49 protein-coding genes and 1 pseudogene are annotated in these 49,018 nt (G+C 50.2%); 36 read left to right on the top strand and 14 right to left on the bottom strand.

All coding sequences use genetic code 11. The features are described 5' to 3' along the window. The 5 genes from HY879_02720 to nuoI form a co-directional block, all read right to left on the bottom strand. Positions 1–678 (bottom strand): NADH-quinone oxidoreductase subunit L (locus HY879_02720; protein MBI5602243.1); only part of this gene is annotated, 678 nt, incomplete at its 3' end. Positions 679–747: 69 nt separating this feature from the next. Beyond that, positions 748–1,809, bottom strand: a complete 1,062-nt coding sequence (locus HY879_02725; protein ID MBI5602244.1) for a hypothetical protein — start codon at positions 1,807–1,809, stop codon at positions 748–750. Between the two features lie 6 nt (positions 1,810–1,815). Beyond that, positions 1,816–2,121, bottom strand: coding sequence for an NADH-quinone oxidoreductase subunit NuoK (nuoK, locus tag HY879_02730; protein ID MBI5602245.1), 306 nt, complete (start codon positions 2,119–2,121; stop codon positions 1,816–1,818). Further along, a complete protein-coding gene (locus HY879_02735; GenBank protein MBI5602246.1) occupies positions 2,118–2,636 on the bottom strand; it encodes an NADH-quinone oxidoreductase subunit J in 519 nt (172 codons plus the stop codon). Before HY879_02735 ends, nuoK begins: the two co-directional genes overlap by 4 nt. Further along, on the bottom strand, positions 2,633–3,184 hold the full coding sequence (gene nuoI / locus HY879_02740) for an NADH-quinone oxidoreductase subunit NuoI (GenBank protein MBI5602247.1): 552 nt from the start codon (positions 3,182–3,184) through the stop codon (positions 2,633–2,635). Before nuoI ends, HY879_02735 begins: the two co-directional genes overlap by 4 nt. Before the next feature lie 568 nt (positions 3,185–3,752). Between nuoI and HY879_02745 the strand changes: the two genes are divergently transcribed. The 3 genes and pseudogenes from HY879_02745 to HY879_02755 all read left to right on the top strand — a co-directional run bounded on the left by HY879_02745 (position 3,753) and on the right by HY879_02755 (position 8,646). Further along, positions 3,753–7,148, top strand: coding sequence for an IscS subfamily cysteine desulfurase (locus HY879_02745; GenBank protein ID MBI5602248.1), 3,396 nt, complete (start codon positions 3,753–3,755; stop codon positions 7,146–7,148). A 27-nt stretch (positions 7,149–7,175) separates the two neighbouring features. Then, complete coding sequence (gene egtD / locus HY879_02750; GenBank protein MBI5602249.1) at positions 7,176–8,186, top strand: L-histidine N(alpha)-methyltransferase; 1,011 nt, start codon at positions 7,176–7,178, stop codon at positions 8,184–8,186. A 131-nt stretch (positions 8,187–8,317) separates the two neighbouring features. Beyond that, positions 8,318–8,646: pseudogene (locus tag HY879_02755) on the top strand (DUF433 domain-containing protein). A gap of 433 nt (positions 8,647–9,079) precedes the next feature. Here HY879_02755 and HY879_02760 read toward each other — a convergent pair. Then, positions 9,080–9,469, bottom strand: a complete 390-nt coding sequence (locus HY879_02760; GenBank protein ID MBI5602250.1) for a DUF5615 family PIN-like protein — start codon at positions 9,467–9,469, stop codon at positions 9,080–9,082. Then, positions 9,462–9,692, bottom strand: coding sequence for a DUF433 domain-containing protein (locus tag HY879_02765; GenBank protein ID MBI5602251.1), 231 nt, complete (start codon positions 9,690–9,692; stop codon positions 9,462–9,464). Before HY879_02765 ends, HY879_02760 begins: the two co-directional genes overlap by 8 nt. Positions 9,693–10,288: 596 nt before the next feature. Between HY879_02765 and HY879_02770 the strand changes: the two genes are divergently transcribed. The 9 genes from HY879_02770 (at position 10,289) to HY879_02810 (ending at position 16,210) form a co-directional block, all read left to right on the top strand. After that, positions 10,289–10,627, top strand: coding sequence for a DUF3795 domain-containing protein (locus tag HY879_02770; protein ID MBI5602252.1), 339 nt, complete (start codon positions 10,289–10,291; stop codon positions 10,625–10,627). A gap of 314 nt (positions 10,628–10,941) precedes the next feature. Then, positions 10,942–11,265: a hypothetical protein gene (locus HY879_02775; protein MBI5602253.1), complete on the top strand. Its 324-nt coding sequence runs from the start codon at positions 10,942–10,944 to the stop codon at positions 11,263–11,265. Between the two features lie 736 nt (positions 11,266–12,001). Continuing rightward, entirely contained in the window at positions 12,002–12,280 is a 279-nt protein-coding gene (locus HY879_02780; protein ID MBI5602254.1) for a DUF2442 domain-containing protein, read from the top strand. Positions 12,281–12,317: 37 nt separating this feature from the next. Beyond that, a complete protein-coding gene (locus HY879_02785; protein ID MBI5602255.1) occupies positions 12,318–12,482 on the top strand; it encodes a DUF4160 domain-containing protein in 165 nt (54 codons plus the stop codon). Positions 12,483–12,544: 62 nt separating this feature from the next. Continuing rightward, entirely contained in the window at positions 12,545–12,880 is a 336-nt protein-coding gene (locus tag HY879_02790; protein ID MBI5602256.1) for a hypothetical protein, read from the top strand. 296 nt (positions 12,881–13,176) lie between these two features. Further along, positions 13,177–14,295 carry a hypothetical protein gene (locus tag HY879_02795; GenBank protein ID MBI5602257.1) on the top strand — a complete coding sequence of 373 codons (1,119 nt, stop codon included), beginning with the start codon at positions 13,177–13,179 and terminating at the stop codon, positions 14,293–14,295. A gap of 134 nt (positions 14,296–14,429) precedes the next feature. Next, positions 14,430–14,918 (top strand): DinB family protein, encoded by a 489-nt coding sequence (locus HY879_02800; GenBank protein ID MBI5602258.1) that lies wholly within the window; start codon positions 14,430–14,432, stop codon positions 14,916–14,918. Between the two features lie 208 nt (positions 14,919–15,126). Further along, complete coding sequence (locus tag HY879_02805) at positions 15,127–15,432, top strand: hypothetical protein (GenBank protein MBI5602259.1); 306 nt, start codon at positions 15,127–15,129, stop codon at positions 15,430–15,432. Between the two features lie 22 nt (positions 15,433–15,454). Further along, complete coding sequence (locus tag HY879_02810) at positions 15,455–16,210, top strand: DUF169 domain-containing protein (GenBank protein ID MBI5602260.1); 756 nt, start codon at positions 15,455–15,457, stop codon at positions 16,208–16,210. On the opposite strand, the gene HY879_02815 is transcribed toward HY879_02810, so the two are convergent. The 5 genes from HY879_02815 to HY879_02835 form a co-directional block, all read right to left on the bottom strand. Continuing rightward, positions 16,143–16,712 (bottom strand): 2-oxoacid:acceptor oxidoreductase family protein, encoded by a 570-nt coding sequence (locus HY879_02815; protein MBI5602261.1) that lies wholly within the window; start codon positions 16,710–16,712, stop codon positions 16,143–16,145. The two genes, HY879_02810 and HY879_02815, sit on opposite strands and share 68 nt — an antisense overlap. Continuing rightward, the gene (locus HY879_02820; protein ID MBI5602262.1) at positions 16,696–17,568 is read right to left on the bottom strand and encodes a 2-oxoacid:ferredoxin oxidoreductase subunit beta; all 873 of its coding nucleotides are present in this window, start codon (positions 17,566–17,568) and stop codon (positions 16,696–16,698) included. The genes HY879_02815 and HY879_02820 overlap by 17 nt, the downstream gene beginning before the upstream one ends. Positions 17,569–17,572: 4 nt before the next feature. Continuing rightward, on the bottom strand, positions 17,573–18,718 hold the full coding sequence (locus tag HY879_02825; protein ID MBI5602263.1) for a 2-oxoacid:acceptor oxidoreductase subunit alpha: 1,146 nt from the start codon (positions 18,716–18,718) through the stop codon (positions 17,573–17,575). Next, on the bottom strand, positions 18,705–18,929 hold the full coding sequence (locus HY879_02830) for a 4Fe-4S binding protein (protein MBI5602264.1): 225 nt from the start codon (positions 18,927–18,929) through the stop codon (positions 18,705–18,707). The genes HY879_02825 and HY879_02830 overlap by 14 nt, the downstream gene beginning before the upstream one ends. A gap of 68 nt (positions 18,930–18,997) precedes the next feature. Next, positions 18,998–19,942 carry a L,D-transpeptidase family protein gene (locus HY879_02835; protein ID MBI5602265.1) on the bottom strand — a complete coding sequence of 315 codons (945 nt, stop codon included), beginning with the start codon at positions 19,940–19,942 and terminating at the stop codon, positions 18,998–19,000. Between the two features lie 175 nt (positions 19,943–20,117). On the opposite strand from HY879_02835, the gene cysK reads away from it, so the two are divergent. The 7 genes from cysK (at position 20,118) to HY879_02870 (ending at position 28,096) form a co-directional block, all read left to right on the top strand. Beyond that, the gene (cysK, locus tag HY879_02840; GenBank protein MBI5602266.1) at positions 20,118–21,041 is read left to right on the top strand and encodes a cysteine synthase A; all 924 of its coding nucleotides are present in this window, start codon (positions 20,118–20,120) and stop codon (positions 21,039–21,041) included. A gap of 205 nt (positions 21,042–21,246) precedes the next feature. Further along, a complete protein-coding gene (locus HY879_02845; GenBank protein ID MBI5602267.1) occupies positions 21,247–23,340 on the top strand; it encodes an acetate--CoA ligase family protein in 2,094 nt (697 codons plus the stop codon). 210 nt (positions 23,341–23,550) lie between these two features. Further along, positions 23,551–25,725 (top strand): ATP-dependent RecD-like DNA helicase, encoded by a 2,175-nt coding sequence (locus tag HY879_02850; GenBank protein MBI5602268.1) that lies wholly within the window; start codon positions 23,551–23,553, stop codon positions 25,723–25,725. A 61-nt stretch (positions 25,726–25,786) separates the two neighbouring features. After that, a complete protein-coding gene (locus HY879_02855) occupies positions 25,787–26,110 on the top strand; it encodes a nucleotidyltransferase domain-containing protein (protein MBI5602269.1) in 324 nt (107 codons plus the stop codon). After that, the gene (locus tag HY879_02860) at positions 26,107–26,511 is read left to right on the top strand and encodes a HEPN domain-containing protein (GenBank protein ID MBI5602270.1); all 405 of its coding nucleotides are present in this window, start codon (positions 26,107–26,109) and stop codon (positions 26,509–26,511) included. Before HY879_02855 ends, HY879_02860 begins: the two co-directional genes overlap by 4 nt. A 115-nt stretch (positions 26,512–26,626) precedes the next feature. Next, a complete protein-coding gene (gene cfa / locus HY879_02865) occupies positions 26,627–27,742 on the top strand; it encodes a cyclopropane fatty acyl phospholipid synthase (GenBank protein ID MBI5602271.1) in 1,116 nt (371 codons plus the stop codon). Between the two features lie 129 nt (positions 27,743–27,871). Beyond that, the gene (locus HY879_02870; protein MBI5602272.1) at positions 27,872–28,096 is read left to right on the top strand and encodes an addiction module protein; all 225 of its coding nucleotides are present in this window, start codon (positions 27,872–27,874) and stop codon (positions 28,094–28,096) included. Between the two features lie 433 nt (positions 28,097–28,529). Here the strand turns inward: HY879_02870 and HY879_02875 are convergent, their stop codons facing one another. Beyond that, entirely contained in the window at positions 28,530–30,038 is a 1,509-nt protein-coding gene (locus HY879_02875; GenBank protein ID MBI5602273.1) for a glycosyltransferase family 39 protein, read from the bottom strand. Between the two features lie 353 nt (positions 30,039–30,391). Between HY879_02875 and HY879_02880 the strand changes: the two genes are divergently transcribed. The 17 genes from HY879_02880 (at position 30,392) to HY879_02960 (ending at position 48,298) form a co-directional block, all read left to right on the top strand. Next, a complete protein-coding gene (locus HY879_02880; protein MBI5602274.1) occupies positions 30,392–31,018 on the top strand; it encodes a TetR/AcrR family transcriptional regulator in 627 nt (208 codons plus the stop codon). 280 nt (positions 31,019–31,298) lie between these two features. Next, positions 31,299–32,567: an acyl-CoA/acyl-ACP dehydrogenase gene (locus tag HY879_02885; GenBank protein ID MBI5602275.1), complete on the top strand. Its 1,269-nt coding sequence runs from the start codon at positions 31,299–31,301 to the stop codon at positions 32,565–32,567. Between the two features lie 121 nt (positions 32,568–32,688). Beyond that, positions 32,689–33,015 carry an SCP2 sterol-binding domain-containing protein gene (locus tag HY879_02890; GenBank protein MBI5602276.1) on the top strand — a complete coding sequence of 109 codons (327 nt, stop codon included), beginning with the start codon at positions 32,689–32,691 and terminating at the stop codon, positions 33,013–33,015. A gap of 106 nt (positions 33,016–33,121) precedes the next feature. Continuing rightward, on the top strand, positions 33,122–35,113 hold the full coding sequence (locus tag HY879_02895) for an FAD-dependent oxidoreductase (GenBank protein ID MBI5602277.1): 1,992 nt from the start codon (positions 33,122–33,124) through the stop codon (positions 35,111–35,113). A gap of 29 nt (positions 35,114–35,142) precedes the next feature. Next, positions 35,143–35,898: an SDR family oxidoreductase gene (locus HY879_02900; protein MBI5602278.1), complete on the top strand. Its 756-nt coding sequence runs from the start codon at positions 35,143–35,145 to the stop codon at positions 35,896–35,898. A 30-nt stretch (positions 35,899–35,928) separates the two neighbouring features. Continuing rightward, a complete protein-coding gene (locus HY879_02905) occupies positions 35,929–37,296 on the top strand; it encodes an AMP-binding protein (protein MBI5602279.1) in 1,368 nt (455 codons plus the stop codon). A gap of 1 nt (position 37,297) precedes the next feature. Beyond that, the gene (locus HY879_02910) at positions 37,298–38,554 is read left to right on the top strand and encodes a thiolase family protein (GenBank protein ID MBI5602280.1); all 1,257 of its coding nucleotides are present in this window, start codon (positions 37,298–37,300) and stop codon (positions 38,552–38,554) included. Positions 38,555–38,720: 166 nt separating this feature from the next. Then, positions 38,721–39,188, top strand: a complete 468-nt coding sequence (locus tag HY879_02915; protein MBI5602281.1) for a response regulator — start codon at positions 38,721–38,723, stop codon at positions 39,186–39,188. 117 nt (positions 39,189–39,305) lie between these two features. After that, positions 39,306–39,998, top strand: coding sequence for a carboxymuconolactone decarboxylase family protein (locus HY879_02920; GenBank protein ID MBI5602282.1), 693 nt, complete (start codon positions 39,306–39,308; stop codon positions 39,996–39,998). Positions 39,999–40,138: 140 nt separating this feature from the next. Beyond that, positions 40,139–40,930, top strand: a complete 792-nt coding sequence (locus HY879_02925) for a 3-oxoacyl-ACP reductase FabG (protein ID MBI5602283.1) — start codon at positions 40,139–40,141, stop codon at positions 40,928–40,930. 307 nt (positions 40,931–41,237) lie between these two features. After that, a complete protein-coding gene (locus tag HY879_02930) occupies positions 41,238–42,287 on the top strand; it encodes a substrate-binding domain-containing protein (protein ID MBI5602284.1) in 1,050 nt (349 codons plus the stop codon). Positions 42,288–42,383: 96 nt separating this feature from the next. Beyond that, positions 42,384–43,925 (top strand): sugar ABC transporter ATP-binding protein, encoded by a 1,542-nt coding sequence (locus HY879_02935; GenBank protein ID MBI5602285.1) that lies wholly within the window; start codon positions 42,384–42,386, stop codon positions 43,923–43,925. Between the two features lie 19 nt (positions 43,926–43,944). Further along, a complete protein-coding gene (locus tag HY879_02940; protein MBI5602286.1) occupies positions 43,945–44,913 on the top strand; it encodes an ABC transporter permease in 969 nt (322 codons plus the stop codon). A 356-nt stretch (positions 44,914–45,269) separates the two neighbouring features. Beyond that, positions 45,270–45,773: a hypothetical protein gene (locus tag HY879_02945; protein ID MBI5602287.1), complete on the top strand. Its 504-nt coding sequence runs from the start codon at positions 45,270–45,272 to the stop codon at positions 45,771–45,773. Then, the gene (locus HY879_02950; GenBank protein MBI5602288.1) at positions 45,770–46,096 is read left to right on the top strand and encodes a hypothetical protein; all 327 of its coding nucleotides are present in this window, start codon (positions 45,770–45,772) and stop codon (positions 46,094–46,096) included. The genes HY879_02945 and HY879_02950 overlap by 4 nt, the downstream gene beginning before the upstream one ends. Next, positions 46,089–47,555, top strand: coding sequence for an IS21 family transposase (locus HY879_02955; GenBank protein MBI5602289.1), 1,467 nt, complete (start codon positions 46,089–46,091; stop codon positions 47,553–47,555). The genes HY879_02950 and HY879_02955 overlap by 8 nt, the downstream gene beginning before the upstream one ends. A 2-nt stretch (positions 47,556–47,557) precedes the next feature. Beyond that, positions 47,558–48,298, top strand: a complete 741-nt coding sequence (locus HY879_02960; GenBank protein ID MBI5602290.1) for an ATP-binding protein — start codon at positions 47,558–47,560, stop codon at positions 48,296–48,298. Positions 48,299–48,614: 316 nt separating this feature from the next. Here HY879_02960 and HY879_02965 read toward each other — a convergent pair whose 3' ends face one another. Beyond that, positions 48,615–48,896, bottom strand: coding sequence for a hypothetical protein (locus HY879_02965; protein MBI5602291.1), 282 nt, complete (start codon positions 48,894–48,896; stop codon positions 48,615–48,617). Positions 48,897–49,018: the final 122 nt, after the last annotated feature.

Genomic DNA, 49,018 nt, shown 5'->3' on the forward strand with positions numbered 1-49,018 from the left:
CAGCCTGCCGGACTGGAGATAGGAAACCAGTCTGCCGCTTTCGACCGTGAATTTACAAAACCGGTCGAGGCCGCCGTCGATGATCTGCTGATCCGTACGGGTAAAGGGATCGGCAAAAGTCCGATAGATGACCAAATTTAAAATGATCCGATAGAAATGGTCCAGGTACCAGCGCTCGGCCAGGAAATCCCGAAGCCTGGGAAGGCGTTCAGCCAGGCCCAACCGGGGGGACTCTTTGCGGCCGAATTCGATCCAGGCCAGGGCCACAGCCGAAAGGACCAGGGCCAGGGAGACATAGGTGATCCATCCCCGCTTTTCTCCGGCGGTTGGTTGATCCGACAGGAAATCCTTTAATAAGGGTTCAATAAATCCCGCCGTCAGTATAAAGGCTGCCAGGATGATGAGGGGAATGGTCATGGTCCAGTAGAGCCTGTTTCCCGGTCGTTTCTCGTAAAGGTCTTGCCGGTCTATTTTTTGAGGGAATAGGATAATAAAGATGGGCCGGAAGGTATAGTAAGGCGTCAGAAAGAGGCCCAGGAATCCGGCGATAAGCCAAAAGGGATTCTTCAAATCGGACAGAGTAGCCAGGATGGCCTCTTTACTGAAAAATCCGGCCAGGGGGGGGAGGCCGGAAAGGCTGGCCCCGGCCAGGACAAGACAGATCATGGGGATTTTCATTTCCCGTCCGGAACGTCGGCCGATTTCGAAGAGGTCATTGGTCTTATAATAGTGGACCCAGATGCCGGATCAGAGAAAGAGCAGGGCCTTAAAACCGGCATGAGTAGTCAGATGAAAGAGCCCTGAAAAATATCCCCCGGCACTGAGGGCCATAATCATCATTCCCAACTGACTGATGGTGGAATAGGCCCAGACCTTCTTGATATCCCGTTCCACAAGGGCCATGGAGGAAGCCATCAGCATGGTGAGGGTGCCGGTGGCCAGGAAGATGGACAGGGCCGTCTCGGAATGGCTCAGAAAAGGAAAAAGTCTGGCCAGAAGGTAGACCCCGGCAGCCACCATGGTGGCTGAATGGAGCAAGGCACTGACCGGTGTCGGCCCTTCCATGGCTTCCGGCAGCCAGGTCAGCAAGGGGAATTGGGCGCTCTTGCCCACGATTCCGCCGAAAATCAGAAGGGCCGCCAGGGTCAGAAGCCCCGGGGACATGGCGGGGATGGCCTCGGCCTTGTTCATTTCCAGGATATTTAAATTACCAAAGTTAATCAGAATCATCAGGAGGCCGAGAAAAAAGGCCGTGTCGCCGAGCCGGGTCATGACAAAGGCCTTTTTCCCGGCCTGGGTGGCGCTGAACTTCTCATACCAAAAACCGATTAACAGGTAGGAGCAAAGACCGACCAGCTCCCAAAAGACGTAGAGTTGAAGTAAGGAAGAGGAAAGAACCAGGGCCATCATGGCCCCGGCAAAAAGGGACTGGAAGGCATAATAGCGGGCGAATCCCGGATCTCCGGCCATGTAGCCCAGCGAATAGATCTGGACCAGGAAACTGATCGCGGCCACAACCAGGAGCATGAGCAGGCTGGTCGGATCCAATAAAAACCCAAAAGGGATGGAGATATCCCCGGTCACCAGCCACCTTCCGGCAAATTGGACGGGATGCTCCAGGGACCGGAGGCTGATGAGCAGAAAAAGGGCGTTTGTCAGGGAAAGGGATACGGCTCCGATGGATAGGGCCGCAGAAATCCTGGGACAGGAAGGGGTGAAGACCATGATCCAGGCAAAAGCCAGGAAAGGGATGATGACCGCCGTCCAGGCTGCCAGGAGATTCGGGTCTTGGAATAAAGTCGAGATCATTTTATCCTACCCATTTAAGACATCGTAGGCATCGGGATCCACGGTCCCGCTGCGCAGATAGGCCCCGACAATCAGGGCCAGACCTACCGAGACTTCGGCAGCAGCAACACCGATAATAAAAATGACAAAGGCCTGCCCATCGAGCTGCTGCCAGCGCAGGGCCCCTGCTACAAAGAGGATGGCAGCGGCATTCATCATGATCTCTACGCCGATCAGGGTCATGATCAGGTTCCGGCGCGTCAGGAGGCAGAGGAGACCCAGGGAAAAAAGGATCGAGGCCAGGAGGATTACCTGGGAATAAGGAACGATCATAACCCCTCCCTATCCGGCTTTTTCCCCCTCTGTCGGCCTAATTGGACGGCGGCCATCAGGCCTATGAGGAGGACCAGGGAAATGATTTCCACGGAAAACCAATATCGCTCGAAGACGAACCGGCCCAGGGCCATGGGGCTGGCCATGGCTGTTTTGAGAGGGATTTGACTCCGGGGATCGGTAAAAACAAGCATCAGGGCCAATAAGAAATAGCTCAGGGACAGTATAATAGCCGGCTCCCATTGCCGCCAGGCCATTCGGTTCTCGGTTGCTGTCTCGGGTTTAACCATCATGATCACAAAGAGAAACAGGACCATGATCGCCCCGGCATAGATAATGACCATAAGGGCTGCTAAAAAGGGGGCCCCGAAGAGATAGAAAAGCATGGCGCTTCCCAGGAAGGACAGGATCAGATAGACCACGGCGTGAACCGGATTACGCCGGGTGATGGCCAGGGCGGCCGTAACCAGGATCAATCCCGCAATGAGATAGAAGAAAAGGGCGTAAAGGGTCATGGCCAGTTACTCCAAAGATCCAGAGGTCTTTCTTCATTGATATGCTCGCCCTTGCCCCCGGCTATGGTGATGCCGGCATGACGGTAATAATTGTAGTCCTGGTTTTTCCCGCCGTGATTTACCAGCAGATTTTCCTTTTCAGCTACCAGGGTCAGGATATCATATTGAGAGAATTCAAAATGGGGGGTCAGTTGGATGGCCAGGGTAGGGCAGGCCTCTTCGCAGAAGCCGCAGTAGATACAGCGGGCGAAATTGATCCGGAACCAGGGGGCGAAGCGCCGGCCGTCTTCCCGTTCGGCGGATTGCATGGAGATACAACTGACCGGACAGACGGCCGAGCACAGATAACAGGCCACACAACGCTCTTGGCCGTCCGGGTCCCGGGTAAGGATGATCCTGGCCCGGGAACGGCCGGGCAGAGTCCGTTTATACTCCGGATATTGTTCGGTCACCGGCTTTCGGAAAAGATGCTTCAAAACGGTCCAAAAGCCCCTGGACAATCCAGGAAGGGCATCGGACCATATTTTGAATCCTTTAGACCTCTCCATAACAAGCCCCTTTTTTGGTTCCAGCTTAATTCTATTTAGAATAATTATTGCGTGTATCGGCGAAAATCTGCGTCCTAATTTAAGAGGATTGTTTAGAACAGTTTTTAAGTCAATACAGTGTATCCCGTATTTTCAGAATAAATTTAATGTAACGGAGTCAAACCCAGTTAAAAATACATCCTTTTTTTTCAAAAAATACCCCTTTTACCCTATTTAGCTTCGAGACCTTGTTCAATTAAAATAAAATTTTATTTTATAATACTACAGCGTATTTTTTACTAATGGGCCCACTTAACCCTCATTCCGACATGCTTTAAGCTTGTCCCCGACATTCTTAATCGGGGAGCGGAATCCAGGGACTTTGGTTTTCTCATTTTCTTGAAAAAACTGGATTCCCGATAGAAACATTCGGGAATGACGGGAAAACTGTCGCTGTAGTAATAATTTCCCTGCTAAAGCTCCAGGCCGTTTTATATTTATGGGAAGGCGCCACGAAACACGAAAACGGTTTTTTCCGAACATTGAACCTTGAACGGTAATTTTGTTTTAAAAAAGGTGACGGAACTATATGACCGACCCGACAAAACCAAATGATCATGAGAAGCGGGCCATCTGCGGCATCTGCTCTGCCGGCTGCTGGGTCATCGTCACTTACAATGAGGCCGGTCGGATCAAGACCGTCCGGGCCGATGAAACCTCGCCGTTAGGGGCTATTTGTAAGGTCGGTGAGCACTCTGCGGAAATCGTCTATTCCCAGGATCGGCTGCTTTACCCCTTAAAGCGTAAAGGTCCCAAAGGGACTTATAACTTCGAGCGGATAACCTGGGATGAAGCTTACGAGACCATCGTTGGAAGGCTCCAGTCCATTAAGGCCGAATCAGGGCCGGAGGCCACGGCCATCTACACCGGCAGCGGGAGTTTTGAACTGGCCTTCTGCGACATGTTTCAACCGAAAGACGTGGCCATTTCCTCGGCCGCCAGCGTCCTGTTTCCCTTCGGCTCCCCCAACACCCTCGGAGTGGGTGCCCTTTGCTATGTGGCCTTTGCCATGATCGCCCCCCATGTGACCATGGGTCGCATGTTCATGAACATGTTTTCTGATATTGAGCAGGCCGGGCTCATCGTCATTTGGGGTAAAAATCCGGCCGCCCATTGTCCGCCCCATGACTTCCATCGAATCCAGGAGGCCTGCCGACGGGGTGCAAAGTTAGTGGTTATCGATCCCAGGAAAACGTCCCTGGCCAAGTCCTTCAATTCCCAGTGGATACCGATCCGGCCCGGTACGGACGGGGCCCTGGCCCTGGGAATGTGTCAGGTCATCATCGAAGAGGATCTCTACGAGGGAGACTTTATCAGGAACTGGACCGTCGGGTTTGAACCCTTCGCCCAATATGTTCAACACTTCCGGCCGGAGGTCGTCGAGCATATCACCGGGGTTCCGGCTGAGACGGTCCGGTCTCTGGCCCGGCGGATCAGCACCACCGACGGCGTTTCTCCGGTGATGTACAGCGGCCTGGAATACAGCGACGGGGCCGTTTCCGCCATCCGGGCGACACTGGTCCTATGGGCCCTGGCCGGCCAGCTCGACGTGCCCGGCGGGTCCTGCTTCAGTATGTCCCAAAATCAGTTTCCGATTAATCGGGAAGGACTCATTCCCAACCCCAATGCGCAAAAGGCCGCAGGCTATAATAACTTCCCCATCTACACCAGGTATCGGGGCGAGTTCCACGCCAATATCCTGCCGGAGGCGGTGCTGAAAAAAAAGCCTTATCCCATCCGATTGCTCCTCAGTCTGGGGGCTTCGATGATCACCTCCTGGCCCCAATCGGAGATCTGGCGAAAGACCCTTGGCGCCCTGGATTTCCTGGTCTGTATCGACCGCCAGCTTACCGCCGATATGGCCTACGCAGACATCATCCTACCGGCCGCTACGTATTACGAAATCGAATCCTACATGCGTTACGGCCCTATCTACCGGATCAGGGAACCGGTGATCCCCCCGGTCGGAGAGGCCCGGAGCGATTTCTTTATCCTCTCCGAACTGGCCCGGCGTCTGGGATACGGCCATCTCTATCCCCAGACTCCGGTCGAACTTTTGGATCGATCCCTCGGGGGGTCGGGATTTACCCTGGAAGAGGTCCGTCAGGCCGGCGGGCTCGTCAAAGTCCCAACGGTAATGATGGAGTATAAAAAATGGGAAAAGGGCTTGCTCCGGGAAGACGGACAGACCGGTTTTGAGACGCCTTCGGGCAAGTTTGAAATTGCCTCTTCTATCCTGGAGGAACATGGTTATGATGCCTTGCCGATTTATGTGGAACCCGGAGAAAGTCCGCACTCGCAGCCGGAACTGGCCAAAGAGTTCCCCCTGGTTTTCAACTCCGGGGCCCGTTCCAGGGTGGATATCCACACCCTCCATCAAACCATCCCGGCCCTGATGGAAGAAAGGCCGGTCCCGACGGTGATGATCAATACCGCCGATGCCCGGGTTCGGGGTATTCAAAACGGCGATGAGGTCCATCTTAAGACCAGGCGCGGTCAGATACGCCTGTACGCACTGGTCACCGACGACATAGTGTCCGGGGCCGTCGAGGCCAGTGCCATGGGGGGCGGGGCCTTGGGTTCTAAAGCCTGGCAGCAGGCTTGCGTCAATGACTTGACCGACCTGGCCCGCTTTGATCCGATTTCCGGCTTTCCTGTTTACAAGGCCTTGCTCTGTGAGGTATCCAAGATTTCGGAAGGAAAAAAAGTCCGGACCGGCGGCAGGGGTGAGTATACTTTTGATAGACCTCCGAAACCGTCGAAGGTTACCAGGCCCATCTATTTGGATCATAATGCTACTACCCCCATGGCCGAGGAGGTCAAGGCCGCCTTGGTTGCATCTATGGATTCTTTCGGTAATCCCTCCAGCCTCTACGCCCTGGGGAAGGAAACACGACTGAGCCTGGACAAGGCCCGACGGAGCGTGGCTTTACTCCTCAACACCACGGCCCGGCGCATCATTTTCACCGGCGGGGGTTCGGAGGCCAATAATCTGGCCATCAAAGGGGTGGCCTTGGCTGACGGGCGGACCCGGAAACATATCATCACCAGCACAGTCGAACACCCTTCAGTGCTAAACACCTGCCGTTGGCTGGAAAAGCAGGCCTTCGTCCTGACCCTTCTGCCGGTCGACGGCCAGGGGCTGGTGGACCCCGGAGACCTTAGAAAGGCGATTACGGAAAAGACCTGTCTGGTCAGTATAATGCTGGCCAATAACGAGACCGGTTCCATCCAGCCCATTGCCGAATTAGCCGGGATCGCCCGGGAGCAGGGGGTGCCCTTTCATACCGATGCGGTCCAGGCATTGGGTAAACTGCCCGTTGATGTAGAACGACTGGGTGTGGACCTGCTGACCTTTTCCGGGCATAAGTTTTATGGGCCCAAGGGTGTGGGTGTTCTCTATGTGCGCAAGGGGATGATGCTCGACCCCCTGATCGCCGGAGGCCATCAGGAGCAGGGATTCCGGGCCGGGACCGAGAACATTTTGGGGATCATCGGGCTGGGCCGGGCAGCGGAACTGGCCATCGACAATTTCTCGAAAATGAACCGTGTGCAAGAGCTGCGGGACAGACTGCATCAAGGCATTTTGGAAGTGGTTCCCCAGGCCCGGCTGAATGGCCATCCCCGGGAACGGCTGCCCAACACCTTAAACCTGACACTTCCCGGCATCCGGGGAGAGTCGCTGGTCCTGGCCCTTGACCGGAAAGGAATCGCCATTTCATCGGGGTCTGCCTGCCAGTCGGGTTTTCCCGAGCCATCAAAGGCCTTGACGGCCATGGGGCTTACGGTAGAAGAGGCCCATGGCGCGGTCCGCTTTTCTCTCGGCCTCGGCAATACGGAGGAAGAGATCGACCGGACCATCATGGCTATTGATCAGGTCATTCGTGAAACCAATGAAGTCATCCGGTTCGTTTCCTGCAGATAGAGCAGATAGTACAAGGGAGATTAGGCCGTGAACCATCCAACTTTGTCCGCGATTGAAGATTTTTTGCAAGAATCGATAACCGAAATAAATAATCGTCCGAAGGGACCTTATGGGATCAATGGTGTCGCGGACCTGGCTGCAGGTCTGACGGCCCGGCAGAGATACATCCCCTGCAAATATTTTTATGATGCCCAAGGGTCCAGGCTTTTCGAAGCCATCTGCAGGCTTCCGGAATATTATCCAACCCGAACGGAAATGGGCCTTCTCAAAGAGGTTGCCCCTGGGCTGGCCGGGACCTTGAACCACAAAGACCTGGTCGAACTCGGTTCCGGGGCCGATCGGAAGATAGGCATCCTGCTCCGGGCAACAACCCAGGATACCCGGTCCACCCTGCGTTATATCCCGGTGGACATCAGCGATTCGGCGGTCCTTAATTCTTCTCTTAATCTGAAAACCCGTTTCCCGGAGTTAAAGGTAAAAGGGCTCGTGGCCGATTTTACTTCCCAACTGAAACCGCTTCCTACGGATAGGCCGACCATGTTCCTTTTCCTGGGAAGCACAATCGGCAATTTTGACGATGTCGAAAGCGTCGTCTTCCTACGGAATATGGCGGCCGTCATGAAACCGGAGGATACCATGCTGATCGGTTTCGATATGCTCAAGCCCCTTCCGCTCATCGAGGCAGCTTATAATGATACAAGGGGAGTCACCGCTGCATTTAACAAGAATATCCTGAGGGCAGTCAATAAGGAATTGCAGGCCCTTTTCGATCCTTCCTGCTTCGACCATTTGGCCTTCTTTAATGAAAACCACAGCCGGATAGAAATGCACCTGAAAGCCAATCAGGATGTGGCGGTCAGGATTGACGCACTCAATATGACCCTTGAGATTAAAGAAGGCGAAACCCTTCACACGGAAAACTCACGGAAATTCACCAGGGAAAGTATCGAGTGGATGGCCGGCCTGGCCGGCTTGACCATTCACGACTGGCGCCAGGATTCCAGTGGGTGGTTTTCTCTGGTGTCCATGGGGTTGTAAAATAGTTTTTGATCGAATTTTTCTCCTTGACCGTCATTTCCGCACTATCTTATAATTTTTTAATCGATTTTAGGATTTAATGGAGTGAACATCGTTTTACTTGCTTAAAACTTTTAGGAAGAAAAATAATCATGAGTTCCCTTGAAAAGGTTGAAGAAATTTTGTCAGGGCTGACCAAAGCGGAAAAGGCTCAAGTTCTCCAGTGGGTAGTTCGGGACATGGGGGATGCCTTTCCCGGGATTGACGTCATCACTGGGGTCTGCGGGGGGAACCGTGCATTGTCCGGACCCGTATCCCGGTCTGGCTGCTTGTCCAGGCCAGGTGCTTGGGAACAAGTGAGGCCGATCTGCTCCGGTGTTATCCAACATTAAGGGCAGAAGATCTAAGCAATGCCTGGGCTTATTATCGTTCCCATCGGGACGAGATAGACAAACAGATAGCAGAAAACGAGTCAGCCTGATATGGGAAGATTGTACGCAAATGAAAATTTTCCCTATCCGGTTATAGAAGAATTAAGACGTCTGGATCATGATGTTCTAACTATTTATTTATCTTCATCACCACAATCCGAATCATGCAGGCCTAATTGCCTGTACTTATAATCCCGATTTTGCGGCCTTGGCCCGACAAATTCATTCCGTTATTGAAGATGATAATGCGCTTACCGGAAGATTGATAAGAATTAATCGGCATGGTCCACAAAATGAATAATTCCGGGCAATCACAAAAGAAAGACTTGTTTTAGTCCGGTAATCAAGTCCGCCAAAGCGAAGGGGCGGTTCTGGATTTTACAAGAAATTTTTTGACAAATTATGAAGTTATGTTATCCAAAGCACATTGAGGAGAGACCGTCTGAACGGAGCAGAAGGCCAGGGCTCGATAATTATTAGATTTCAGTTTTGTTGAACCCCAGGTCCTGTTGTTATCCACTTTACCCTTTGCGCGGAAAGGATAACCAGGCGATCTTTAAATTGGGAGGGGGACTGACGGCGTAAAAAAGGGACTAATAGCTTTAAAACATTTCTCGATGTGGTCGGGTTTACTTTTAATCGAATAACACCGGGATGATGACTCAAAGGGAGAACAACCCAGTCGCCGAAATGCTGATCCAGAGTAATAAGAATCCTGTTTTCAGAAACAGCTCTGTCCAAGATCTCTTTATCATCGGCCCGGGATTGTCCAATCTCAGAAGCCCGGATTACATTATACTCCTCTTTATTTAAGGCCTGGGCGACATCCAGATTAAACATTTGATCCAGATAAAGTCGAAATGCCTCAGGCATTGACCGCTCTTACTTCCGTGTGGTCAATGGATTCCCTGGCATAAAAGAGTGCGGCCTGGAGGTCTTCTCTTTTTAACTCAGGATAACCGGCAAGTATTATTTCCCAAGATTCCCCCTCAGCAATTTGTTCTAAAATTACCGAAATGGGTATCCTGGTCCCTTTAATTACCGGCCGCCCATTACAGACCCTGGGATTTATTTCTATCCGGTTAAGAAAATTCACAGGTATACCTCCACCAACACATCTAAATTGTTAATATTTTATCTTTCTTAAAAGTATAGGATAGAAAATTACCAAAGGTCAAGAAGAAAAAAATGGTACTTTTTCTCTTGACAAATTATGAAGTTATGTTATCCAGAGATCATTGATCCATTTATAAAAACCTCTCCTCTAAATCTTGAGGATATATATGGTCAGGATACACATCCCAAAAGATCCACCCGGTCAGCCAAGGATTAACTTTACCGCGTTTCCCTATTTATTTTAAAGACATCCATGGTCATCAAAATAGTCGGCATGTGGAATTTGTCTATTTCTGTATATCCCGAAAAATATCATGATATCCGAGAAACAAAATCGTCGAAAAATTCTATCAAGAATTTGTGGAGTATCTTTGTGAATCAAGTTGGTTATGGTATAGTTGATGTCCCCAGGCAAGATGGGTAGGATAAATTGATAATATCTCTTTAATGCTGAAGATCTTTTTGGATGGGGAGATATGAAGAAAACTTTAGAATGACTTGTTAGCAAGTTCGAGGAGGTATGTCTGAAGCGAGTTTGTGGTTTAAATAGCCTACCGTGGAATGGAGGGGTAGTCCATGTCTCAAATGATCGCCTATTGTGGCCTTGTCTGTTCGAATTGTCCTACATTTCTGGCTACTCAGAATGATGATGATGTTGCCAGGGAAAGAACCGCTGCGTTGTATTCTGAGAAGTTTGGCTTTGATTTGAAACCTGAAGAGATCAACTGTGATGGATGTAAGTCAGAGGGAGGGAAGCTGATCGGATATTGCCAATCTTGCGCTATCAGGAAGTGTTGTAGCGGAAAGGGTCTGGACAATTGTGCCATTTGCACTGATCAGCCGTGCGAGATCCTTATTCGCTTCCATGAGTTTTCTGTGGATGCAAAAGCATGCTTCGAAGCGCTCAAGAAGTGAATCGGATAGGCCTATGCCTCTCGCGCTGTCAGGTTTTGTCCTCGGCTGAGACCGGATCTTTTTGTGTTCTCTGAGCTGCAGGCAATCGCTTGAGAGAATATCGTAGCGGCATGAGAACGAAAAAGTGTGGAAATTCGTTTGCTAACAAGGCATGCACGCGGACATACAACCACGCGGGGCGCATTTTTCGGTGCTCTTTCAAGCTCATTGGCCGCGTGGTTGCGTGCCGGTGATGCCCGTCGTTGGCCGCTCATTATAGAATGCTTCTATGTCATATGAATCCAAGTGGAATGAATACAAAAAAAGGAGGTCCTATGTCTCTTCTCAATTTCATCTTGCAAGGTAAGGCTTCAGGCTATGCCAGTGGTGGCGAAGGGCAAGAAAGGATATTTGAGGATGGATCACGGGGCTTTGAGTTCGTGGGAGAGCACTATCGGTATTTGGACCGTTACTTCGGCTTTAACCCATTTGCAGGAACTGAACATATCTATGCCGCGAATGGCCCTTTACTCTGGGTTATGAACTACTATGGACAAGTCCTCCCCACATGTTCCGACCCCATGAAAGTGTACACATTTCTCAAGGAAGCTATGCGGTTGGTTTCACCAGCATACCCCTTTCGAGGCCCATCTGCTTAGGATTGAGACGATCCTGAAAGGTCGGTTTCCTGCCCAGGCAGAGATTTTAACGTAGTTAATTTTTACATTTATAGTCTTACGAATTAGTACGACAGCGTATTTTTTGCTCATGCGCCCCTTAACCGTCATTCCGGCATGCCTTAAGCCGGAATCCAGGGACTTTGGTTTTCTCATTTTCTGGAAAAACCTGGATTCCCGATAAAGACATTCGGGAATGACGGGAAAAGTGTCGCTGTAGTATTAGAAAGTATTCGAGACAATTGATTAACTCGCAATGTTTTTTTAAAATAAAATATGGCGGTAATTTCTGGAGCTTGGTTGTAGCTGAAAACGAAAAGACTCTAAAAATAGGTCATTTCGAATCATATTTTTTTGAAAACCGCCATAATTAATTTGACAAGATTATTGCATAATTTTTAACGAATAAAGGAAAAACCAGACTAAATGTAAAATAAAAAGTCCCTTTAAAATCTCTGCCCAGGCGGGATTCAAGAAGCCAGGCGGTATTATTATGGATTTATATAGATAGGGTAAAGGTTCGATACAGGATGAACTGAGGAGTGATCCATGCGGTGAGTGTCGGACTCACAGGATTGAAAAGGATGTAATAACAACAAACAAAACATAACCTGAATCAACCACAACTTGGTTGCCTCCTCATAGGGACCATCCAAATGATGATCTTCCCTAAGACTCAACTAAATGGTATTATTATTCGATTTGGAGGAATATGGTAATGGCTAGAATCACCAAGGTTAAGGTATTACAGGATTATCGTCTGAAATTATCTTTTGACAACGGGGTTTGTGGGGAAGTGAACCTCTCCGAGTTAGTTGGCAAAGGTGTTTTTTCTTTATGGCACGACCGGGATTTTTTTCAACAGGTACGGATTGGTTCTTTCGGTGAACTGGTTTGGGGCGATCAAATTGATCTCTGCCCGGACTCCTTGTTCCTTAGGATAACGGGCAGGAAGCCGGAAGACATTTTTCCCGTCCTGCGCCGTAAGGCCGCCTAGGCCTGAGATCAGTCGTTTTTTTGGCATCATCATTAAGATGTTCTTTGATGAACATAACCCACCGCATTTTCATGCCGAGTACGGCGGAGATGCTGCTTTGATCGATATCCGTAACCTGTCAGTCTTTTCCGGCAGATTACCACCACTTCAAAAAATCACGGCAATAAGGGCTGAGCAATGGCAATGGAAAAAGGCTTTATAACCGGGTACAGCGCGACTTGCTACGCCGCGGCTGATCCAGGGCGTTCGGTCTAAGGATAAAACATGGCAGAATACGGTGAATGGAATCTCAAAGGAGCAACTCTAAGCGATGTAACGGCGAAGAAGGAATATGGAGTTGACCGAGAATTTATTGTGAGGGGCATACGGGCCGCCAAACTTGAATATCGAGACGGAGCAATGTGGGGAAACTCATATCTCAGAGTCCTGAGGAACCAACTCGAAAAGTATATAACCGAGGAGCTTGGAAAGGACTACCTGGTGAGAGTCAAGGCTGAGACCGAGTTACTAAAGATCAAGAAAGAGATATCCGATCTCAAAAAAAAACTGAAGGAGCTTGAGAACAGAAGGATCGCTCTTGAGCATTCATTAAGGAAATGATAGGGCAAGCTACATTGGTCCAAAACGTAAACCGATTCTTAGCGATGAATTGTAAATATATGCCAACAAGGACGATTACTACACATTAACCAAAGGGTCAAATTGACGACGAAAGTCGCCGTAAATTAGGACGCTGATTTTCGCCGATACCCGCAGATAACTACTCTATATATTCAAAATCTTGGCAATCTGCGTCGATCTGCGTCCAAAAAGGAAATTCCTATACCCTCAAGTTACCATCGGACGTTCGGTGACCTGAATATGAAATGTCTTTGCGACGACGGTGAGGGATCGGTATGGTAAGAATCTGGAGGGCGGAAGCAGTCTATCCGCTGATTGGACGATTGGTCGGTGTTTTTCTTGTTTTCACCATTTTGAGCTGCCTGGTTGAAGCGTCGAACGCAAGTGGAGCAGCATCCCAGCCCCTGTTTAATGTCGGCTATCAGGCCATTGATTTCAAGTATCGCAAGGACGGGCAGGAGCAAAGGCTTACCGTGGCCGTCTGGTATCCGACCGTGGCGCAGCCGAAACCCCACACCTACGGGGGACCGACAAGCGGCAACGTCGCGGTCGATGCGGCACCCCGTGCCGAAGGCTCCCCCTATCCTTTGCTGGTTTTTTCCCACGGATACGGGGGCGGTGGAATCGGCTCGGTATTCTTTACCGAAGCCCTTGCCGCTCGCGGCTGGATCGTGGCCTGCCCGGACCACCACGACAAGCACTCGGTCGTCCGCATACGGACCGGTCAAGAGAAGCACTTCGACCGTCTCGGCTTCCTGCAGCAGGCCAGGGAGATAACCGCTTCGGGTCCAGGCGACAGAGACCGGTATCTGTACCGACTGGACGAGATGAGTCTCGTATTGGACAGCATGATGACTTCCGGCCTTTTCGGGAGGCTCATCGACCAGGACCGCATCGCTGTCGGGGGGCACTCTTTGGGCGGATTCACGGCGCTGGGACTCTGCGGAACCCTCAAGGAACGCCATGATCCCCGCATCAAGGCCCTATTATTATTCTCGACGGGGGCCGGTGGGTATCTGTTCCGGGAAGACGAACTTGCCGGAGTGCGGATTCCATCCATGCTATTTATGGGAGAGCGGGAAGAAAACCAACAGCGCGGCTTCCAAAAGATGTCGGACCTTTCGGCCAAGATTTACAGAAACGTATCGTCTCCCAAGTACTTCCTTGAGGTCAAAGGGGCCGGTCATTTTTCGTTCAACAATCGCTTCTCGGATAATCCCGGGTCGAGACTACTGAGTGGCACCGAAGAGCAGTACGAGGTTATCCGACGCTACTCGATTGCTTTTTTGGAGCAGTACGTTGCAGGAAAAAAGGACTCCGGTCATGTGCTGGAGCAGAGCGATCCGCACCTTAACCGCTATATCGCGAATCCGGTTGCAGGCGCATCCAGATAAGATTTGGAGAAACTGGAAGCGAGAAGGCAATTATTATTATTTTCCCTGTGGTCCACCTTACGGAATATCCGCATAAAAATGGATAAAAGCCTTTGTGCGGTGGGCCCAACCCTTTCTTTAAGGAGGAAAAAGCCATGGATAAAGATCAGGTCCTTCGTCAGGAATTGCTGGCCCTTTTAAAAGGTGGAAACGCCCACATGGGTTTTGCCGATGCCGTTTCCGATTTTCCCATGAAGGCAATCAATACCAAAGTGCCCAACGGCAGCTATACCGTCTGGCACCTTTTGGAGCATATACGCATCGCCCAGTGGGATATTCTCGATTTTGTCATAAATCCTGACCATCAATCTCCAAAGTTTCCCGACGGCTATTGGCCCGGGGTCGATGAAAAGGCTTCCCCCGGGCATTGGAAAAAGACGGTTAAAGGTTTTCAGGCCGACTTGAAGGTCCTGGAAAAATTGGTCAAAGATCCTCAAACGGATTTTTTCGGCCCCATTCCCCATGCCAAGGATTACACGATTCTTCGGGAGGTCCTCCTGGCGGCTGACCACAATGCCTATCATCTGGGAGAGTTGGTCGGTCTCAGGCGGATTCTCAACCTGAAGCCCATTTTTGAATATTAAACTCTCACTGGAAGTTTGAAAATTCTCAAGACAAAGGACGGGGAGCAAGAGAAATATTTCTGTTGACTTTCAAGGGCAAGGCGATTAATAAGAGAGGAATCCGATGGAGCTCTACGTAGCATCCTTTAAGGTTTACTACGGGAGGGTGCTCGCATTATATTTTCAACAATTTTCTTCTGCTTCCAAAAATAGAAAACAGGTCTAAGATATGACGGGACATAAGGATCTCGTCTTGATCTATTTAGAAAATCAGCCCGTTTTTTTCGCCCGTATCGAAGATGTAATCCCGGATATAAAACCCGGCTGGGTACGCATGAAGTTTTTGATTCTTCAAGTACCGCTCTCTCTCGGGGAATGGATCCTCCTGCCGGAATATATTCAGGGCGAAGAATTTACCATGGGGGGTAAAAAAGTCCGGATTGAAAAAGTTGAGGTTCCTCAAGAAGCCCCGGAACCTCTTCCCCCCAAAACGGAAGGCAAAGTCGTTTCTATTTCAGATCGAAGGCGAAGATAAAGTTCTTTAAGGAAACCATCCCATGGAAAATGTGCAGGAATTGGATCGGGCTTTTCGTCGAATCCTTCAGCTTAAATCGAGCCCGGTGGCTGTCCGGATCATCAAAAACCATGAAGAAATGCCGGTGTTGTTTAAAAGACCGGAAAAACCCCTATCCAGTTTTTGTTTCGCGGTTATGGAGTCCTTTAAAGGAAAAGGGTTTTTTTTAACCCGGGCCGATGTTCAGTGTACCATGGGGTTGACCACCCTGGGTCTTCGAAAAGAAGGTTCGAAATTAGGGAAAAACAAACAAGGCGTTCAAATCGGGGTGTTTGGGAATGAACAGGCGGCCCAGAATTATTTTTCGAAGGGGATCTGTCTGCCGGCCGGCCAAACCCAAGGGGTGGCCATGAGTCCCTTAGAAAAGGCTGTCATGGGTGTGGATGTGGTCCTCTTTAAGGTCAATTCGGAACAAGCCATGTGGTTGTTGACGGCCACCCAATATCTGACCGGCGGTAGAAACGACCTCTCCGTTGGAACCGGGTTCCAGGGGGTCTGCGGAGATGCCATTGCCTATCCCCTGATGAATAAAAAAGTGAACCTGACCGTTAATGGGGTAGGGGACCGCATAGCGGCCACTATGGGTAAAAATGAATTATTTATGGGAATACCGGCCCAATTGATTAGTAAAATCGCCGCCAATCTCCTTGAAATTTGTCATAAACCCATTTTTAAGGCGCATCATTCCCCAAGGGGTTTTCAGAAAGCCCTCTCTTCGCGGAACGGGCCCCGGCCTTAAGGGCTTTTTGGTTCATATCCAGCAACTCTTTCTTAAAATGTCCGGCTAAAGTTTTCGAAAGGGCCTGAAGGGATACTTGTTTTGTGTAGACCGCCAAGGCCCCCAAAGCCACCATATTGGCCGGTTGCGGGCTTTGAGTCACATCCAGGGCGATACGGGTCAGAGGCAGGGAGACCAGATGGGTGGTGGGTAATTCCTTGACCAATCCCGAATCAACGATCAAGATCCCCCCTTTTTTTAAATCCAGGAAATTTAAATCCAGGGCTTTTTGATTCATAGCCAACAAGACGTCCAGATGGATGGACTTGGGATAATCAATGGCCTCTTCACTGATGATAATATCGGTTTTGCTGGCCGTCCCCCGGGCTTCCGGCCCGTAACTTTGGGATTGAACCACAAATTTTTTCTCGTAGAGGGCTATGGCTTCGGCCAGGATCATGCCCGCCAGGATCAACCCCTGCCCCCCTGAACCCGAGAGGCGGATTTCATATCTGGGAACCATGGTCACCTTTTTCAGTTGCGTTAAGCGAAGCGATCCTTTTTGCCTGGGCCTTGACCTTTTCATATTCTTCTAAAAATCCCGGAGCTTCTTTGTCCATCAAGACCCCGATGCTGAATTTACCTTCTCTTTCCTCCGGAGAAAGCCCTTCCCATTTTTCAACCGGAACGGCCGAGTCCCGCTGCCATTCCATCATTTCGACGGCCGTTCCCATCCTGTTCTTACGGCCGTAAAAAGTCGGACATTGGGTAATAATCTCCAAAAGCGAAAAACCGTTTTTGTGCAAGGCCTTTTCAATAAGCTTGTGGAGCAGATCGGCGTGATAAGCCGTCCCCCGGGCCACAAATACGGCACCGGCCGTTACGGCCAGTTCGGCGATGTTGAAGGCCGGTTCGATATTGTATAAAGCGGTCGTTGTGGCCATCTTGCCATAGGGGGTGGCCGGAGAATGCTGCCCGCCGGTCATGCCGAAAATACTGTTATTAATGATCAGGGCCGTTAAATTGATATTTCTTCGAGCCGCATGAATAAAGTGGTTTCCGCCAATGGCCAGGGCATCCCCGTCGCCCATAATGACAATGACCTTTAAATCCGGTTTGGCCATCTTGATCCCGGTGGCAAAGGTCAGTGCCCGGCCATGGGTGGTATGCAGGGTATTGAAATCTACATAAACACTCATGCGACCGGAGCAGCCGATTCCCGAAACCAGGACGATTTCATCCTTGGAATATTCCAAATGATCGATAGCCCGGATCAAGGCCCCAAGAACGATACCGTTACCGCAGCCCGGGCACCAGACATGAGGAAACTTTTTGTCATGCCGCAGGTACTGATGGATTAATTTAGTGATGTCTTTCATAATTTTAATTTTGATCTTGCATCATTTTTTTTAAAATTTCTTTGGGTGTTATCAAAGTCCCATCGAATTTGTTTAAGGTGACGACCCGGCAGCGCCCCCGGTTGACCCTTTTGACCTCCCGGGAAATCTGGCCCCAGTTCATTTCCGGGACCAATAAGGATTGGCAGGCAATGGCCGCCTTTTCCACGGCCGCCCTGGGAAAAGGGAAAAGGGTCAACAATTTGAGCAGGCCGGCCTTAAGGCCCATCTCCCTGGCCTGACGGACGGCATGGAGGGCCGAGCGGGCCACCGAGCCATAGGCGATGATGACCTGTTCGGCGTCTTCCAGATAAAAAGGTTCCACCCATTGGATGTCGGTATAATGTTCGCTTATTTTTTCCTGCAACCGTTTCTGAAAGGCGAAAACTTCGTCGGGACGATTGGTCGGAAATCCCCGAACGTCGTGGATGAGACCGGTCACATGGTAGCGGTAGCCGTCTCCAAAAGAGCTCATGGCCGGGACCAGGCGACCTTGGGTTTCGAAAGGAACAAACCATTCCGGAGGTACGGTAGGCCGGATCCGTTCGATCATCGGAAGCTCATCCCCCCGGGGCAGGGTCAGGACTTCACGGGTATGGGAAACGACTTCATCGGAGAGGATGATGACCGGCGTTCGGTATTTTTCTGAAAAATTAAAGGCTTGCAATGTTACCAGATAGCAGTCCAGGGTGGTGGAAGGGGCTAAGACGATAATCGGATGATCGCCGTGGGTCCCCCAACGGGCCTGCAACACATCCCCCTGGGCCGGACTGGTCGGCAGTCCGGTGCTGGGACCTCCCCGCATGACGTTGACCACCACACAGGGGACTTCCGCTACACAGGCAAAGCCGAGGTTTTCCTGCATTAAAGAAAATCCTGGGCCGCTGGTGGCTGTCATGGCCTTGACCCCGGCCAGAGATGCACCGATAACGGCCCCCAGGCTGGCGATTTCGTCTTCCATCTGGATGAAGGCCCCATCCAGGGCCGGCATCTTCTGAGCCATCATCTCCATAATCTCGGTAGCCGGTGTTATGGGGTAACCGGCGTAGAAACGGCAGCCGGCAGCCAGGGCCCCCTCGACAATGGCCTCATTCCCCTGCCAGAAGACCCTCTGGGGTTTATGACGGTTCATGGCTATCCTTTTCCTGTTCTTTTACTGAGATTGCAAAATCCGGACAGCGTAGTTCACACAACCGGCAGCCGATACAGGCCTTCGGATCGGCCAGAAAAGGCATCCCTTCCGCATCTCTTTGCAAGGCCTTTTTAGGGCAGAAGGCCGTACAGAGGCCGCAATTTTTGCACCAGGACTTATAGATTTCTATTTTGGGGGCCGTTTTTTTCATAGATTTAGTTTAAAAAGGTTATTGATGGAAGTAAAGGTGTTGGGGTTAAAAAGGCGGCACAGACCTTTTTATTTACGGGTTATCTCATCGGCAATCCCGATTCTATCGTTCAGGACCCGAAAGGCCTTGGACCACTCGATTTGGTCAATCAATCCGTTTTGTTGAGCCAGTTTCTGGACATGATTCCAATAGGAGAATTGTTTTTGATAGGTATTGGCGTGGGCCTCCAGAAATATCTTCTTGTCCGGGTTGACCGCCACTTTTATTGGTTCATAGACGATGGTTATGGGGACACCGGATTTAATACGGCCGTATAAGTCTTCGATATCCTTGGTGGTCATTCGAATACAGCCATGCGACGTGGAATGCCCGATGCTTTCAGGCCAGATAGTGGCATGGATCCCATAGCCCGGAATCGACAGCGGGAGCCAGTATTTCCCCAGAGGGTTGTCCGGGCCGGGTGGGACTTTTTCCAGGACGAATTTCCCTTCTCTCCTCATTTCCTCCTGGATCGATTTGGGGACCGTCCAGGTGGGATTTTTAAACCGGCCGGTTATGGTAAATGATCCGATAGGGGTCGGCCAGTCCTGCCGTCCAAGTCCGACCGGGTATCTTTTGCGCAGCAGGCCATTTTCAAAAAAATAGAGCATGTGACCCGGGATGTTCAACAACAGCCCGTCGGTCATTTGGGTCTGGGGAATAATATGCCGGCTGTTGGCCACTAATCGTTGCCCGACGTTTAGCTTAAAAGGGGGGGTGAGCAGGTTTCTCGAAGCCAGATATTGCCAGATTGACCCGTACCTTCCGGAAATCGAATAGAGAGAATCTTTGCTTTGAACAACGTACCAGTGTTCTCCCCCTTCGACTTCTGAAAATACCGGCCAGGTGGGTTGATAGGCTGTCCCCAGGGCTGGGGAAAGCAGGATTACCCCATAGATGATCAAAAAGGCCGGAAGCGTGGCCCGGGGCCGGCCCTTCATCAGGACGTTCCAGGCTGAAAGGAAATTTACCATGGGAACCCCAAAATTTCGTATTGTTCATTTTAGATAGTTTTCTTTAATCAAGATGTCAAGAAATAGTTTTTGAAAAAACCAACAGCTTATAAGTGGGGCCGAGAATATTGGATTGACCCTCACCCGGATTTCAATTAAAATAAAAAATAAAAAGGCCTTAGAAAAGGACAACTCCATGAAAATTTACGACAGCATTACCCAGGTGATAGGAAAAACGCCTTTGATCCGGCTCAGGCGGATTACACAGGATTGCCGGGCAGAAGTCGTTGGAAAACTGGAATCCTTTAACCCTTTGAGTTCGGTCAAAGACCGGATTGCCTTATCGATGATCGAAACCGCAGAAAAGGAAAACCGTCTCGGACCGGGCACCCTGATCATTGAACCCACCTCCGGCAATACCGGGATCGGATTGGCCTTCGTCTGTGCGGCCCGGGGTTATCGATTGGTCCTGACCATGCCTGAAACCATGAGTCTGGAGCGCCGAAAGCTGCTTAAATTATTAGGGGCGGAACTGATCCTGACCCCTGGTGGCGAAGGGATGAAAGGGGCCATTCAAAAGGCCGAAGAACTGGCTAAAGAACACCCCAATTCTTTTATGCCCCAGCAATTCAAAAACCCCGCCAATCCGGAGGTCCATAGAAAAACCACGGCTGAAGAAATTTGGATGGATACCGAAGGCAAGGTGGATATCCTGGTGGCCGGTGTCGGGACCGGGGGGACCCTGACCGGAATTGCAGAGGTAATAAAAATGAGAAAACCTGCCTTTCAGGCCATTGCCGTGGAACCCAAAGACTCCCCGGTCTTATCCGGGGGTAAGGCCGGGCCTCATAAGATCCAGGGGATTGGCGCCGGATTTATACCCGACATCTTGAATTTGAACCTGATTGACGAGATCATTCAATGTAATAACGAAGAGGCCTTCGAATCGGCCCGAAGATTGGCCCGGGAAGAAGGGATCGTCTGCGGCATCTCTTCCGGGGCGGCCCTCTGGGCCGCTCTTGAGGTGGCGAAACGACCGGAGAACACGGGGAAATTATTGGTCGTCATTTTTCCTGATTCCGGAGAACGGTATTTGAGTACCGCTCTGGCGGAGTTTTGATACTGGATGCTGGATGGTGGATACTGACAAGCTCCCTGGGACATGAGGGTTTAACACAAGAATAGAGTTCGGAGTATAGAGTTCGGAGTTCGGAGTAAACCATTTTCAGGCTTCGTGGCGCCCCAAGGGGATGGGGGACCGGGATCAGGGGCCGGGGGTCAGTGAAAGATATTTCCATAATGCCGATCAGGAAGGGAAAAAGGGGATGAAAAACTTTTTTTATCCGAACAGTGTGGCCGTTATCGGGGTATCGAACTCTCCGGACAATTTAGGAAAGAATATTGTTTCCAATCTGATGGAATTTCAGTTTAACGGGCAGATTTTTTCGGTCGGCCCCAAAGGGGGAGTCCTTTTCGGACAGAGGATCTATCCGGAACTCAGGCAAATACCGGATGAAATCGATTTAGCCGTCATTCTGACCCCGGCAGTAACCGTCGCGGACCTTTTAGGCCAATGTGGCGAAAGAGGGATCAAGAGGGTAGTTATCGAATCCGGAGGGTTTCGGGAGTTTGCCAAAGACCGGGCCCATCTGGAAAAAGAGATGGTGGACGTAGCCGAAAAATATTCGATTCGTTTTCTCGGACCCAATGGGATCGGCAATATCAATATGGAAAACGGTTTGTGTCTCCCCTTTATGGCCATGCATAAAGATATGCGCCCTGGTCCAATCTCCATTTTAGCCCAGAGCGGGGGCGTGGGCTTGAGTTATCTCGGATTTCTGGCCAGCGAAAATATCGGGATCAACAAATTTGTCAGCATGGGTAATAAATTGAATGTGAACGAGAACGATCTCCTGGAATACTTGATCCAGGACCCGGGAACCGAGGTTATTTGCCTCTACCTGGAAGGCATTTCGGACGGAAGGCGATTGCTGGAGATCATCAGCCGTTCCTCAAAACCGATCATTATCCACAAGTCCAATATAGGTCCGGTCAGCGCCCAGATCGCCTTCTCCCACACGGCGGCCCTCCTTTCAGACAACAATGTGGTCGAGGCGGGATTAAAACAAGCCGGGGCCATTCGCGTCCAGGATTTCGAGGAGGCCATGAATTATCTTAAGATCTTAACCCTGCCCCGTCTGAAGGGAAACAGACTGGCCGTGGTTTCCCGCTCCGGCGGTCAGGCGGTAGTGGCGGCCGACTCCTGTTCTAAATATGGATTTGATCTTCCGGCCTTTCCGGAAACTTTTTTTGAAGACATCGAAAAACATTTTCGGGCCAATGTGATCAAATTGTCCAATCCTCTCGACCTGGGAGATCTTTTTGATCTGCCGGTTTATGTCCGGATCGTGGAAGAAACGATTAAACGCGATGATATCGACGGCCTTATCCTGATTCATGTCTACCGGGAAGGAGGGGAACAGGAAGGGTCACGCAAAATGATCCAGAAGGCCGAGAAATTGGGCTTGCGTTATCAAAAACCGGTGGCGGTTTGTATTTTTTCCGAAGAATGGGAGATCGCCTACATTAAAAAGCACTTTACCATGCCCATATTCCTGTCTCCGGAAAAAGCGGCCCAGGCCCTCCACCTCTCTTTGCGGTTCAGCCAACAAAAGGTTCAGGGATGGAAGGGTGGAGAGATCGGCCCTGAGGTGAACCACCAGGCCGTGGTCGAAATTTTTTCCAAGGCCAAAGCCGAAGGCCGGCCCTTATATCTTTTTGAGGGATTGGAAATCCTTTCTCATTATCAATTCCCGGTTATCCCCTTTGCCAGGGCCTGGTCCCTGGATGAGACCCTGGAGAAAGGCGAACAACTGGGCTTTCCCTTATCCCTTAAGCTGGCCATCCCTTATATGGCCCATAAATTTGATGTCGGAGGCGTTATCCTCCATATCAAAGATCCGAAAGACCTCGAATCGGCTTATTATCAATTAGAAGAGGTGGCCCGGAGAGAACCCGGGGATCTGGAGGATTTTACGGTAGTCCTCCAAAAAATGAGTTCCAGAGGACGGGAGGTCATTTTAGGCGGCAAACAGGACCCTTCCTTCGGACCGGTACTACTTTTTGGAATCGGGGGAATTTATGTGGAGGTCATTGGCGATGTGGTTTTGAGAATCGCCCCTATAAATCGGATCGAAGCTCAGGGCATGATTCATGAAATCAAAGGCATCAAGCTTTTGAAAGGGGTCCGGGGCCAAAAACCCTCCGACGTTGAGGCTGTGGTTGAAACCATTCTGAAACTTTCCCGGCTGATGGTCGATTTTCCCGAGATCGCCGAGATTGATATCAATCCGGTTATGGTCTGTGAAACCGGCCAGGGCTGTCAGGTGCTGGATGTCCGGCTGGTGCTGGGGGAATAGGGTTTGACAGGATTGACAGGATTAAAATCCAGATAATCCGGTAAATCCTGTCTAATAAAGTTTTTTTATTATACTCTCATGTCCACGGGGCCCGCGAAAAATGAAAATACGAATATCGAATATCGAATATCGAATCATGAATGTCGAAGGAGAGTTTCCACTAAATTCCGAAATCCGAAATCCGAAATCCGAAACAGGAATCACTCCCTAATGGAAAGCAAAACCCCGGTAACTCTGGAAGGCCATATCGAGCGCATCACCTTTCAGAATCAGGAAAACCATTTTACCATTGCCAAGATGAAAATCAAAGGGCGAAGGGATACGATTACCGTTATCGGCCATTTATTTTCCATTTCTCCCGGAGAGGTTTTAAAAATCCAGGGGTATTATGAACAGCATGCCAAGTATGGCCTTCAGGTCCGGATCGAAAGCTATGAGTCGTTAATCCCGGCTACGGTGGTGGGTATAGAAAAATATCTCGGCTCCGGGTTGGTTAAGGGTATCGGGCCGGAAATGGCCAAAAGGATCGTGAAGCGATTCGGATTGACGACTTTGGATATTATCGAAAAAGACATCCAAAAACTTTCCCTGGTAGACGGCGTGGGGCCTAAACGGATTGTTCAGATCAAAGAAGCCTGGAAAGAACAAAAAGAAATCCGTCGCATCATGATTTTCCTGCAAGGCTATGGGGTCAGTACGGGACTTGCCACCAAAATCTTTAAGACCTACGGCCAACAGGCCGTAACCAGGATGCAGGAAAACCCTTATACCCTGGCTTCCGATATCTTTGGAGTCGGTTTTCTAACGGCCGATCGCATTGCTCAAAAAATGGGCATAGAAAAAGAGGCCCCTGTCAGACTTCAGGCCGGCCTGACCTATATTCTTCAGCAGAAGAGCGACGAGGGGCAGGTCTGTCTCCCGAAAGAACTATTGATTCAAACCGCCGAAAAACAATTAGAGGTGGATTCCAGCCGGCTTGATCAGGCCCTGGAAGCACTCATTCAAAAAAAACACCTCCGGACCCGGCAAAACGATCATGGAGAAATCCTGGTCTTTTTACCCTATCTCGATCTCTCCGAGGAAGGTATTACTCAAAGGATTGAGGCCTTGTTAAAAGGAAAACCGAAAAGCGACGGCCGGACCGGGGAGATCATTGCGTATGTAGAGAAATCCATGCGCCTGAATTTGTCCGGTCAGCAAAAGGAGGCGGTTCAAAAGGCCCTGACCCAAAAAGTCTTGGTCATTACCGGCGGTCCCGGTACCGGGAAAACCACCATTATCCGTTCTATCTTAGAGGTTTTTAAACAATTAGACCGTCGATGCCTCTTAATGGCCCCCACCGGCCGGGCGGCCAAACGGCTGTCGGAGGTTACCCATTATCCGGCGGCAACCATCCATCGCAGCCTGGGGTACAACCCCAAGATGGGTGGGTTTCAAAAAAATGAGGAACATCCCTTATCTGCCGATCTGGTGGTCATCGATGAAGCCTCCATGGTCGATACCTATTTGATGTACCATCTCCTGAAAGCCGTTCCGGATCCTGCGATTTTGATTATGGTTGGTGATATTTTTCAACTGCCGTCGGTGGGTCCGGGAAACTGCCTTTCCGATTTCATCCAATCCCATAGGGTTCCGGTGGTCCATTTGGAACAGATTTTCAGACAGGGTGAAGGGAGCCTGATCGTCATCAACGCCCATCGGATCCATCAGGGGGATATGCCGATCTTGCCAAAAGAAGAGGGGGGCCGAAACCAGGAGTTTTATTTTCTGGATCAGGAGGACCCGGAAAAGGCCGCCCGCTGGATACTGGAACTGGTCCAGGAAAAGTTGCCCAAACGCTACGGACTTGACCCCTTTCAGGACATCCAGGTCCTGACCCCCATGTATAAAGGGGCGGTGGGAGCAGAAAATTTAAACCTCTTTCTGCAGCAACAATTAAATACCGAACAGCGTTGCATCCAAAGAGGCCCCCGTTCTTACAAGCTTGGGGACAAGGTTATGCAAATCAGGAACAATTACGACAAGGAGATCTTTAACGGCGACATCGGCCGTTTGTCCAAAATCGATCCGGAGAACCAGGAGGTCTGGGTCAATTTCGACGGCCGGTTTGTGGTTTATGACTTCAGCGAATTGGAAGAGCTGGTATTGGCCTATGCCATCTCCGTCCATAAATCACAAGGGAATGAATACCCGGCGGTAATCCTCCCGGTCATGATCCAACACTTTATCCTGTTGCAGAGGAACCTGATCTATACGGCCGTTACCCGGGCTAAAAGAGTGGTCGTTTTAGTGGGAACCAAGAAGGCCCTGGCCATAGGCATCAAAAATAATAAGCCCCAATTGCGGTACAGTTTTTTAAAGGAAAGGTTAATCCATCTGCCTTGAATCTTTTTGGCGGATTTAACTTTTGACGAAAAGCGTGATAGAGAGAAAGGACGGTGAGCCTATGAAGCTGGCGAAGAATGAAGAACGGGCGCTGAAAGAACTGCGCGATTTTTTATATAAAAGATACCCGATAGTTGATTTTCGTCTCTTCGGTTCAAAGGCACGGGGAGAAGGAAGCCAGGACTCAGACCTTGATGTGATGATAGAAATTCCTGATTATGACCGGATGACTGTGGATGAGATTGATGACATCATTTATAGAATTAATTTAGAAAATGATGTTTTCATTTCCGCCATTATTTTCGGGAAGGATGAAATTGAACAAGGGCCGATGTCCGAATCGCCAATATACAAAGCCATCCAGCGAGAAGGATTATCTTTATGACCACGGATGATAAGAAAAAGACCTTGGCTCAATACAGATTACAACAAGCTCAGGAGAGTCTGGAAGAAGCCCATTATCTTTTCAACGGTAGTAAAAGCCTTCGCTCCGTGGCCAATCGTCTTTATTATGGAATGTTCTATGCTGTCCTGGCCCTTTTGATCTTTGAACCATACACATCGTCAAAACATACAGGTGTGATTGCCTACTTTAATAAACGCTTTGTCAAGGACGGAATTTTTCCCGAGACGATGGGGCGCTCTTTCAACAAAGCTTTCGATTTAAGGAATCGAGGGGATTATCGCGAATATTTTGAATTGACCAAAGAAATAGTAGAACCTCTACTTGTCGAGGCTACTCAATTTGTTCTATCCATCAGAACATACCTGGATAAGAATTCGTAAAGGCCCTGGCCATAGGCATCAAAAATAATAAGCCCCAATTGCGGTACAGTTTTTTAAAAGAGAGACTGATCCATCTTCCTTGATTTTTCCTTTTCCCTAATCAGAGAGGCGAAACATGAATGGAAGCAGAAAGATAGTTGAGGAATTGCTTTCCGGAGCCGGCGTCCGGATCAATGGCCCGGATCCATGGGACATTCAAGTACGGGATGAAAGTTTTTATACCCGGGTCCTTAAGGACGGCAGCCTCGGTCTTGGTGAATCGTATATGGCGGGCTGGTGGGACTGTGCCCGGATCGATGAGTTTATCTGGCGGGTTCTCAAAGGAAATCTGGAAGAGAAAGTCCGAGGGAATCTCGGAATGTTTTTGGCCACCCTCTCGGCCCGGTTATTCAATCGCCAGTCGTTGGCCCGGGCCAAGATCGTCGCCCAGAGGCATTACGATCTAGGAAACGATCTTTTCTTTTCTTTCTTAGACCCCCGCAATCAGTATAGCTGCGCCTACTTCCAGGGAACAGACGACCTGACCGAAGCCCAGCAGAAAAAACTCGATCTCCTTTGCCGAAAAATTGATCTGCACCCCCAGGATCATATCCTGGACATCGGCTGCGGCTGGGGTGGTTTTGCCCACTATGCGGCCGAACAGTACGGTTGTCAGGTTACGGCCGTCAATATTTCCGGGGAGCAGGTCCGGCACGTCCGCGAATCCTGTCGGGATCTCCCGGTAAACATCCTCTGTCAGGATTATCGGCAAATCGAGGGGCGCTTCGATAAGATCGTCTCTGTCGGTATGTTCGAACATGTGGGACGGAAGAACTACCGGACATTTATGAAAATCGCCCACCGCTGTCTGAAGGAGGGGGGAATCTTTCTCCTCCATACCATCGGGGGCAATGTTTCACGGATCAACTGTGATCCCTGGATCCACCGCTATATCTTCCCCAACGGAATGCTGCCCAGCATCGCCCAGATTGCCAGGGCGGTAGAGGATCTTTTCACCATCGAGGATCTCCACAATCTCGGCCTTCACTACGATAGAACCCTCCTGGCCTGGAATGACCGCTTTCAAAAAGCCTGGGACGGCCTGGCCGGCAAATATGATCCGGTTTTTAAAAGAATGTGGGAATATTACCTCCTGTCGAGCGCCGGGGCCTTCCGTGCCCGAGATATTCAGTTATGGCAGATCGTCCTGACCAAAACAGGCACCCGCCAACCGCTATGCCGGGTTGCTTAGGATGGGATAAGGGGGAGGTCTGACATTCTCCCCTGATTCTATGACACAGGGAATGAGGATGTCGTAATTTTCTTTTTGACGAAGTTCCTGGGAGACGTTACTATAGAAGCCATAATAGAGGAGGTAACCATGAATTTAAATTCTGTTTCCGTATTCGATCTAAGTCCACCAGAAAAGCTTCAACTGGTAGAAGATCTCTGGGATGATCTGGCGGCTACCCCGCCAGAAGTTCCTGTACACGAATGGCAAAAGGAAGAGTTGGCTCGCCGAAAGGCTAACTTGATGAACAATCCGGCTTCGGGGCTTTCGTGGGCCGAGGTAAAACGCAAGGTACGAAGTCGGTATGGCCGCTGAGCTAATAATCGCGCCGGAAGCACAACAGGACGTCGATGAGGCATATTGTTGGTACGAAGATCGTCGGCTCGGTTTGGGGGAAGAGTTCCTCGGCAGTGTGGAAGCTTGTATTCAGGCAATTTGTCGAATGCCTGAACTTCACGATAGAATCCACGAGGAATATCGTCGGGCATTAGTGAGGCGATTTCCGTTCGCCGTTTTCTACGACTAGACTGGTGGGGGTGGTGACCGTTTACTCCATCTTCCATACCTCCCAGGACCCAAAAAAGTGGCACAATCGCTTGATTTGAAGGCTCATGGGGCGGATAGTGTGCAGCGTACCAAACCACCGGCCTTGATCTGCCGGCCAGAGGTTGATCTTATCCGAGTTTTCGCGCATCCGGAACGCGCGGCTTGAACGCTTTACGCTTGATCGGATGATTACGATCCTTACTTACGGCCTCACAAAGTCATAACTTTTATATCCATAACATCGATAAATCCGAAAAGTCCGCAGCAGGTGTTTCCCCCGATAAACCTTAAAAGGTTCCAGAGTTTCCACCCGTTCGAAATATTTTTCCAGGACCCCTGATTTTTCGTCCGGGAAGTGTTCAAAGTCGGACCAGATAAAGAGGGCATTCTTGCCCATTAACGGTTTGGGATTGAACCAGTAATCATAAGCCAGGGCTTTTTTCCCTAAAACGGTCTGGGCGAAGGTCTCCGGGTGACCTTTTAAATAGAACTGTAATTCCGAGGCCGTCTTATGCCCCCAGGAGAAGATAAAAGGGGACTCCTTCCAATTCTTTTCGCTCCGGATTGTTTCTATGTGGCGGGCCAGTTCCGGCCAACCGGTCATGGTATCGGCCGATCCGGAAACCTTGATCTGCGGAATCAGGGGCCAAAGATGGAATACCAGAAAAAACAGCACCACGCTCACCCAAGTCCAGCGGGCATAGCCACGATAAATCCATTGCCATCCAAAGTTTCTATTTTGATAATAGGCCACCATCAATAGCAACAATGGCGGGTAGGCCGGGATCAACCAGTTCATCTTAACCCATTCCCGTGTGGCCACCAGGGTAAACAGGCCCACCATCGGCAGGGCCAGACTGAGCAGGAGCGTTTCCATAGAAGGTTTGATGCGCCAGAAGCGTTTAATGCCCAGTCCGATGGCCCACCAAAAACCGGCAAAAACCAAAGGGGTAGTGATCCCCATCTGAGAGGCAAAAAAGGCCCCTAATTCCCGGCTGCTGAAGGATTTCATCTCCCCGGCCCGCTCGGTGGATTGAAAGGCCAGAGAGGCCCAGTCGTGTTGCCCATTCCAGATCAGGACCGGACTGAAGACCAGGAGGGCCAGGATCAGACCCGCATAGGGCTCGATCCTTTTTAAATAGTGCCGGTGTTCAGAGGATAAGATCAGGAATAAAAATAGGGAAAGTATGAAAAAAACGGCTGTGTATTTGGAAGTCAGGGCCAGACCCAAAGCGATTCCGGTCCAAAGATAAAAAGAATATCGTTTTTCCATTAAGGCGAAAAGGAATAAAAACCAGCTCAGACACCAGAAAAAAACCAGGGGACAATCCGGAGTCATAATCAAAGCGGTGATGGAAAAAGTCGGCAGGAAGTTCATCAATAAAGCGGTCCTGAAGCCGGTCCGTTCATCAAACATCCTCTTCCCGATCAGAAAAATAAGCCAACTGAACCCGAAAGAATAGAGCAGGGCGCCTAAACGAATGGACAGTACCGTGGGGCCGAAAAGCTCGCCGAAGAGAAAAATGGTATAGGCCGTCAGAGGGGGATGATCAAAATAACTCAAGGCCGGATGGAGAGAGAAAACCCAGTAATAGGCCTCCTGGGGGGAGAGGGGCAAAAGCAGAGCATAGATCAATCGAAAACAAAACAGGCCGGATAAAAGAATAAAGAGCCTTTGTGGATAAGAAAGGGATTTAAGGAAATGGGTCATGGGATGGTTATGCTAACCAAGGATTTTCAAGCCGTCAATATATTTTCTTTGATGCGTTCGTAAAAAGTCCAAAAGCGCCGTTTTACGTCATTCCCGTGAAAACGGGAATCCAGTGTTTTTAATTAGTTACATATAGCCTGGATTCCCGCCTGCGCGGGAATGACGAGTTTTTACGAGACCATCTTCTTTGAATTAAACTGAATAGTTGCTGCAGGGTTAACTAAAAAAATATTTTATAGTGAAATTTTTTCTTGACAAATTAATTTGATAATGTTTTTCTATTTTTGAAAATAGACCGGGAGGTCAGTCTATTTCTGGTTTAACTGCCGATTAAAGATCTATTAATAAAGACTATGAACAAAAACAATGAAGTAAAAGAAAGAATCATCGAGGAAAGTATTAAGGCTTTCCTATCCAGGGGTTTTAGAGGAACGACCACGAAAGAGTTAACCGATGCCGCTGGAGTGGCTAAAGGCACCCTGTACTGGCATTTCAAAAGTAAGGATGAGATTCTCGACGCAATTTTAGAAAAATTTTTCAAAGAGTTTATTGGGGGTATTAAGGACGCAGTCGATAGGTGTTCGGGAAATTTTCTTGCTAAGTTTAAAACGTTTTTTAAGTTCGGAAGTGAATTTAGCCGGGACAACCGGGAATTGATGTTGGTTTTTCAAACACTGCTGGGAGAAATCGCAGGGACCAATTCAGAAGCTGCAATGAAAATGAAGGCCATACAAAATAACTATGATCATTTCGTTCAAATGCTGCTCGATCAAGGTAAAAAGGAAGGCTTGTTTGGATGGGATATGGATACCTATATTCAGGCCCGAATTATGACCGCGACCCTGATGGGAAGTTATCTCCAGTGGTATCTGTATGCGGACCAACATGATGCCGAATATGACAGGCGTTATGCGCTTGCCCTCAGAAAGACATTGCTGAAAGGCATAGGAGTGGAAATTGATAGAGACCTCCCCAGGTAATTTCCCAAATGTTCGAAACGAACATAACCATCATTACGAAAAAATTGCCGGTCCATCGGAAAGGAAATTTTTTTAATTAGTTATAGACCGGGCGGTCAGTCATTCTAAATAAAAGGAAACGGGAAGCCCCTTTCTATGAAGGAGGGATTACCTGGAACACTACTGAAAAGAGAGGTGAAATGATTTTGAGATAAGATCTAAGTAAGAGTAAATCGAAAATATTAAATGGGGAGAGAATTTTTATGAAATTCACCATCCCAAAACGAGGAGGATCAATATCATGGATTATTTAGATACTAATTTAAACCTGGCCGATGAAGATCTGGCGATAAGAGAGGCAGCCCATAAGTTTGCCAAAGAAGTTATGCGGCCGGCAGCTAAAAAATTGGAGCAACTGACACCGGAAAAGGTGATAGCGGACGATTCCCCCCTTTGGCCTTTTCTTAAAACAGCCTACGAATTGGGGTACCATAAGATCCTCTTTCCTGAAGAAGTGGGAGGCATGGGTCTAACCCCACTGCAGCAGGCTATTGTCATGGAGGAGATGGGTTGGGGGAGCAATGGGTTGTGCATCCAATTAGGGGCCGCGGGCGCCCACGCACTGGGAGGTTTAATGAGTATGAACCCGGCTCTGTTGGAGGAGTTCACCATACCCTTCTGTAACTGCAAGGATGGGAGCATTCGAGGGTGCTGGGGGGTCACTGAACCGGATCATGGCTCTGATACCCTTGGTTTTGGCGACCCTTATTTTGAATCCTCTCAACTGCGCGCCAGTTGCCAAGCCAAGCGTGATGGGGACGAATGGATTATCAATGGGCAGAAATCCGCTTGGGTCTCCGGCGCTCCGATAGCCACCCATTGCCTGCTTCATACGCAGATTGATCCCACCAGAGGTTTTGCGGGGATTGGCGCGGCCATTGTACCGCTGGATCTCCCCGGATGCTCCAAAGGCAAACCCCACGAGATGTTGGGTATGAAAGAACTCAATCAATGTGAGCTTTACTTTGATGATGTCCGGATCCCGGCCCATTACATGTTTTTGGATAATGCCGACTATTATCCTGCTTTTGGTAACCAGATTTTAGCCGGCTTCAATATGACCGTAGCCTGTTACGCGACGGGTATAGCCAGGGCCGCCTTTGAGGAAGCCTTTTCATATTGTCAGCAGAGGGTCCAGGGAGGACAACTCCTTAAGGAGCACTATTCCATCAAACAGAAAATATTTGAAATGTTCAGCCGGGTTGAAGCCTGCCGGGCCTTGAGCCGGAACGCTGCCCTGTTGAATTCGAGTATCGTCCCTGCCTTTCCCGAGTATTCGATTGCGGCTAAGACTATGGCCACTGAAATGGCGTTTCAGAACGCCCATGATGCGATTACGATCTTCGGGGCCAATGGGTTGACCAAGGAATATCTTCCGGAGAAACTCTTTCGTGATGCCCGAGCAAACCTTGTTTGCGATGGTACCACGGAGACGCTCAGAAAGGTGGGAGGATATACACTGTTTGAAACTTATCCCAGACCTCGTGGGAGCATGCAGCGCATGCGTTAGAAGCAATTAAGAATAGGAGTTCTTAATATGCCAAGAATTTTTTAAATACCCAAAAGGAATAATGGGGCGGACCTTTTTATGACATTGATATTATAAACCATTTAAAAAAGGAGAAAAAAAGATGGCCTTCACAAATGTAAAAGAGACTTTTGAAAAGATGCCGACCGTGTTTGATGCTACAAAGGCGCAAGGAATCAATGCTGTTGTCCAGTACGTCATCGATGGGGCGGGAGGAGGAAACTGGTTAATTGAAATAAAGGATGGCAATTGCCGGGTAGAAGAAGGCACACATGATTCTCCCAAGGTCACGATCACGATGAACGCCGAGACTTGGCTGGCCCTGGTCAACCAGGAAATAAGCGGCATGCAGGCCTTTATGGGCGGCAAACTGAAAGCGACCGGGGACATTATGCTGGCCCAAAAAATTCCTGTGATTTTCCCCCTTTAGATTGAGGTCTAGACGCCGATTTCTCATGCAGTCTTACCTTGGGGCCCGAAGTAGCGTAATTGCAGTAAAACGTGAAGTATAAATAAGGATACTCGGGAGGAATAGTATGACAAAAAAACTCTTAGAGCCAATAGAGATTCATGGAATGAGACTGAAGAACCGGGTAGGGTTTGGCCCTATACTTGGTATGCCCGTCGACCCGGAGGGTTTTGTAAATAGCGAGACGGTAAGATGGTTCGAAGAACGGGCACGCGGCGAGGTAGGGTTCATAATGAGTGGGACCCTTGTGCCCCTGCCTCCCGATGCTATCGCCAAGAACGCCCCGGTGATGCCGGAAACAGGGGCCTGTATCTACGATGACAAGTACATCCCGGGATGGGCCAAGCTGATCGACGTGATCCATTCATACGATGTGAAGATCGGGGGTCAAGTGGCCGCCCCAGGCCCTATGATGGGGGAAGGCCCTTCGTCTTCTCCCTTTCCGGATGAACAATCAGCCCGGTTTGGGATTTTCGATCTTATGGCGGGTACGATACTACCCGTTGATGAAATTTCCTTCGAACGGATGGAGGCGATCAAACGCTTTCTTACAGCGGCCGCCGGCCGGGTAAAGGCCGCAGGCTTTGACTGTGTAGAGCTGCATTGTGCTCACGGTGGTGCCAATCTTCATGCCTCCTTTCTCTCGCCTTACTATAACAGGAGGACGGATCAGTACGGCGGCAACTGGGAGAACCGGCTTCGCTTTATCGTCGAAACGATCGAGGCGATACGCCAGGTTGTGGGGAGGGACTACCCTCTTCTCGTAAGATTCTCTGCTGATGACTTGCTGGGAGAACGGGGAATTACACTGGAGGCCTCTGTGAAGTATATCGTTCCGGCCCTTGAAAAGGCCGGTGTGGACGCAATCGATGTGAGCCAGGGATCTGTCCTGCATTCCATTGAGGGTATTTCCATCCCCTTGTACTACCCGAGAGGCTGCTTCATCGAAAATTCCGCTGCCATTAAAAAGGCGACGAGTCTTCCCGTGATCGGTGTGGGCCGCATTGTCGATCTCGATATGGCCGAGCAGTTTCTCAAGCAAGGGAAAGCAGATGTCATCTATCTTGCGAGCCAGTTAGGTGCCGATCCTGAAACACCCAAGAAGTATTTTGAGGGGAGGTCGAATGAGACCAGGAAGTGCATCGGCTGTAAACCCATATTATGCAGCACCCCTTGTACCCTCAATTATGACTCCGAGGTTGGTCGCATCCCGTTGACCCCTGCGAAAACACCCAAGAAGGTCCTTATCATAGGCGGCGGAGTGGGTGGCATGGAAGCGGCCAGGATTTCGGCCATGAGGGGACACCAGGTCACCTTGATGGAGAGAGAGCCTGAACTGGGCGGTATCGTGGCCGCCTTGGGCCGGACGAAATTGATGAGTGAGTTTAAAAACATCATCGCCTTCTTGGGTACGCAGATGAGGAAGTTGAATGTTGATGTGAGGGTGTGTAAAGAAGCCACCACAGCCGATGTAGATGATATAAAACCGGATGTCATTATTATTGCCTGCGGTTCTTCCATGGTGATTCCCGAAATTGCCAAAGACAAGCCAGGGGTGATGGATCATATCCATGCCTGCCGTGAGCCGGAAGCCGTGGGTCAGAGAGTCGTTATTTGGGGACTCGTCGCTGCGGAACTTGCCCTCTCCATGGCCCAGGAGGGCAAAGAGGTGACACTAATCGGCAGTGGAGATAAGACGACATTGGGTGGGGCCTGGGTAGAAGGCTCGCGTCAATTATATATTTGGAAAAAACTGACGGATATGCCCCTTGCCAGGGAAACACCCGAATCAGAACGGGTGCAGAATCCTCAGGTTCTTTATGGAGCGAATCTTGAGGAGGTCACTCCGGAAGGGGTGAGAATCCGGGATAAGGATGGATCGGAAAAGATCCTTCCTTATGACACCCTTATCGTATCTCGTTTGAGGGTGCCCAATAAATCCCTCTTTGAAGCTCTCGAGGGGAAAGTAAAAGAAGTGTACAAGATTGGTGACTGCGACAAAGTACGCAACATCAAAAATGCTATCTGGACGGCCAACGAAGTGGCCCGTAAGATCTGACAGGAACCAGACAATAGAGGAGGTATTGCATGGCAGGAACGATGACGGGGAAAACCGCGCTGGTCACCGGCGCGGGATCAGGAATCGGTCGGGCGGTTGCCCTGGCCTTCGCCAACGAAGGCGCCAGCGTGGTTGTAGCGGATATCGATCCCGATGGAGGCCGGGAGACCGTTCAACAGATTCAACAGGTGGGGGGGAAGTCCATCTTCTCTGAATGCGATGTGAGCCGGGAGGATATGGTCAAGACCATGATGGAAGCAGTGGTCAAGGAGTGGGGACGGATTGATTGTGCCTGCAATAATGCAGGCATTCATAACGCCATGCCGGGAACATTGGTCGACACGGACCGGGACCTGTGGGATCGAACCATTGCAGTGAATTTAACCGGCGTTTTTTTGTGTATGAAATATGAGATCCTACAGATGGTAAAGCAGGGAGGCGGGGTAATCGTCAACATCGCCTCCCTGGCCGGCCTTATCGCGGAACCGGGATCTCCAGCGTATACCGCCTCCAAACATGGAGTGATGGGGCTCACCAAAGCGGCTGCTCTGGACTGTGCCAGGGACAAGATTCGGATCAATGCCGTCTGCCCGGCCTGCGTCGATACCCCCATGTTGGCTAAAGCTCCAGAGGAAGTAAGACAATACCTGAAAACTCTTCATCCCATAGGCAGGTTTGGGAAGCCGGAGGAAGTGGCGGCGGCTGTAATGTACCTTTGTTCTGACCTGGCCGGGTTCACAACCGGAGCCGGCATCGTATTGGACGGCGGTGCGAGTGCAGTATAGAGATCCGGGTTTAAGGTATCGGAGGCATATATGAATCAGGAACGCCCCTATTGGAACATGGAGATGGAGCCGCTCTATGGGACGTCCGAGATGGCGAAGATCCAATTTCAGAGGCTTAAGAATCAACTCATCAGGCTAAAGACCAAGGGTGGATACTATACCCGCATGATGGAACGGAACAAGTTGGATCCTGAAAAGCTAAGCGGGTTCGATGAATTCAAAGATAAGGCGGAGATATTCAGCAAGGCAACCTGGAAGAAGATTGTGGACGATTGCGAGGGCGATATGCTGAAGGCCCTCGATGAACGAATTGCCTGCAGCCTTGATGATCTCATTATGATTGCCACCACAACGGGAACGACCGGTATCCCAAGCCCTTACGCATTTACGGCCAGGGACCTGTGGGAACTCTGGGGAGAGTATACCGCCCGTGGATGCTGGCGTGCCGGGATACGGGCTCATGATCGAGTCCTCCACTGCTTTGCCCTCTCTATGGTCATAGCCGGTCTCCCGGCAGCCATGGCCTACACCAAAGTCGGAGCTACAATATTACCAGTCGGTGCGGAGGGCAAAACCGAAAGAATTCTCATGACCCAGCGCATGTGGAAGGGAACGGTATACCTCGGAACCCCCTCCTTGCTGGAATACCTCATCGAACAGACCCCAAAAGAGATCGGCAAGGAAGTGAGGGACCTTGGTTTCAAGTTCCTGGTTTGCGGGGCCGAGCCCGGGGCAGGTATTCCCGAAGTGAAGAGGAAACTGGAAATGTCCTACGGCGCCAAGATTTTCGATATTGGTGCAGGGCTCGGTTTTTCTTGTGACCATCACGAATATCAGGGTATGCATTGGCTGGGCGACGACCTGTCCTACTATGAGCTGGTGGACCCTGATACCAAACAATCCATCCCCATCACCAACGGGGCCAGAGGAGAGATGCTTATGACGACGCTCTACGCCGACGGGTTGGTGTCGGTTAGAGAAAGCGCCGGAGATGTCCATGAGGTGTTTACCGAGCCATGTCCCTGCGGCCTTACCGGATTCCGGTATAAAGTGGTCGGGCGGGCGGACGATATGCTCAAGGTGAAGGGTATCATGGTTTACCCAAGCCATATTAAAGGGGTGGTTAATGAGTTTGTGCCACGGGTCACCGGGGAGATTCGCATCATTCTGGACGAAAAACCCCCACGGGTAGTGCCTCCGCTGAAGATAAGGGTGGAGCATGCCGCCGGGGTTTCCGGCACGGAATTAGAGGCCCTGGGCAAGGAGATCTCCGAGGCCATGAGCAAACGACTCAAGATCAATCCTCGGATTATCTGGGCCGAACCCGGTAGTCTCGAACGGAGCACATACAAAGGACAGATATTTGAAAAAAATTATATAAAACAAGGAGTTAGCTGATATGCGGGATGTCTATATCGTGGGCGTCGGAATGACGCGTTTTTTTAAATGGCTGGAGCGGGGGATCAAGGATTTGACCCAGGAGTCTGTAACGGAAGCCCTTAACGACGCAGGTCTTCAGAAAAACCAGATAGAGGCGGCGTGGTTCGCCAATTCGACCTGGGGTTATTTCGAAGGCCAGGACCAGGTCCGAGGTCAGGTGGCTTTGGCCTCCTTGGGCATACACGAAATCCCCGTAAGCAATTCGGAAGGAGCCTGCGGTGGCGGATCGCAGGCGCTTCACGGAGCCTGGCTCGCAGTGGCGTCAGGAGCTTACGAGTGCGCTATGGCGGTCGGGGCCGAAAAGCTTTACAACGAGGACAAAACAAAGTCCTTCCGGGCGATAGCCTCAGGGACAGACGTAGAAAACACAAAGTTGATGACCGATTCCTGGATAAAGAGGTTGCACGATTTAGGCATTGCCACGTCAGCCGAGGATGTGGTCGACCAGGATAATATGACCCGCAGCCCCATGATGGACATTTATGCCTACATGATCCGATGGCACATGAAAGAATATGGCACCACGCAACACCAGTTGGCGCTGATTACCTCCAAGAATCATCGGCACGGCTCGATGAACCCCAAGGCCCAGTATCAAAAAGAGATGACCGTGGAGGAAGTACTGGCAGGAAAGCCTATTGTTTACCCTTTGACGGCTCCTATGTGTGCGCCCTTGGGTGATGGGAGTGCCGCGGCGATCCTGTGTTCCGGAGATTTCCTGAAAAGGATGAAGTCCCCGAGACCGGTCAAGGTGCTTGCATCGGTCTATGGAACGAGTACCCCGAGATGTTTTGACGAGCCGGAGAAAGGAATTGAAGTGAGGCTGTCTGCAAAAGCCTACCACCTGGCCGGAGTAGGCCCTGAGGATGTCAGCCTGCTCGAAATCCATGACGCAGCGTCATACGGGGAACTGAAGATGACCGAACAACTCGGTTTCTGCAAGCGAGGAGAAGGCGGACCACTTGCCGAATCGGGTGGGACAACGCTCGGCGGGAAGATCCCCGTGAATGTCTCGGGAGGACTCATCGCCCGTGGACACCCCCTTGCGGCTACCGGCATCGCTCAAATCTATGAGCTTACGACGCAGCTTCGTGGAGAAGCCGGGAAGAGACAGGTCGAAGGGGCCAGAATAGGGATGTCCGAAAATGGCGGGGGACAGATCTACTTTGAAGAGGCCTCCATGGGCATACACATCCTGGAAAAGGTACTTAAGTGATTCGATCGGTCTATGACCGGACGAAGTTATCTGCCTTTTCTACGAAAATACCGTTCGTCGTTCGGCGAAAACAATTTTCATGCTTCGTGGTGCCCGCTGTAGGTGGGCATGAGGGCTTAGTGCTTTGATGGAGCCGAGGCGATGGGGGCTCAAATAAGGAGATGTTGTGCCCGAATCGATTCTGAATCATAAAAAAGTGCTGGTCGTTGATGACGAACCGGACATTCTGGCGGTCGTTAAGGAAGAAATAATGGAGTCCTGTCCCGACACCGAGGTCGATACGGCAAACGACTATCCCGGCGCTGCCGAACTCCTGAATTCAAAGGAGTATGACCTGGTTATTCTCGATATTATGGGCGTTCGTGGCTTTGATCTCTTACCCATTGCGGTAGGCCGGAAGTTTAAAGTAGTCATGCTCACGGCTCACGTCCTTAACCCTGAAGCCCTCTCCAAAACCCATGACTTGGGCGCTATGGCCTACTTACCCAAGGACGAGCTTGGCAACCTGGTGCCCTTCCTCGAAGACGTCCTGCAACATAACCATGAATCCATGTGGCAGTTGCTTATGCAAAAACTGGAGACTTACTTTACCAAAAAGTTCCAATCCCCAGATTGGAAGGACAAGATCCGTTGACATAATTTCTATGTTTGGGGTTATGAAACCCGTTCTTATCAAAGATTCATTATGGAACAGAAACGCACAACGGAAAAAAGTAAACATAAAAATAAAGACGATGGGAGGCAATAAATAATGAAAAAAACTGATAATGCAAGACCTAAGTTAACCACACTTTTTCAAATTATTTCCATAACGGCTCTTTTGTTATTTTACATGGCCTTGACAGGTTGCGCTTCAATGCAAAAAGGCTCCCAGGAGGTTACCAGACTTAAAGAATCGCGTATGGCCCCTTTGCCAGAGTCTCAATGGAATGTAGAGCAAACAAAATTGCTCACCCCCTTGAAGAGAGATGGTCACGTGCCCAATGTATTTACCACAATTGCAAGAAATCAAAAATTATTTGAGCGTCATGGTAAATTTGGTTTCTACGTGTTGTTTGAACAAACTCTGCCGGCCCGTGACCGGGAAATTCTTATTCTACGCATTGGCTGGCTGTGTCAGTCTGAGTACGAGTTCGGACAGCACACGATTTTAGGTAAAATGGCAAAACTGACCGACGAAGAAATCCTGAACATCACCAGGGGGCCGAATGCTTCGGGATGGAACACTTTTGAGGCGGCCTTAATAAATGCCGTTGATGAGCTTTATTATAATGCAATCATTTCGGACAGCACCTGGAAGGTGCTTGCAAGTAAATATAATGAACAGCAGCTTTTGGACCTGATTTTTACTGTCGGGCAATACAATCTGGTTTCCTGGGCATTAAACAGTCTGGGTGTTCCATTGGATAAGGGTATTCCTGGATTTCCAGAAGGTTCAAAATAGATGATGGGACATCCATCTTTTCATAATCCCTCCTTTAAAACCAAAAGGATCCTGAAACATAAAGATCGGATGTTTATGACCATCCGAAAAAATAGCTTCCTGGCCGGTGATATCAATAGCCTCGGAAAGGGGAGGACACTATGTCGGGCCTGAAAGCCAAATTGGAAAATCGCAATGCCCTGATTACTGGCGGGAGTAGAGGTATCGGCAAGGCGATCGCCTGCCGTTTTGTTGAGGAGGGGGCCAACGTCTTTCTCTGCGCGCGTGGTGAAAGATCTTTGAACGAAACTGCGGAAGAACTCCGGCAGATGGGAGGAAAAGTCGCCATCCATGTGGCCGATATTTCGGATCAAGGGTCCGTAGAACGCATGGTGGGCCAGGCCCTGGTCGAATTCGGGGGCCTCGACATCCTGGTCAACAACGCAGGAATAATGATGGCCAGGCGGTTTATGGATTATACCTTCGAGGAGTTCGACCGGATAATGAAGGTGAACTTTTATGGCGTCTGGTATGTAACCCGGGCGGTTCTCCCCTCCATGATGGAACGGAAAAGAGGCAAGATTGTAAACATAGCGTCTACTGCAGGCAAGTGGGGCTCCATGAATCAGAGCGCTTATAACACTTCGAAGCACGCCGTAGTAGGGTTGACAAGATGTCTGGCTCTTGAAATGGCACCGTTTCATATCAACGTCAATGCAATCTGTCCCGCCGGGGTAGAGGGCGACGAAATAGATTCCATGGTGGAACACTGGGCCAATGAGTTGAAGGTAACCAAGGAACAGGCACGGAAGAATATTTCCTCTCGATCTCCTATTGGTCGTTTTATCAATCCCGACGAGGTTGCAGCTCTTGCAGTATATCTCGCATCCGACGAATCGGATGCAATGACGGCCCAGGCGATCTCTCTTTGCGGGGGATACCTTATGGTGTAGTGCATTGACGGATACTCTCTCGATGGAGAGCCGATCCGGGAAGGAGCGAACACATGAAATGGACAGAGATCGATCATGAGTTGAAAGAGCGGATGCGCCTGAGGACAGATTCCATTGGATGACGGACGAAAAGGTCATGAAGAAGCCGCAGTGTCGATACGGCCTTCGGGCTGAGCGAAAGGAGGTGAGGAGCAGAAAGAACGGAACGAGAAAAACCGTCTAATTGGCTGATGAAGGGACCAGGGTAACAGAGCAAAGCCGCTCTTCTGGTACATGAGCGGCAATATCAGATTTAAAGGAGAGTCTCATGAAAAAAGTGTGGAAAATGAATACATTGTTAATGATCTTGATGGTGACCTTGATGATGCTGGCCTTCGCCATCGGAACCTGTTTTGCCGAAGGTCCTGCGATGAAGATCGCACCAAAGGGGAAGAAAAAAATCACGATAGGTGTCATTGACCCGAATGCCGGCATCGAGGTCGCTGCGCAATTCAATAAGAAACACAGCGCCGAGGCGGCCAAGAGAGGCTGGGAAGTCCGATTTGTCGACCTGAAGGACAACATACCACAAGCAGCGGCGCAAATGGAGAATATGATCTCGGCGGGGTATGACGGCATCATCGTTCACTGGATGCCGATTCGACCCATAGATAAGCAGATCAAGATGGCTTTCGACAAAGGGATTCCGGTGATTACCATGATGTGCCAAGCCTCAAGGACTCCCGGCGTTCTGGCGGAGGTAGGATGGATGGAATCCGCTCATGGGGCGATGCTCGCCGAATACCTGGGAAACAGGCTGCAGGGGGGAGACAAAGTAATGACGGTTACCATACCGATGATTGAAAAGCATGCCATTCAGCTTGGCGGTTTCAAGGGGGCAGCCGATGTATACAAACTGAACATTGTCCAGAATCTCCAGTTCCAGTTTTCGGGAGACCCCATCCAGTGGGCCTATGATCAGGTGACCAATACCTTGCTGGCCGACCAGAAGAAAGAAATCAAGGGCATATATATAAGCACGGACTCCCTCGGTATTTCGGCCGCACGGGCGACCCATGACCGAGGTCGGGACGACGTCATCGTCGTGATGAGCGACGACTCCGCGCATGTCTACAAGGAGATGCCGAAGCTCCCCGCCCTCCAGGCGGTCGTGGCCCTGGGTATCCACGAAAAGTCGCTGAATGAGTTAGCCTTCGGTCTTTTTGGTAAGGTGTTTAAGGGTGAAAGCGTGCCGAGCCAAAAATGGTACCCGACCCTTGGAAGTCTCATGACGAGGGACAAGCTTCCTCCTCCGGGATATCTATACGACGCTTGTGGAGGTTACAAGGCGCGTAAACCTGATTTCGCGGTAAAGTAGCAATAGTTCTATGTGAGTCGTCCCCTTCCCTTGAGGATTTGGCGGGGAAGGGGGCGACTCACGAAATGGTAGCGTGAAATCAGGAGGAACCGACCGATGGAAAGCGGTATGAATCAGGGCATTGTTCTGGAAACCAGAGGAATTGTGAAGAATTTCTCGGGTCAGCGTGCCCTTGACGGGGTAGATTTCGATGTCCGGGCGGGAGAGGTGCATGCGCTCATCGGTGAAAACGGCGCGGGCAAATCGACGCTTATCAAGATTATCGCCGGTGTCTTCCGGGCGGATGACGGGGAAATACTGCTGGATGGCAAGCGGGTGAACATCGCGAGCCCCGGTGAGAGCCAGAAGTTGGGCCTGGCCTTCATTCACCAGGACCTTAACGTGGTACCCCATCTATCTGTTGCAGAGAACATATACCTGGGAAGGTATCCGAAAAGTGCATTCGGATTGGTACGAGTCAGCAAGATGGCCGAAAGGGCACGCACTATCCCCGAGGCAGTGCCCATAAACGCGGATCTCCGCATGCCTGTAGGAGCGCTGCCCCTCATCGAACAGTGGAAAACGGTCATTAACCGCGCCCTCGCCATGAATTCCCGGATCATTTTTATGGATGAGCCTACCACCTCTCTGACCCACAGCGAGGTCGAGGAACTCTTCAAATCCATCGCTCACTTAAAAGAAATGGGAAAAGCTATTGTCTATGTCTCCCACCGGATGGAGGAGATCTTCAAACTTGCCGATAGGGTGACGGTCATCAAGGACGCAAAGAATGTGGGGACCGCATCGGTGAGTGTGCTGAATTCGGGGCAGCTTTACAGCATGATGCTGGGAAGAGAACTCGAAGACGTCTTCCCAGCAAAGGCTCCCTCGGGAGAGAAGGTTTGCCTTGAGGTAAAGAATCTTTCCCGGGGGAATGCCGTTCGGGATGTCAGTTTTCAACTTCGAGAGGGCGAGATTCTCGGACTTGCCGGACTTGTCGGCTCCGGAAGAACGGAACTATCGCGTTTGCTCTTTGGCGCGGACCGCAAGGACCGAGGGGATATCTTCGTAAACGGAGAAAAAGCGGACATCGGGTGTCCCACGGACGCTATCAGGAAGGGTTTCGGCCTGGTACCGGAGCAGCGACACACACAAGGTTTGGTCCTTCCCATGGACGTGAAGCAGAATATTACTCTCGCGAGCCTCAAACAGCTATGGCGATCCATCAGGCTTCCTCTTTTGAGCCGCCGAAAAGAGAACACTCTTGCGCAGAAGTATGTGATCGTGACGGGTGTCAAGACCTATGGATTCGATCAGTCCGTATCTTCACTCAGCGGAGGAAATCAACAAAAGGTAGTCCTTTCTAAATGGCTCTGCGCCAAGTCGGCGGTCCTGATACTTGATGAGCCGACCAAGGGGATCGACGTAGGTGCGAAGTTTGCCCTCTATCGCCTCATAACTGATCTCGCCAGAGAGGGGAAAGCAGTTATTGTGATATCCTCCGATCTCATCGAGGTCGTAGGACTTTGTCATAGGATCCTCGTGATGGACCAGGGTAGGATCAAAGCAGACCTAAAGAGGGAGGACACGGATCTGCCGTCCATTCTGGCCATGTGTCTGGAGAAAGGGCCGACGTCCCTGGAAACGTCTATTAACTGAATAGTAAGGAGATAGTTCGATGAAAGGAAGGGAATTAACCAGGGTTCGGTCTCTCTTATTTGTGGGCAAGTATGGAACGCTACTCTGTCTCTTGGCCATGATCGTTGTTTTCAGCATCCTCCTCCCCGCATTCCGGTCGCCCAATAACCTCGTGAATCTCTTGGGACAGACGGCCATCCTCTCGATAATGGCCGCCGGGATGACCTGTACGCTCAAGATGGGGGACTTTGATCTTTCCATCGGAGCCATTGCGGCCTTGACCGGGATTGTCACCGCGAAGATCCTGTTGGCCGGTGGAGGCATTTCGCTGGCCATTGTCTCCGGCCTTGTGACAGGCATCATCGTCGGCTGCATTAATGGCGTCTTCGTAGCCTACATTGGGCTTAACGCATTTGTGTGCACCCTGGCCACGATGAGCATAATCTTCGGATTATGCCTGACGGTCACGAAAGGCATAATGTTATTCGGGCTGCCCGAGAGCTTCGAATTTTTCGGGAGGGGAGATGTTCTTGGGATTCCTTTTCGCTTCGTTTTTATGTTCTGCCTGCTATTTCTCCTGTGGTTCTTCCACAAGTACACGCCGACTGGAAGAAGGATGGAAGCCATCGGAGGCAATCCCGTTGCTGCGCAACTTTCCGGGATAAAGGTGGAAGCAAACCGGGTTATCGGTTACCTTTTATCGGGATTTTGTGCGGCGGCCGCCGGGATATTCCTGGCCTCATCAACCATGAGTGCAACCTCTACGCAGGGGGGCGCCTACCTGTTGGATGCTTTTGGTGCCTCCTTCATCGGCGCTTCGACGATCCGTGTGGGCCAGTTTCATATTCCGGGGACCTTCGTTGGTGTTCTCATCGTCGTCATTGCTGTCAATGGCCTTGTCATTCTTATGGTGCCAGGCTATCTGACGGACATGATCAAGGGGGTAATTCTCCTTCTGGCCATTATGTTGTCCGGAGTTGTAGGGAAGTTTTTGCAGACCGGGAGGTAGAAAAGGAAGAGAGGTAGAGTAGATGGCCTATCAGGATTACAGTTGTCTCAAAATCAATGTCGACAGGAGAGGGGCCTTCACCACAATAGACCATCCTTCCTTTTAATCTCATAGATATAGCTCTCATTCAAGAGTTGGATCGGTTTTCCAAGGTGGTGGTGATATCACCGGCCAGGAAGTCTACCATTTACTTCGGTTAGAAAGTAGGCCAGGCAAACCGGACTAAAAACCTACCAGAGATTCTTTTCTTTTTTCTTCCCAACATTTTCTTGCCGTTAAATTTATTTTCTCTCTTCTTAATTTTCTTCCCAATCAGAGGATCAGTGACTGATTAATGGTTTCCCAGGAGGGAAGTCATGAATCAGAACCGATGTCGGCATTGTCATACTATTTTTCTTCCGGACCCTCGGGTTAAGAACCAGCGCTATTGTCATCGTCCCGAGTGCCAACAAGCCAGGAAAGCCCTTTGGCAAAAACAAAAGATGCATCAAGACCTGGATTACCAAACCACTCACCGTGAGTCTCAAAAGAACTGGCTGGAACAAAATCCCGGCTATTGGAAAAACTATCGGGCCGGACATCCCGCCTACGTACATAAAAACCTTCAAAGACAACAAATCAGGGATCGGAAACAGCGTTTGGCCCATCTTGCAAAGATGGACGCGTTAAGGCCTTATTCTTTTGTAAAACCAGGAAGTTACTTGTTAGTTCCCGATCTTGCAAAGATGGACGCGTTCGCTCAAAAAATATTCCTTATTCCAGATACTTCCAGAGATTGGGCTAATCTTGCAAAGAAGGACTTGATAGACCCAGCCTTAAGCTTTTCTTACAATAACCCCCAAACAGGAGGTACTTTATGATTGAGAAGAACCCGATCAACCCTTCACGGATACGCAAGATCGCCGGCAGTTTCGCTTTTATCGAACACCGCTTCCGATACTTTATCAAAACCCTGACCCATCAGGAGCTTTTACTGTATCTCTTTCTGGTCTTAGCCGCTGATAAACAAGGACTTTCCTATTATACCGCGGATAGCATCTGCTCCTGCCTGAAGATCAGTCTGAAGCAATATCTGAAAGCCCGGCAATCGTTGATCCGAAAGGACCTGATCGCTTTCGATGGCCAGTTATTCCAGGTCCTTTCATTACCTTTTTTTACACCATGGAGAGGTCTCTATGATTGATCACCGTACTATCTTCGAGATCCACCGTCTGTCTCATGAAGGCTATGGTCTTCGTAAAATCGCCCGGACCCTCAAACTCAGCCGGGACAGTGTCAAACGATATCGGGATAATCCGAATCCACCCAGACCGGTAATAGTACGCACCAGCAAGCTGGATCCGTTTAAAAACGAGATCCAAAAGTATTTAGAGCAAGACCCCTCGGTCAGCGGTGCGGTTCTGTATCAACGCTTAAAGCCCCAAGGCTATGCCGGAGGCAGGTCTATTCTGGGGGAGTACTTACAACAGATCAGACCCAAGAAAAAACGAGCCTATATCCGCTTCGAATCGCCTCCAGGGGAACAGTTCCAGATCGACTGGGGCCACTTCGGTTCTTTGACTTACGGGAAGACCCCCCGAAAGCTCTACTGTTTGGCGGTCATCGAGGCCCATAGTCGGATGCTTTACGCCGAGTTCACCCACTCTCAGAAACAAGAGGCCCTCCATCAGGGTTTACTTAATGCCTTTCGTTTCCTCCAAGGCACCCCCAGGGAAATCGTCACCGATAATATGCTCACCGCTGTCTTAGAGAGGGAAGGCTCTTTAGTCCGTTTTAATGAAGCTTTCCTGGATTTCTTACGACCCTTCCGGATCACCCCTAAGGCCTGTCACCCCTATCAACCCCACGAAAAAGGTAAGATCGAAAAAGGGGGCATCCATTACCTCCGTCATAACTTCTGGCCCCTCAGAACCTTTACCGATCTTTTCGATATCAATCGCCAGCTATGGCACTGGTTGGATACCCAGGCGAATATCCGGCTCCACGGTACTACCGGCGAAAGGCCAGTCGATCGTTTCAACCCCCAGGCTCTTCAACCCTTGCCCGAGTTTACCCCCGACTGCCGGGAAACCCTCTCGGTTAAGGTACACTCCGACTTCGCCATCCGTTTCGACAGCAACTTTTACTCCGTCCCTCCCTGGGCCATCGGTAAAACCGTCATCCTCAAGGCCGATTACCAAACCATCACTATCTATCTTCACGAAAAAACTCTGGCTATCCATACCCGTTGTTGGGAGAAAAAACAACGCCTGGAACTTCCGGCCCATCGCGAAGCCGCTTTTAAGCGTCGGCCTCAGGAATGGCTGGCTACTGAGGTCTCCGCCTTTATCTCCTTAGGCGAAGAGGCCAAGGCCTTTCTGGAGGGTCTGGCCCACAGCGGTCAGCCCATTAAAAAAAACCTGGCCAAACTCCTGGCTTTAAAAGACCGCTATGGAACCCCTTTATTGATCCAGGCCCTTAAACGGGCCATGATCCACAAGGCCTATGGCGCCCACTATGTGGAAAACATCCTCCATCAGGAAACGTCTCCTAAACAGGATCACCCCCCGGTCCAACTCAAACGCCAGGATTTAAACCGTATCCGCCTGGAGGAGCCCCTCCTGGCCGAGTATGATGCTTATATCCTCAAACGGAAGGACTAATCATGTCTGACTTGGAAACGCTTAAAGATAAACTGATCCAACTCCGTCTAAAAACCATGGCCCAACAACTGGACTCCGTCCTGGATCAGGCCGCTCAAAAAAATCTCAACCTGCCGGCAGTCTTGAACCGTCTGGCCGATTACGAACTGGAGGCCCGTCGCCAGACGGCCATTGCCCTTAAGTTCCGTCAATCCCAATTAAGTGATAAACCTACGATTGACCAGTTTGACTTCCACCACCATAAGTCCCGGCTTGATCAGAAAACCCTCATCCTGAACTTATTCTCCCTCGATTTTATCTCCAAGCATCAGGATATCATCCTCATCGGCAATCCCGGTACCGGTAAAACCTTCCTGGCCAAAGCCTTAGTCTTTGCCGCCTGTAATGCCAATATCAAGTGTCTCTTTACCAATACCATGGATATGATCAATCACCTCATTGCCGCTGAAGCCGATCACTCTTTACTTAAAATGCTTCACTTTTATCAATCTCCGGACCTCTTAGTCTGTGACGAACTCGGTTATCTGTCTCTCGGCCCCCAGGGCTCGCACCTTTTCTTCCAGGTCATCAGTCAAAGGCATGCGGTTAAATCAACTCTGTTGACAACCAATTTGCCCTTTACTGACTGGGGAAAGGTCTTCGATTCCACCCCGGTGGCCACGGCTATCGCTGACCGTCTCGTTCATAACTCCGAGGTCCTTATCCTGGAAGGACCAAGCTATCGAAGAAAAAATAAATCCTAATCTGTAAAATAAATTATGGCGGAAAACCTTCGGGGTGCACCCTATTCCCGGTGATCCCCCCAGCGTCGTGGCTTGCTCTTAGGCCTGTCCCGTGTCGCTGAATACCGCCCATTCTACCCCTTGGCCGGTTTCTTAACCGGTCACTTTGGTTGGTTTCCTGACCGGCGATAATAGGACGATCAGGATTCCAAGATTCGAGGATTCCAGAGCTTAGTTTTTAAAGGTTGTCGCACTTTAAGCATCTTTTTATACTATCCTGAATATTCCTGAAGTTTAAATGATAAACCATCTCACATAGTTTTCCGAAGATCCCAAACTATTGTTTTGCTCCCCTTTTTCTCCGGAAGACCAAGCCTTCGAGAAAAAAGGCGGCCAGGATGCCGACCACAAAGCCGTTTCCCAACACCGGACGCAGGGTCACCGGCAAAGAGTCGATCTGCCCGGCCGGTAAAAAGGCGACTTCCATTCCGAGAAGGAGCGGCAGTCCGACGACCAGCCCGGTCTCGAACTTCAACCCGCCATCGGTCTGGAGTAGGATCATGAGACCGGCCATGACCTGAAAAAAGAGGATGTAAACCAGAACGCTTCCGACAACCACTGATGGAACGATCCCGATCGCTCCCAGGACCGCCGGTGAAAAAGAAAGGAGAAAAAGAGCCAGGGATGTCGGGACCAGAGGGTAAAGGGACGCTGTTAACTATTAAATATGCCTGATAAAAG

It is taken from the genome of Deltaproteobacteria bacterium (genome assembly GCA_016219225.1).
GTDB lineage: Bacteria > Desulfobacterota > RBG-13-43-22 > RBG-13-43-22 > RBG-13-43-22 > RBG-13-43-22.

Coding starts and splice junctions, on each gene's coding strand:
- HY879_02835 (MBI5602265.1), bottom strand. CDS start 19,942: ATGGTAAATTTCCTTTCAGCCTGGAACGTCCTGATGAAGGGCCGGCCC.
- HY879_02875 (MBI5602273.1), bottom strand. CDS start 30,038: ATGACCCATTTCCTTAAATCCCTTTCTTATCCACAAAGGCTCTTTATT.
- HY879_02880 (MBI5602274.1), top strand. CDS start 30,392: ATGAACAAAAACAATGAAGTAAAAGAAAGAATCATCGAGGAAAGTATT.
- HY879_02800 (MBI5602258.1), top strand. CDS start 14,430: ATGGATAAAGATCAGGTCCTTCGTCAGGAATTGCTGGCCCTTTTAAAA.
- HY879_02815 (MBI5602261.1), bottom strand. CDS start 16,712: ATGGTTCCCAGATATGAAATCCGCCTCTCGGGTTCAGGGGGGCAGGGG.
- HY879_02795 (MBI5602257.1), top strand. CDS start 13,177: ATGGTAAGAATCTGGAGGGCGGAAGCAGTCTATCCGCTGATTGGACGA.
- HY879_02775 (MBI5602253.1), top strand. CDS start 10,942: ATGTCTCTTCTCAATTTCATCTTGCAAGGTAAGGCTTCAGGCTATGCC.
- HY879_02890 (MBI5602276.1), top strand. CDS start 32,689: ATGGCCTTCACAAATGTAAAAGAGACTTTTGAAAAGATGCCGACCGTG.
- HY879_02725 (MBI5602244.1), bottom strand. CDS start 1,809: ATGATCTCGACTTTATTCCAAGACCCGAATCTCCTGGCAGCCTGGACG.
- HY879_02850 (MBI5602268.1), top strand. CDS start 23,551: ATGGAAAGCAAAACCCCGGTAACTCTGGAAGGCCATATCGAGCGCATC.
- HY879_02855 (MBI5602269.1), top strand. CDS start 25,787: ATGAAGCTGGCGAAGAATGAAGAACGGGCGCTGAAAGAACTGCGCGAT.
- HY879_02830 (MBI5602264.1), bottom strand. CDS start 18,929: ATGAAAAAAACGGCCCCCAAAATAGAAATCTATAAGTCCTGGTGCAAA.
- HY879_02785 (MBI5602255.1), top strand. CDS start 12,318: ATGTTCTTTGATGAACATAACCCACCGCATTTTCATGCCGAGTACGGC.
- HY879_02805 (MBI5602259.1), top strand. CDS start 15,127: ATGACGGGACATAAGGATCTCGTCTTGATCTATTTAGAAAATCAGCCC.
- nuoI (MBI5602247.1), bottom strand. CDS start 3,184: ATGGAGAGGTCTAAAGGATTCAAAATATGGTCCGATGCCCTTCCTGGA.
- HY879_02925 (MBI5602283.1), top strand. CDS start 40,139: ATGTCGGGCCTGAAAGCCAAATTGGAAAATCGCAATGCCCTGATTACT.
- HY879_02910 (MBI5602280.1), top strand. CDS start 37,298: ATGCGGGATGTCTATATCGTGGGCGTCGGAATGACGCGTTTTTTTAAA.
- HY879_02810 (MBI5602260.1), top strand. CDS start 15,455: ATGGAAAATGTGCAGGAATTGGATCGGGCTTTTCGTCGAATCCTTCAG.
- HY879_02935 (MBI5602285.1), top strand. CDS start 42,384: ATGGAAAGCGGTATGAATCAGGGCATTGTTCTGGAAACCAGAGGAATT.
- HY879_02770 (MBI5602252.1), top strand. CDS start 10,289: ATGTCTCAAATGATCGCCTATTGTGGCCTTGTCTGTTCGAATTGTCCT.
- HY879_02860 (MBI5602270.1), top strand. CDS start 26,107: ATGACCACGGATGATAAGAAAAAGACCTTGGCTCAATACAGATTACAA.
- HY879_02930 (MBI5602284.1), top strand. CDS start 41,238: ATGAAAAAAGTGTGGAAAATGAATACATTGTTAATGATCTTGATGGTG.
- HY879_02825 (MBI5602263.1), bottom strand. CDS start 18,718: ATGAACCGTCATAAACCCCAGAGGGTCTTCTGGCAGGGGAATGAGGCC.
- cfa (MBI5602271.1), top strand. CDS start 26,627: ATGAATGGAAGCAGAAAGATAGTTGAGGAATTGCTTTCCGGAGCCGGC.
- HY879_02960 (MBI5602290.1), top strand. CDS start 47,558: ATGTCTGACTTGGAAACGCTTAAAGATAAACTGATCCAACTCCGTCTA.
- HY879_02735 (MBI5602246.1), bottom strand. CDS start 2,636: ATGACCCTTTACGCCCTTTTCTTCTATCTCATTGCGGGATTGATCCTG.
- HY879_02870 (MBI5602272.1), top strand. CDS start 27,872: ATGAATTTAAATTCTGTTTCCGTATTCGATCTAAGTCCACCAGAAAAG.
- HY879_02845 (MBI5602267.1), top strand. CDS start 21,247: ATGAAAAACTTTTTTTATCCGAACAGTGTGGCCGTTATCGGGGTATCG.
- HY879_02745 (MBI5602248.1), top strand. CDS start 3,753: ATGACCGACCCGACAAAACCAAATGATCATGAGAAGCGGGCCATCTGC.
- nuoK (MBI5602245.1), bottom strand. CDS start 2,121: ATGATCGTTCCTTATTCCCAGGTAATCCTCCTGGCCTCGATCCTTTTT.
- HY879_02790 (MBI5602256.1), top strand. CDS start 12,545: ATGGCAGAATACGGTGAATGGAATCTCAAAGGAGCAACTCTAAGCGAT.
- cysK (MBI5602266.1), top strand. CDS start 20,118: ATGAAAATTTACGACAGCATTACCCAGGTGATAGGAAAAACGCCTTTG.
- HY879_02905 (MBI5602279.1), top strand. CDS start 35,929: ATGAATCAGGAACGCCCCTATTGGAACATGGAGATGGAGCCGCTCTAT.
- HY879_02885 (MBI5602275.1), top strand. CDS start 31,299: ATGGATTATTTAGATACTAATTTAAACCTGGCCGATGAAGATCTGGCG.
- HY879_02895 (MBI5602277.1), top strand. CDS start 33,122: ATGACAAAAAAACTCTTAGAGCCAATAGAGATTCATGGAATGAGACTG.
- HY879_02955 (MBI5602289.1), top strand. CDS start 46,089: ATGATTGATCACCGTACTATCTTCGAGATCCACCGTCTGTCTCATGAA.
- HY879_02760 (MBI5602250.1), bottom strand. CDS start 9,469: ATGCCTGAGGCATTTCGACTTTATCTGGATCAAATGTTTAATCTGGAT.
- HY879_02820 (MBI5602262.1), bottom strand. CDS start 17,568: ATGAAAGACATCACTAAATTAATCCATCAGTACCTGCGGCATGACAAA.
- HY879_02950 (MBI5602288.1), top strand. CDS start 45,770: ATGATTGAGAAGAACCCGATCAACCCTTCACGGATACGCAAGATCGCC.
- HY879_02780 (MBI5602254.1), top strand. CDS start 12,002: ATGGCTAGAATCACCAAGGTTAAGGTATTACAGGATTATCGTCTGAAA.
- HY879_02900 (MBI5602278.1), top strand. CDS start 35,143: ATGGCAGGAACGATGACGGGGAAAACCGCGCTGGTCACCGGCGCGGGA.
- HY879_02945 (MBI5602287.1), top strand. CDS start 45,270: ATGAATCAGAACCGATGTCGGCATTGTCATACTATTTTTCTTCCGGAC.
- HY879_02920 (MBI5602282.1), top strand. CDS start 39,306: ATGAAAAAAACTGATAATGCAAGACCTAAGTTAACCACACTTTTTCAA.
- HY879_02940 (MBI5602286.1), top strand. CDS start 43,945: ATGAAAGGAAGGGAATTAACCAGGGTTCGGTCTCTCTTATTTGTGGGC.